At 65.9% G+C, this 56,263-nt stretch carries 48 protein-coding genes, 1 tRNA gene, 1 pseudogene and 2 riboswitches (1 of these 52 only partly in view); of the genes and pseudogenes, 17 read left to right on the top strand and 33 right to left on the bottom strand.

What is annotated here, in order from left to right:
- Window positions 1-22: 22 nt before the first annotated feature.
- Window positions 23-331 (bottom strand): annotated as a pseudogene (locus tag AC1Q7Q_RS28670) (ATP-binding cassette domain-containing protein); the annotation flags it as partial.
- A gap of 70 nt (window positions 332-401) precedes the next feature.
- The gene (locus AC1Q7Q_RS28675; RefSeq protein ID WP_492373510.1) at window positions 402-1,418 is read right to left on the bottom strand and encodes an ABC transporter substrate-binding protein; all 1,017 of its coding nucleotides are present in this window, start codon (window positions 1,416-1,418) and stop codon (window positions 402-404) included.
- Window positions 1,419-1,663: 245 nt separating this feature from the next.
- Between AC1Q7Q_RS28675 and AC1Q7Q_RS28680 the strand changes: the two genes are divergently transcribed.
- Both AC1Q7Q_RS28680 and AC1Q7Q_RS28685 read left to right on the top strand, forming a co-directional pair.
- Window positions 1,664-2,332, top strand: a complete 669-nt coding sequence (locus tag AC1Q7Q_RS28680) for a response regulator (protein ID WP_441635701.1) — start codon at window positions 1,664-1,666, stop codon at window positions 2,330-2,332.
- Window positions 2,329-3,705, top strand: a complete 1,377-nt coding sequence (locus AC1Q7Q_RS28685) for a sensor histidine kinase N-terminal domain-containing protein (RefSeq protein WP_492373511.1) — start codon at window positions 2,329-2,331, stop codon at window positions 3,703-3,705. Before AC1Q7Q_RS28680 ends, AC1Q7Q_RS28685 begins: the two co-directional genes overlap by 4 nt.
- 9 nt (window positions 3,706-3,714) lie before the next feature.
- Here AC1Q7Q_RS28685 and arfB read toward each other — a convergent pair whose 3' ends face one another.
- From arfB to AC1Q7Q_RS28715, 6 genes are all read right to left on the bottom strand, one after another.
- Window positions 3,715-4,119 (bottom strand): alternative ribosome rescue aminoacyl-tRNA hydrolase ArfB, encoded by a 405-nt coding sequence (gene arfB / locus AC1Q7Q_RS28690; RefSeq protein ID WP_150992873.1) that lies wholly within the window; start codon window positions 4,117-4,119, stop codon window positions 3,715-3,717.
- Between the two features lie 65 nt (window positions 4,120-4,184).
- Window positions 4,185-4,592 carry a lytic transglycosylase domain-containing protein gene (locus AC1Q7Q_RS28695; RefSeq protein ID WP_492373536.1) on the bottom strand — a complete coding sequence of 136 codons (408 nt, stop codon included), beginning with the start codon at window positions 4,590-4,592 and terminating at the stop codon, window positions 4,185-4,187.
- A gap of 91 nt (window positions 4,593-4,683) precedes the next feature.
- Window positions 4,684-5,091 (bottom strand): hypothetical protein, encoded by a 408-nt coding sequence (locus tag AC1Q7Q_RS28700; RefSeq protein ID WP_492373512.1) that lies wholly within the window; start codon window positions 5,089-5,091, stop codon window positions 4,684-4,686.
- 46 nt (window positions 5,092-5,137) lie between these two features.
- Window positions 5,138-5,503 carry a hypothetical protein gene (locus AC1Q7Q_RS28705; protein ID WP_492373537.1) on the bottom strand — a complete coding sequence of 122 codons (366 nt, stop codon included), beginning with the start codon at window positions 5,501-5,503 and terminating at the stop codon, window positions 5,138-5,140.
- A 429-nt stretch (window positions 5,504-5,932) separates the two neighbouring features.
- On the bottom strand, window positions 5,933-6,841 hold the full coding sequence (locus tag AC1Q7Q_RS28710) for a DMT family transporter (RefSeq protein WP_492373513.1): 909 nt from the start codon (window positions 6,839-6,841) through the stop codon (window positions 5,933-5,935).
- 71 nt (window positions 6,842-6,912) lie between these two features.
- Complete coding sequence (locus AC1Q7Q_RS28715) at window positions 6,913-7,746, bottom strand: AraC family transcriptional regulator (protein ID WP_492373514.1); 834 nt, start codon at window positions 7,744-7,746, stop codon at window positions 6,913-6,915.
- A gap of 78 nt (window positions 7,747-7,824) precedes the next feature.
- On the opposite strand from AC1Q7Q_RS28715, the gene AC1Q7Q_RS28720 reads away from it, so the two are divergent.
- On the top strand, window positions 7,825-8,283 hold the full coding sequence (locus AC1Q7Q_RS28720) for a GNAT family N-acetyltransferase (protein WP_492373515.1): 459 nt from the start codon (window positions 7,825-7,827) through the stop codon (window positions 8,281-8,283).
- Window positions 8,284-8,425: 142 nt separating this feature from the next.
- On the opposite strand, the gene AC1Q7Q_RS28725 is transcribed toward AC1Q7Q_RS28720, so the two are convergent.
- Window positions 8,426-8,501, bottom strand: a tRNA-Arg gene (locus AC1Q7Q_RS28725).
- Between the two features lie 388 nt (window positions 8,502-8,889).
- On the opposite strand from AC1Q7Q_RS28725, the gene AC1Q7Q_RS28730 reads away from it, so the two are divergent.
- The gene (locus AC1Q7Q_RS28730) at window positions 8,890-9,777 is read left to right on the top strand and encodes a c-type cytochrome (protein ID WP_492373516.1); all 888 of its coding nucleotides are present in this window, start codon (window positions 8,890-8,892) and stop codon (window positions 9,775-9,777) included.
- Window positions 9,778-9,841: 64 nt separating this feature from the next.
- Here AC1Q7Q_RS28730 and hemN read toward each other — a convergent pair whose 3' ends face one another.
- A complete protein-coding gene (hemN, locus tag AC1Q7Q_RS28735) occupies window positions 9,842-11,443 on the bottom strand; it encodes an oxygen-independent coproporphyrinogen III oxidase (RefSeq protein ID WP_492373517.1) in 1,602 nt (533 codons plus the stop codon).
- Window positions 11,444-11,650: 207 nt separating this feature from the next.
- Between hemN and AC1Q7Q_RS28740 the strand changes: the two genes are divergently transcribed.
- A complete protein-coding gene (locus tag AC1Q7Q_RS28740) occupies window positions 11,651-12,793 on the top strand; it encodes an ABC transporter substrate-binding protein (RefSeq protein WP_492373518.1) in 1,143 nt (380 codons plus the stop codon).
- Window positions 12,794-12,824: 31 nt separating this feature from the next.
- On the opposite strand, the gene AC1Q7Q_RS28745 is transcribed toward AC1Q7Q_RS28740, so the two are convergent.
- Entirely contained in the window at window positions 12,825-14,006 is a 1,182-nt protein-coding gene (locus AC1Q7Q_RS28745) for an ATP-binding protein (RefSeq protein WP_492373519.1), read from the bottom strand.
- Window positions 13,978-14,709 carry a response regulator gene (locus AC1Q7Q_RS28750; protein ID WP_492373520.1) on the bottom strand — a complete coding sequence of 244 codons (732 nt, stop codon included), beginning with the start codon at window positions 14,707-14,709 and terminating at the stop codon, window positions 13,978-13,980. The genes AC1Q7Q_RS28745 and AC1Q7Q_RS28750 overlap by 29 nt, the downstream gene beginning before the upstream one ends.
- 429 nt (window positions 14,710-15,138) lie before the next feature.
- On the opposite strand from AC1Q7Q_RS28750, the gene AC1Q7Q_RS28755 reads away from it, so the two are divergent.
- Window positions 15,139-15,771, top strand: a complete 633-nt coding sequence (locus AC1Q7Q_RS28755) for a hypothetical protein (RefSeq protein WP_492373521.1) — start codon at window positions 15,139-15,141, stop codon at window positions 15,769-15,771.
- A complete protein-coding gene (locus AC1Q7Q_RS28760) occupies window positions 15,761-16,546 on the top strand; it encodes a dioxygenase family protein (protein WP_492373522.1) in 786 nt (261 codons plus the stop codon). The genes AC1Q7Q_RS28755 and AC1Q7Q_RS28760 overlap by 11 nt, the downstream gene beginning before the upstream one ends.
- Window positions 16,547-16,809: 263 nt before the next feature.
- Here AC1Q7Q_RS28760 and AC1Q7Q_RS28765 read toward each other — a convergent pair whose 3' ends face one another.
- Window positions 16,810-18,921: a UvrD-helicase domain-containing protein gene (locus AC1Q7Q_RS28765; protein WP_492373523.1), complete on the bottom strand. Its 2,112-nt coding sequence runs from the start codon at window positions 18,919-18,921 to the stop codon at window positions 16,810-16,812.
- A 234-nt stretch (window positions 18,922-19,155) separates the two neighbouring features.
- Window positions 19,156-19,243: riboswitch (glycine riboswitch) on the top strand.
- A 21-nt stretch (window positions 19,244-19,264) separates the two neighbouring features.
- A riboswitch (glycine riboswitch) is annotated at window positions 19,265-19,416 on the top strand.
- A 98-nt stretch (window positions 19,417-19,514) separates the two neighbouring features.
- On the opposite strand from AC1Q7Q_RS28765, the gene gcvT reads away from it, so the two are divergent.
- From gcvT to AC1Q7Q_RS28805, 8 genes are all read left to right on the top strand, one after another.
- Entirely contained in the window at window positions 19,515-20,654 is a 1,140-nt protein-coding gene (gene gcvT / locus AC1Q7Q_RS28770; protein WP_492373524.1) for a glycine cleavage system aminomethyltransferase GcvT, read from the top strand.
- A 100-nt stretch (window positions 20,655-20,754) separates the two neighbouring features.
- Entirely contained in the window at window positions 20,755-21,135 is a 381-nt protein-coding gene (gene gcvH / locus AC1Q7Q_RS28775; RefSeq protein WP_150987481.1) for a glycine cleavage system protein GcvH, read from the top strand.
- Between the two features lie 101 nt (window positions 21,136-21,236).
- Entirely contained in the window at window positions 21,237-24,158 is a 2,922-nt protein-coding gene (gcvP, locus tag AC1Q7Q_RS28780) for an aminomethyl-transferring glycine dehydrogenase (RefSeq protein ID WP_492373525.1), read from the top strand.
- A 113-nt stretch (window positions 24,159-24,271) separates the two neighbouring features.
- Window positions 24,272-24,814, top strand: a complete 543-nt coding sequence (locus AC1Q7Q_RS28785; RefSeq protein ID WP_492373526.1) for a DUF421 domain-containing protein — start codon at window positions 24,272-24,274, stop codon at window positions 24,812-24,814.
- 31 nt (window positions 24,815-24,845) lie between these two features.
- Window positions 24,846-26,222 (top strand): L-serine ammonia-lyase, encoded by a 1,377-nt coding sequence (locus AC1Q7Q_RS28790; RefSeq protein ID WP_174426848.1) that lies wholly within the window; start codon window positions 24,846-24,848, stop codon window positions 26,220-26,222.
- A gap of 90 nt (window positions 26,223-26,312) precedes the next feature.
- Window positions 26,313-26,636, top strand: coding sequence for an EthD family reductase (locus AC1Q7Q_RS28795; protein ID WP_492373527.1), 324 nt, complete (start codon window positions 26,313-26,315; stop codon window positions 26,634-26,636).
- Between the two features lie 54 nt (window positions 26,637-26,690).
- Window positions 26,691-27,428 (top strand): MBL fold metallo-hydrolase, encoded by a 738-nt coding sequence (locus AC1Q7Q_RS28800; RefSeq protein ID WP_492373538.1) that lies wholly within the window; start codon window positions 26,691-26,693, stop codon window positions 27,426-27,428.
- Window positions 27,429-27,528: 100 nt separating this feature from the next.
- A complete protein-coding gene (locus AC1Q7Q_RS28805; protein ID WP_492373528.1) occupies window positions 27,529-28,008 on the top strand; it encodes an OsmC family protein in 480 nt (159 codons plus the stop codon).
- On the opposite strand, the gene AC1Q7Q_RS28810 is transcribed toward AC1Q7Q_RS28805, so the two are convergent.
- From AC1Q7Q_RS28810 to AC1Q7Q_RS28820, 3 genes are all read right to left on the bottom strand, one after another.
- Window positions 28,009-29,124 (bottom strand): YbdK family carboxylate-amine ligase, encoded by a 1,116-nt coding sequence (locus AC1Q7Q_RS28810; RefSeq protein ID WP_492373529.1) that lies wholly within the window; start codon window positions 29,122-29,124, stop codon window positions 28,009-28,011.
- Window positions 29,124-30,338 (bottom strand): cation:proton antiporter, encoded by a 1,215-nt coding sequence (locus AC1Q7Q_RS28815; protein ID WP_492373530.1) that lies wholly within the window; start codon window positions 30,336-30,338, stop codon window positions 29,124-29,126. The genes AC1Q7Q_RS28810 and AC1Q7Q_RS28815 overlap by 1 nt, the downstream gene beginning before the upstream one ends.
- A gap of 165 nt (window positions 30,339-30,503) precedes the next feature.
- On the bottom strand, window positions 30,504-32,417 hold the full coding sequence (locus AC1Q7Q_RS28820) for a tetratricopeptide repeat protein (protein WP_492373531.1): 1,914 nt from the start codon (window positions 32,415-32,417) through the stop codon (window positions 30,504-30,506).
- Between the two features lie 398 nt (window positions 32,418-32,815).
- On the opposite strand from AC1Q7Q_RS28820, the gene AC1Q7Q_RS28825 reads away from it, so the two are divergent.
- The gene (locus tag AC1Q7Q_RS28825) at window positions 32,816-33,484 is read left to right on the top strand and encodes a hypothetical protein (protein WP_492373532.1); all 669 of its coding nucleotides are present in this window, start codon (window positions 32,816-32,818) and stop codon (window positions 33,482-33,484) included.
- A 3-nt stretch (window positions 33,485-33,487) separates the two neighbouring features.
- Window positions 33,488-34,723, top strand: a complete 1,236-nt coding sequence (locus tag AC1Q7Q_RS28830) for a hypothetical protein (RefSeq protein ID WP_492373533.1) — start codon at window positions 33,488-33,490, stop codon at window positions 34,721-34,723.
- A gap of 134 nt (window positions 34,724-34,857) precedes the next feature.
- Here AC1Q7Q_RS28830 and AC1Q7Q_RS28835 read toward each other — a convergent pair whose 3' ends face one another.
- The 17 genes from AC1Q7Q_RS28835 to AC1Q7Q_RS28915 form a co-directional block, all read right to left on the bottom strand.
- The gene (locus tag AC1Q7Q_RS28835; protein WP_492373534.1) at window positions 34,858-36,009 is read right to left on the bottom strand and encodes a branched-chain amino acid ABC transporter substrate-binding protein; all 1,152 of its coding nucleotides are present in this window, start codon (window positions 36,007-36,009) and stop codon (window positions 34,858-34,860) included.
- A 145-nt stretch (window positions 36,010-36,154) separates the two neighbouring features.
- On the bottom strand, window positions 36,155-40,156 hold the full coding sequence (gene putA, locus AC1Q7Q_RS28840; RefSeq protein ID WP_492373535.1) for a trifunctional transcriptional regulator/proline dehydrogenase/L-glutamate gamma-semialdehyde dehydrogenase: 4,002 nt from the start codon (window positions 40,154-40,156) through the stop codon (window positions 36,155-36,157).
- Window positions 40,157-40,349: 193 nt separating this feature from the next.
- Window positions 40,350-42,644 (bottom strand): primosomal protein N', encoded by a 2,295-nt coding sequence (locus tag AC1Q7Q_RS28845; RefSeq protein ID WP_492387242.1) that lies wholly within the window; start codon window positions 42,642-42,644, stop codon window positions 40,350-40,352.
- Between the two features lie 583 nt (window positions 42,645-43,227).
- Window positions 43,228-44,325, bottom strand: coding sequence for a uroporphyrinogen decarboxylase (hemE, locus tag AC1Q7Q_RS28850; protein WP_492375606.1), 1,098 nt, complete (start codon window positions 44,323-44,325; stop codon window positions 43,228-43,230).
- A gap of 47 nt (window positions 44,326-44,372) precedes the next feature.
- Complete coding sequence (locus tag AC1Q7Q_RS28855) at window positions 44,373-45,329, bottom strand: alpha/beta hydrolase (RefSeq protein ID WP_492375607.1); 957 nt, start codon at window positions 45,327-45,329, stop codon at window positions 44,373-44,375.
- 71 nt (window positions 45,330-45,400) lie between these two features.
- Complete coding sequence (locus AC1Q7Q_RS28860; protein WP_492375617.1) at window positions 45,401-45,823, bottom strand: CoA-binding protein; 423 nt, start codon at window positions 45,821-45,823, stop codon at window positions 45,401-45,403.
- A gap of 5 nt (window positions 45,824-45,828) precedes the next feature.
- The gene (locus AC1Q7Q_RS28865) at window positions 45,829-46,944 is read right to left on the bottom strand and encodes an RsiV family protein (protein ID WP_492375608.1); all 1,116 of its coding nucleotides are present in this window, start codon (window positions 46,942-46,944) and stop codon (window positions 45,829-45,831) included.
- 664 nt (window positions 46,945-47,608) lie between these two features.
- Window positions 47,609-48,025: a F0F1 ATP synthase subunit epsilon gene (locus AC1Q7Q_RS28870; RefSeq protein WP_043350759.1), complete on the bottom strand. Its 417-nt coding sequence runs from the start codon at window positions 48,023-48,025 to the stop codon at window positions 47,609-47,611.
- A 139-nt stretch (window positions 48,026-48,164) separates the two neighbouring features.
- A complete protein-coding gene (gene atpD, locus AC1Q7Q_RS28875) occupies window positions 48,165-49,568 on the bottom strand; it encodes a F0F1 ATP synthase subunit beta (RefSeq protein WP_150987508.1) in 1,404 nt (467 codons plus the stop codon).
- A 33-nt stretch (window positions 49,569-49,601) separates the two neighbouring features.
- A complete protein-coding gene (gene atpG, locus AC1Q7Q_RS28880; RefSeq protein WP_006157250.1) occupies window positions 49,602-50,477 on the bottom strand; it encodes a F0F1 ATP synthase subunit gamma in 876 nt (291 codons plus the stop codon).
- Window positions 50,478-50,551: 74 nt separating this feature from the next.
- A complete protein-coding gene (gene atpA, locus AC1Q7Q_RS28885; protein WP_150987510.1) occupies window positions 50,552-52,093 on the bottom strand; it encodes a F0F1 ATP synthase subunit alpha in 1,542 nt (513 codons plus the stop codon).
- Between the two features lie 49 nt (window positions 52,094-52,142).
- Complete coding sequence (locus tag AC1Q7Q_RS28890) at window positions 52,143-52,682, bottom strand: F0F1 ATP synthase subunit delta (RefSeq protein ID WP_006157248.1); 540 nt, start codon at window positions 52,680-52,682, stop codon at window positions 52,143-52,145.
- Window positions 52,683-52,684: 2 nt separating this feature from the next.
- A complete protein-coding gene (locus AC1Q7Q_RS28895; protein WP_043350775.1) occupies window positions 52,685-53,155 on the bottom strand; it encodes a F0F1 ATP synthase subunit B in 471 nt (156 codons plus the stop codon).
- Between the two features lie 99 nt (window positions 53,156-53,254).
- Window positions 53,255-53,521 (bottom strand): F0F1 ATP synthase subunit C, encoded by a 267-nt coding sequence (gene atpE / locus AC1Q7Q_RS28900; protein ID WP_006157246.1) that lies wholly within the window; start codon window positions 53,519-53,521, stop codon window positions 53,255-53,257.
- A 62-nt stretch (window positions 53,522-53,583) separates the two neighbouring features.
- Complete coding sequence (gene atpB, locus AC1Q7Q_RS28905; protein ID WP_006157245.1) at window positions 53,584-54,447, bottom strand: F0F1 ATP synthase subunit A; 864 nt, start codon at window positions 54,445-54,447, stop codon at window positions 53,584-53,586.
- A gap of 245 nt (window positions 54,448-54,692) precedes the next feature.
- The gene (locus AC1Q7Q_RS28910; protein ID WP_043350778.1) at window positions 54,693-55,193 is read right to left on the bottom strand and encodes an ATP synthase subunit I; all 501 of its coding nucleotides are present in this window, start codon (window positions 55,191-55,193) and stop codon (window positions 54,693-54,695) included.
- A gap of 377 nt (window positions 55,194-55,570) precedes the next feature.
- A protein-coding gene (locus AC1Q7Q_RS28915) for a ParB/RepB/Spo0J family partition protein (protein ID WP_043350783.1) crosses the window boundary here: on the bottom strand, window positions 55,571-56,263 show its 3' portion. Its footprint extends 210 nt past the window's final position; only the last 693 of its 903 coding nucleotides appear in the window; the start codon falls outside the window, past its right edge; the stop codon is at window positions 55,571-55,573.

A 56,263-nucleotide genomic window follows, 5' to 3' on the forward strand; every position in this document is an offset into this window, starting at 1 on the left:
CTCAGCAGAACATCTACCCTCCCGCCACGTTGTGCAGCACCGAGCGCCACGGGAAGACCGCATCGGCCTGGAACACGAAGCCGATGCGCGGATCGATGCCGGTCACGCGTTTGCCCATCAGGCGCACCTCGCCGGTGCTCGGCTTGAGCAAGCCGGTGATCAGGCTCAGTGTGGTCGATTTGCCGCATCCCGTCGGCCCGACAATGGCGACGAACTCGCCCTTGCCCACACACATGGAGAAGTCGCGCAACGCCACGGTGGCAGTGCCATCGGGTGCGATGAAGCGGCAGGAGACGCGCTCGAATTCGATGGCCGGCGCATCTTGCGGCATGGTATTGGTCATGAGGTTTCCTTGCAGTGCGCGCGCGCCGGCGGCGCGAACCGGTTGTTCGCCTGGCGCCTCACTTGGCGGCGCGGTCGACGAACTCGTTGGTAAAGGTGCGGCCCAGTTCGATGTGCTTGCCCTTGACCGTCGGATCGAACGAGGCGAGCACCTTGAGCACCGTTTCGGGGCCGCCGGCGGGCATTCTGCCGTCGTCGGTGAACATGGGCAGCGAGGCGCCCAGGGCCTTGACGTAGAGCTCGCGGTTATTGCCGTAGTAGTCCTTGGGCATCTTCTGCGCGATCTCCTCAGCGCTGTGGGTCTTGATAAAGCGCATGGTCTTGACGAAGGCGCGCGCCAGCTTCTGCACCTGCTCCTTGTGTCCTTCCACCCAGGTGCGCTGCATATAAAGGCTGGAGGCCGGATAGAGCCCGCCCAGCGCCTGGGTGGTACCCTCGGCCGTGCGCATGTCGACCAGCACCTGCGCCTCACCGGTCTTGAGCAATTGCGAGATGGTGGGCTCGGTGGTCATGCCGGCATCGATGCGGCTCTGGCGGATCGCGGCCATGAAACTGTTATCGGCGCCGACCGGCAGCACCGTGTACTGGCTGGGCGCCACACCCGCCTTGAAGGCCAGGTACTGCGTCAGGAAGTTGGTCGACGAGCCCAGGCCCGTCACACCGAGCGTCTTGCCTTTCACATCGGCCATGCTCTTGATCTGGCCGGCCGCACGCGTGGCCACCATCTCCACCTCGCCCGGCACCTTGCCGAACACCACCACGGCCTCCACTTCCTTGCCCTTGCTCTGCAGATCGATGGTGTGATCGTAGAAGCCCACCACGCCCTGCACCGCGCCGGCCAGCAGTTCGTTTTCGGCGTCGACCCCGGCCGGCTGCGAGAGGATCTCGACATCGAGCCCCTCCTCCTTGAAGTAGCCCAGCTGCTCGGTCAGCCTGGCCGGCAGGTAGATGATCTTGGTCGCGCCGCCCACCATGATCGACAGCTTTCCATCGGCCGCCTGCGCCGTGTGCGCAGCTGCAAGTGCCGCAAGTGCTGCGGAGGCCATGGCAAGCGCGCCCTTCCTGTATGCATTCATCTTTGTCTCCCTTGTTTTGCTGGCGCCAGGTCTTGGTGGCCGGGGCATGATTGGGCTCTGGTTACGGCGTGCCTCCGCGCTCGCCGGGGCCACAGCGCGGGGTTCGAAGCATTCTAGGCAGCGCAAACCTTCACGCAGCTTTCGCCGCATCTCAGGGAATATCCCGATGCGGTGCTGTGTCTGCGGCGTGGCGGGCAGTGGTAAAAGGAGACCCCGGCAACAGTAGGTCCTCACCAGAGCGGTTCATGAAGGTATTGCTGATCGAAGACAACGCTTCGCTCATCCACTGGCTAGCGAGGCTGCTGAAGGAAGAGCGCTTCATGGTCGATACCGCGCTGGACGGCGAGTACGCCGATCAGTTGCTGCAGACGCAGAGCTACGACGTGGTGCTGCTAGACCTGCAGATCCCGCGCCTGGCCGGCAAGAGCGTATTGCGCCGGCTGCGCGCGCGCCGCAACAACGTGCCGGTATTGGTGGTGACGGCAAGCGCGTCGATCGACGAAAAAGTGGAGTGCCTGGGCCTGGGCGCCGACGACTACCTCGTCAAGCCTTTCGAAGTGCGGGAACTGGTCGCGCGCATCAAAGCCCTGGCGCGGCGGCAGACCGGGGAGAAGCAAGCCGAACTGGCTTGCGGCGACCTCACCTACAACACCGACACGCGGCAGTTCTATGTCGCGGGCGAGCTGCTTTCGCTGCGCCTGAAAGAGCACACCGCACTGGAAATCCTGATGATGCGGCTCGGCAAGACCGTGTCCAAGGCGAGCCTCATGTCGGGCGTGTATTCGCTCGACGAGGAGGCTAGCGAGGACGCCATCGAGATTTATATCCATCGCATCCGCAAGAAGCTCGAGGGCTGCCAGGCCACCATCATGACGCTGCGCGGCCTGGGCTACCTGCTGCAGCAAAAGCAATGATCCACAGCCTGCGCGTACGGTTGCTGCTATGGCTGCTGGTGCCGCTGGCGGGCTTTGTGGGCATCAGCAGCTATGCCGCCTACCTGAGTGCGGCCGATACCGCAAACCGCGTGCAAGACCGCGCGCTGCAAGCTTCGGCCGACGTCATCGCGGGCCACATCGCGTGGGCGGACGGACGCATCACGGTGCAGGTGCCACCGTCGGCGCTGTCCCTGTTCGACTCGCCCTATGGCGACCACGTTTTCTACAACGTGGTCGACGATCGCGGCCGGATCCTGGCCGGCAATCCGCGCTTTGAGCAGCCACCGATGGCGGGTGCCGCCAGCCCGGTGTTCTACTCTTCCCGTTTCCAGTCGCAGCCAGTGCGGGTAGTGCAAGCCACCCGCACGATGTTCGACTCCGGCGAGGCCCGCAAGGTCACCGTCACCGTGGGGCAGACACTGATCGGCAACCACGAGCTGGTTCGCAGCCTGCGCATGCCGGCGCTGCTGCGCGAAGTGGTGATGCTGGTGCTGGCCGTGGGGCTGGTGATGATCGGGCTCACGGTGGAGCTGAGCCCGCTGCTGCGCGTGAAAGACGAAGTGGCGGGACGCGACCCGATGGATCTGGTACCGGTGAGCGCAATCGACCTGCCGCAGGAGTTGCGGCCCATTGTCGAGGCGATCAACCAATGCATCCAGCGCCTGAACGAATATGTGCGCCAGCAAAAGCGCTTTATTGCCGATGCCGCGCACCAGATCCGCACGCCGCTCGCGGTGCTGGGAGCGCAGCTGGAGTTTGCCGCGCGGGTGGACGATGAAGCCAGGCTGCGCGAGATCCTCGGCTCGATGGAGACCAGCACACAGGCCATGACCAACCTGGCCAACAAGCTGTTGCTGCTGTCGCAGGCGGAAGCCGCGCGCAGTGCCGGTGCCGCGCAGCAAGGCGCGGACCTGGTGCCGCTGGTGACCAACGTGCTGGAAGACATGGTGGTGCTGGCGCAGCGCAAGGGTATAGACCTGGGCGCCGAGCTGGCGGTCGACAGTGCACGGGTGAGCGTCAACGAGTGGATGATGGCAGCCGTGGTATCGAACCTGGTCGACAACGCGATCCGCTACACGCCGGCGCAAGGCCAGGTCACCGTGGCCCTGACCCTCGAGGCGAACAGTGCCGTCCTCGCGGTGAGCGACAACGGTCCTGGCATTCCCGCAGAAGCGCGGCCCAAGATATTCGATCGTTTCTACCGCAACGCGCTGCCGAACCAGGAAGGCAGTGGCCTGGGGCTTGCCATCGTCAAGGAGATCGTGCTGACGGCGCAAGGCCAGGTAAGCCTGAGCCCGGGCATCGGCGGGCGCGGCGTCACGCTGACGGTGCGCCTGCCTCTGGCCGCCTGAGCGTCGCGCCTAGTCCACCACCTTGCCGCGTTGCGCCTTGACCTGGCTGCGCTGGCTCTTGCCCTCGAGGCGCCGCATCTTCGAGCCGAAGGTGGGCCGCGTGGGGCGGCGCGTGCGCGGCGGCGTAGCCACGCTGCGCACCAGGTCGTGCAGGCGCTGCACCGCCTCTTCCCGATTCATCTCCAGGCTGCGGTGTTGCTGCGCCTTGATCACGACCACGCCGTCGCGCGTGATGCGGTGGTCATGCAGTTGCAGCAGCCGCGCCTTGTGCCCTTCCTCCAGCGACGAGGCGCGGACATCGAAGCGCAGGTGCACCGCGTTGGACACCTTGTTGATGTTTTGCCCGCCCGCGCCTTGCGCGCGGATCGCGGTGATCTCGTATTCGGTGTGGAGGATGGTGATGTCGGGCTGCATGGCACGCATGATAGCAAGGGCCGATGCGGCCCGCTCCCATGCGCTACCCATGCACTACCCATGCGCTAGCGGGCCGACGGCAGCTCGCCCCAGGCCACCAGGATTCGCTGGATGCTGCGCGCGTAAGCGTCGCGCTGCCCCGGCGATTCGGAGTGGTAGGCGCCAATGGCGCGCCAGGTGTTGCCATGCCTCACCATCTTTTGCTTTAGCAGCCAGGCAGCGACATAGACGTTGACGCACGAGTCGGTCAGCGCGCGGCTCGGCACGCCGTGGCGTGCCAGGTCGTTGAAATGCACCGAGTTGATCTGCAACTGCCCAACGTCGATCGACCCGTTCGCATTGCGGTTCACCGCGGCGGGATCGCCCTTCGACTCGAACCACGCGATGGCACGCAGCACCGAGGGATTGACGCCCTGGTAGGTGCCCGCTTGCTCGAAGCAATCCTGCGCGCGGGCCGCACCATGGAACATCATCAGCAGCAACAGCGAAACCGCCGGCAAGCTGCCCGCGAGCGTGCCGGCATGCCCGCGGTGCGGGCGCAGGCGGGCTGCCTTCGTATGGGTGTTAACGGACACGATTGATGCCCTCGCTTGCCAGACGTTGGCGATGATCTTCAGCCGACCCGGGCGGGGACGACTGCTGCAGGGCCAGGTCGAGCTGACGTCCAATGGTGTCCAGGTACGCACGCGAGGTGTCCGAAACCACCAGCCGCACCACCGGCGCGAGGCTCTTGCGTTCCGGCGCGGGCAGCGCTTTGATCCGGGCCCTGGCGGTGTGTCCCACGCGCGGCGCGCTGAGCTCGTCACTGCCGCTCGCGGGCGGCAACATGGCCAGGGTTGGCAGCGGTGGATAAACCTTGTCCGCCGCCGGTGCGGCTGCCGGCAAGGCAGGACGGACATCGGCGCCAGGCTCGGTGGCAAGGGCCGGCATGGCCAGCGCCAGGCTGACGGCAAACAGGATGAGGCGGTGCATCGGCTGCAGCTCCTTGTTGCGGTGTTATTGCAGTGTTGTCGCGGTGCTACTGCGATTGCGCCGTCTTGATCGTCACGCTGTACGGCTGGCTCGTGCCGGCCGTCAGGTTCTCGAGGTGGACGGCAGTGGTGCGCTGTGCCGGTACGCCTTTCCAGATCGCCTGGTTGAGGTAGGGCAAGTCCTGGCCGAGCGCGGTGACGACAATGGTCGCCGGCTGCTTCTGCCGGGCCGCCAGCGCGCCGGCCTTGGTAAGCACGGCCGCGAGTTGCGCATCGCGCGCGCCAAGCGCATCGGGCGGGATCACGAAGCTCACAATCGTGCTCTGCGGCGCCGGCGCGTCCGCCGTCGCAGTGGCAGGCAGTTGGGCACAACCCGCCAGCGCGAGCAAGGCTGCCGAGCCGGCCAGCGGCATCGCCAGGCGCTTTGCCCACGCGCCCTGCAGCCGAGAGTGAGCGACGGCCCGGCGCGTCCGTTCGCGGGGCACTTTGTCTGCGATATGGCACATGGAATGGCTTCCCTAGGCGTTTAATGCGGGCCATTTACGCATTGGGCCGATCGGGCGAAAAGGCGCAATTAAGGGGAGAAATTGCTTCTGTTTGCGGATTGACAGTGCCTCGCGCCGGGCAGCCGGAGCGCGCGCAGGTGCGGCTACGCGCCGGTCATGGCACTTTCCGGGAAGGCACGTGCTCGACAAGCCGCGCGGCGCAAGACCGGAATGCTCCACGCGCCATACCGCGAGCGCCGCCGGAAATCGCCGGCGGCGGTTCCGCCGCTGCGCAAATCCTGCCGAGGCGCGCGCAGCTGTATCAACGGCACAACGCGCGCAGCGCAATGATTGCGCTCAAGGACCCTGCACCGCGTCCTGGCTTGCCGGCCGCACCAGTAGCAGGCTTGCCACAGCCAGGAGCACGCAACCGACCCCGGCCACCTGGGCCACGCTGACCCGCTCGCCCAGCAACACCGCCGCCAGCACAACCGCCGACACTGGCGCAAGCGCGGTAAACAGCGCTGCCTCGCTGCCGCTCGTGCGCGCCGAACCTGCGTACCACAGCAGGAATCCGCTGACCGTTGGCACGATTGCGTAGTAGATCACCGCAGCCACCGCCTGCGTGGAAAACGCCAAAGTCCACGGCGCCTCGAACACAGCAAACAGCGCGGATGCGACCAGCCCGATGCCGCACATGACCGCTGATAGCGCGAGTGGCGCAATCGCCTGGTCCAGCCGCCGGTTGAGCAGGATGAACAGCCCCTCGCACACTACGGCTCCCAGGACGAGCGCGTTACCGAGCAGGGAATGCCCGCTGCCGGCGCCGGAAGGAAAGGCAACCATGACAATCCCAGCCGTGGCCAGCCCGATCGCGAGCATGAGGAAACGATGGGGCCGCTCGCCAAGCAGCAGGATCGCAATCACCGCCGATACCACGGGCAGCGTACCAATGATGACGCCAGCATCCGCGGCCGAGGTCAGCCGCAGACCGGAGATCAGCAGCGTCATATAGCCCACGCTGCCCGCCGCCGCCTGCACCACCAGCGTGATCCGGTCACGGCCGCGCGGCCTTGGCCACGACGCCCCGGTCAGCCGCAACGCGCCCAGCAAGCAAGGCAAGGCGATCGCGAACCGCAGCGCGGTGGCCGTGAACGGCGGCAGGCCGGACGCAATGACTTTGCTTGCAATCACGGTGCTGCCAACCAGCACCATCGCAAGGGTCAGATAGCAATACCCTAGATAGCTTCCCCGCTTGCCCGGCATGCGCAGCCCCCGCCATGGAAAAGCAGCAGGCTAGCCGGGCCGGCGCATCGAGTCTTGAATGAAATTGCAGCTCAGCTCACCACGGCTGCATAGGCGCGCGGCGACACGCCGTACTGGCGCACGAACATCCGCGTCATGTGGCTCTGGTCGGCAAAGCCGCTGGCGGCGGCCGCATCGGCCAGGGCCTTGCCCTGGGCAATCAGCGCGCGAGCCAGATGGATGCGTCGCTGCAAGAGGTACGCGTGCGGCGTCAGCCCGGTTGCCTTGGAAAACGCACGCAGCAGCTGGAACCGGCTCAGCCCGGCAACCTCGGCGAGTTCGGCCAGCGAGACGGCTGCGGCCGGATCATCGTCGATCAGGCTGCGCGCCCGAGCGATCGCCTCCGCCTGTGCCCCCGCCTGTGCCCCCGCCTGCGCGCCTGCGCTGCGCGCAAGGCCGGCCTCCGCTACCCGTGCCAGCAGGGCGAGCAGCATCGCTTCGCACTGCAGATCCGAGCCAGCGCCGCCGCCGGCCGTAACGAGCAGATAGAGCTGCTGGAAGCTGGCCGCCACCGCGGCATCGCTGACGACCGGGCTAGGGAATTCGCACTGCCTCGTCCTGCCTTCGCTCAGGTCCAGGCTGGCCCGCGCGATGCATGCAGGATTGAAATAAAGCATCCGCCACGAGCGCCCGGCGTCGCCGATGGGCATGCCATCGTGCACCTCGCCCGGGTTGACCATGATCATGTCGCCCGGGCCCGCCTCGACCATGCCGCGCCCGCTGTGCGACCTGTGCGCGCCCTGCCAGATCACGCCAATGCCAAATTGCTCGTGGGTATGCCGCGCAAAGGTGTGGCGCGTGCTCGCCTCGACGGCCTCCACGCCAGGCATCTCGCAGCGAAGGATCCTGAACTGTCCTGAGCGCATTCCGTGCTCCCCATTCTGTTCTCTCTTTTGCGCGACGATATACTCACCCTTCAGCGTTGCGCTACCCCCGGTTCTGACATGGAACACATCCTCTTCCGGTCTGCAGTCTTGGCCGATCTTCCCGCCATCGTGGCATTGCTGGCGGACGATGCGCTTGGCAGCCAGCGAGAGATCGTCAGCACGCCCGTGGACGAAAGGTACGTTATCGCCTTCCACGCCATCGCTGCGGACCCGAATCAGCGTCTCGTGGTAGCCGTGGATGGCGACACGGTAATCGGCACGCTGCAACTGTCGTTCATACCCGGCATCGCCCGCGCAGGTGCATGGCGGGGGCAGATCGAAGCGGTCCGCATCGCGGCGCCGTTTCGCAGCGCAGGGTTCGGCCAGAAGATGTTCGAATGGGCGATCGCGGAATGCAGGTCCCGCGGATGCGCCATCGTGCAACTCACCACCGACAAGGGCCGTGCGGATGCGCACCGGTTCTACGAAAGGCTTGGCTTTGTTGCCAGCCACGAAGGCTACAAGCTGATCCTCTAGGCCGGCCAAAAACGGGAGGCAAGGAAATGGGGAAGCTGGGGTGATGCCACTGACAGAAGTGCCGATACTGAAGCTAGGTGCAATTTAGCTACAGTGGGCGTTCAAGGTAGTGGAGGGAAGTGCCGCAATCCCTTGTCAGGATTGGTGCGCCCGGCTGGGATCGAACCAGCAACCCCTGCCTTCGGAGGGCAGTACTCTATCCATTGAGCTACGGGCGCACAGGGTATGACGGGGTACAACGCGGGCAGCGCGCGAGTGCCGCTGCCGGAAAGTCGCATAGCATACCGTGTTTGGCGAAAGACGTCCACGCCGGGCTGAAAAGTGCAGCCAGATGACGTCTCTTGCAAGCCGCTTTTGCCTCCATACGGTAGGTCTTTGAGGCTATAATCGCGAGTTATTTGTGTAAAAACGGGGCTGCGCAACGTCCACTTCAGGTCCGGGGATGATGGTGCCGCGCCCTGCTGGCTGGCCCGTTTCGGGGCAGTTGGCACCGGATAATAGTCCGATGCGCGCAATTGGCCAGGGGGAATTGGCCACCGAGCAAGCGGCCACATAAGCAGCCGATCGCGAGCGGCCACAGGTTTCCTGCAAAATTGAGAGTTGAGTATGAGCGACGTCCATAACGCACAAGACGAACACGAGTCTCCCATCAAGACCCCCAAGCAGCTGATCGCTGTGGTGATTGCCGCCTTCCTGGTGCCAATCATCGTGATCATCCTGCTGGTCAACTTTGTCGGACACGGTGCCAAGGAAGGCGCGGGTTCTACCGCTACCGTGGAAGCTGTCAATGACCGCATCAAGCCGGTCGCCTCGCTCGAACTGAAGGACCCGAACGCACCGCGCGTCTACAAGACGGGCGAGCAGGTCTATAAGGAAGTCTGCGCTGCCTGCCACGCCACCGGTGCTGCCGGCGCGCCCAAGTACAACACTGCCGGTGACTGGGCTCCGCGTATTGGCCAGGGCTTTGCTGGCCTGCTGAATTCCGTGCTGCACGGCAAGGGCGCCATGCAAGCCCGCGCCGGCACCACCGCCGACGACTACTCCGATTACGAACTCGGCCGCGCCGTGGTCTACATGGCCGACGCCGGTGGCGCCAAGTTCCCGGAACCCGCCGCGCCCGCTGCTGCTCCGGCTACGGCTGCCGCTTCGGACGCCACGGTGGCGGCTGCAGCCGCCGCTGCTCCGGCCGCTCCCGCAGCTGCCCCCGCTGCCGCTGCCGCCGCACCGGCTGCTGCAGTTGCCGCGCCGGCTTCCGCCGAAGTAGGCAAGAAGGTCTACGAACAAGTCTGCGCCGCCTGCCACGCAGCCGGTGTTGCCGGTGCGCCGAAGTTCGGCGACAAGGCAGCCTGGGCACCGCGCCTGAAGGAAGGCATGGACGCCGTGCACGCCTTCGCCCTGAAGGGCAAGGGCGTGATGCCGCCGAAGGGCGGCTACGCCGGCCCCGACGCCGACGTGATGGCCGCAGTGGACTACATGGCCAACGCTTCGAAGTAAGCGCAAGCAGCTCTCAACAAAAAAGCCCGCGGCATGCCGCGGGCTTTTTGCTTTCCGGTGTGACTCAAACCACGCGCGAGTAGCGCTTTGGCATCGGCAAAGGCGTACCTACATCAGCGCTCCGGATGGCAGCGGGCTCGGTGCGCCGGGCATCTTCGCGCAGGAAGCCGTCGAACACCATGGCCAGGCGGCGCACCAGCAAACGCCCCAGCGGAGTCACCTCGATGCGGCCAGGCTCACAGCGCACCAGCCCGTCTTCGGCCAGCCGCGCCAGCTCCGCAAGCTCATGCGCGAAGTGCACGGCAAAATCGATGCGGTGGCGCGCTTCGACCGCCGCCATATCCAACACGCCATTGCACATCAGCGCGCCAATCACATCGCGCCGCAAGTGATCTTCGTCGCGCATGGCGAAACCGCGCATCACCGGCAGCACGCCGGCGTCGAGGCCACTGTAGTAGTCATCCAGCGTGCGGGCGTTCTGCACGTAACGGCCCGCCACTGCGCCGATTGACGAAACGCCGAAGCCGAGCTGGTCATGGCCGGCGTGGGTGGAATAGCCCTGGAAGTTGCGCTGCAGCCGGCCCTCGCGCTGGGCCACGGCGAGCGCGTCGTCCGGCAGCGCGAAGTGGTCCATGCCGATGTAGACATAGCCCGCGGCGGTCAGCTGCTCGATCGTGCCGACCAGGATGTCGAGTTTTTCGGCGGCTGCCGGCAGTGCGCTTTCATCGATGCGCCGCTGCGGCTTGAACACGTGCGGCAGGTGCGCGTAGCTGTACACCGAGAGCCGGTCCGGGCGCATCGCCAGTACCTGCTCCACGGTGGTGGCAAAACGCGCCGTGGTCTGGTGCGGCAGGCCGTAGATCAGGTCCATGCTGACCGAGCGGAAACCCAGCCGGCGCGCGGCGTCGACGACCGCCTGCGTCTCGGCCAGCGATTGCACGCGGTGGATGGCGTGCTGGACCTCGGCGTCGAAATCCTGCACGCCCAGGCTGATGCGGTTGAAGCCAAGTTCGGCCAGCAGCGCCATCTGTGCGTCGCCGATGCGGCGCGGGTCGATCTCGATCGAGTGCTCGCCCTCGGGCAGCAGGTGGAAGTGCTGGTGCAGCGCATCCATGACCCGGCGCATCTCGGCGGGATCGAGGAAGGTCGGCGTGCCGCCGCCCCAGTGCGACTGCACCACCTCGCGCCGCGTGCCAAGCTGCTGCGCCACCAGCGCCATCTCGCGCGCCAGGTAGTCCACGTAGCGGGCGCTGCGGCGGTGGTCCTTGGTGATGATCTTGTTGCAGCCGCAGTAGTAGCAGATGTTCTCGCAGAACGGCACGTGCACGTACAGCGAGAGCGGTGCGGCGGCTTTGGCCGTGTTGGCGGCGTGGGTGGCGCTAGCAGCGCAATCGGCCAGCGCCTGCTGGTAGTCCTGCGCGCCGAAGCCGCCGTGGAAGCGGTCCGCCGTCGGGTAGGAGGTGTAGCGCGGGCCGTTGATATCCATGCGGCCCGCCAACGCGCGAAAGTCCGACAAGGCATGCCGGTCCGGCGCTGCCGCGCCCCGTCCCGCCGGCTTGCCGGTGCAGGCGGCGCCGCACTTGCCGGAGCAGGTGCGGGATTGGCTCGGGACGGCAACGGGGACGGGCATTGCGTTGGGGAACTGGGCGGGGGCAGTCGCAGCCATGGGGCGGCCTTTGTCGTGGATTCGATGACCCATCGTAGGGCGCGCCGCCCGCGCCTGCGTTGACCGGGGTCAAGCCGCGGCCCATGACATGCCGCGCGCCACGGCCGGAACATGGCCGGCGTCATGCCAGCGTCACCTGGGCCGTATAGGCTGCGCGGCGCTCTCCCCAATCATGCAATTGCTCTGCACCTGGCCTCGCGGATTCCCATGCACGCTTCTTCCCTGATCGCCAACCCCGCACGACCGCCGCGCCGCCGGGTCCTGGCCGCACTTGGCAGCGCCATGCTGGCGCCTGCCTCCTTGCTGGCGCAGGCGCCGCCGCGCCGCCCGCTGGTGATCGGCCACCTGGTGGACCGGGGCGGCGCCCAGGCCGACCTGGCGCGCGACTACCTGGCGGGGGCCAAAGTGATGTTCGATGCGACCAACGCCGGCGCGCGGGAGCCGCGCGTGGTGCATGTGGTGCGCGAGGTCGACGCCGATCCGCGCGCGGCCACCGCGCAGGCGCTGTCGCTGGTTGACGGGGAGCGGGCTGAATTGCTGTTCGGCCCCAGCGATGCCCTGCTGCCGGTGCTGGCCGCCTCGCCCGAGCTGGCCCGGCGCGGCGTGCAGATCGTGGCGCCGTTGTCAGGCCTGTCGCTCGCGGCGGATCACGTCTGGTACACGCGGGCCGACTACCGCAGCGAGCTGGATGCGGCCATCCGGCAGTTGCGCAGCTATGGCCTCAAGCAACTGGTGCTGGCCGTGGCGCCGGATTTTGCGGCCGGCAGCCTGGCTAGCGGCACGCCGTGGCGGCGCCAGGCCGAGCAGGAGCCGGGACTGCAGGCACTCACGCTGGATGCGGGCAAGGGCAGCGACGCCGGCGCGGTGGCGCAACGCATCGCCGCCGCGCGCCCGGCCGCGGTGATCGTGGCGGGCGATACGCTGGCCTATGGCAACCTCGGCCGCGCGCTGGCGGCGCGGGGCTGGTACGGCTTCCTGGTGGGCTTGTCGGCGGTCAATTCGCTGGCGGCACGCGAGATTCTTGGCGCCGGCTACACCGGCGGCATCGTGTTGACGCAGATCGCCCCCGGGCCGCAGGACCTGACCCTGCGCGTGGTCAAGGAGCACGTGGGCCGGATGAAGCAGTTCCTGGACGAACCCGCCTCGCCGGCCACGCTGGCCGGCTATATCGGCGCGGCCTGGCTGGTGCGCACGGCGCTGGCCGCGCCGCGCGGGGCCACCCCGGCGGACCTGCGGCGCGCGCTGCAGGCCCGCGTCGACGTGGGCGATTTCGTGCTGGATTTCACGCACGGCTCGCGCGGCTCGCAGTATGTGCAGCTTGCGGCAATGGGGGGCGGCACGGCACGGTGAGCGGTAGCGCTGGCACCGGGCCGCCCGCGGCTCAGGCGCGCGGCAACACGATGCGCACCCGCAGGCCGCCCTCCGCCCGGTTGGCCAGGCTGAGCTCGCCGCCGTGGCGCGCAACGATATCCGCGGCAATCGACAGGCCCATGCCGACCCCGCCGGTGGCACGGTTGCGCGAGGATTCGAGCCGGTAGAACGGCTCCAGCACGCGCGCCATTTCCTCCGGCGGAATGCCGGGGCCGCTGTCGCACACATCGATCACCACCCGCTCGGGGCTGTCCGCCAGTTCAATGCACGCGCTGCCGCCGTAGCGGTGCGCGTTCTCGACCAGGTTGACCACGGCCCGGCGCAGTTCAGCCGGATAGGCCAGCAGCGGCTCGGCGTCGCCAGACAAGGTGACGTCCTGGCCGACTTCCGTGGCATCGTCCACCACGGCCTGCAGCAAGGCATGCACGTCCACCCGCTGGCGCGGCGCGGCGGCGCCGTCGCGCTCGCGCAGGTAATACAGGGTGGCATCGATCAGACCATTCATCTCCGCCAGGTCCTGGCGCAGGCGATAGCGGACCTGGTTGTCGTCGACGCCTTCGATGCGCAGGCTCATGCGGGTGAGCGGGGTGCGCAGGTCGTGGGACACGGCAGCCAGGAAGCGCGATTGCTGTGCCAGCTGGGTGCGGATGCGCTGCTGCATGTGGTTGAAGGCCTGGGCTGCGGCGCGAGCCTCGGCCGGGCCGCTGTCTTCGTCCAGCGGCGGGGCATGCACGTCCTGGGCCAGCCGGCCGGCGCTGCTGGCCAGGCGCTGGACCGGCCTGGCCAGCAATCGCGCGCCCACCCAGGACGCGGCCACAATGGCGGCGAGCTGGAACAGCTGGCCCAGGCGCGGCGGCCCAAGACCGTGCGTGCGGCGCGGGCGGCGTGGCGGCACTGGGGCCCCGGCTCCGCCTTGGCCGTTGTCCGCGCGCGCCTCGGCATCCGGCGGCGGCGGGAACTCGCCCCGCCGCCCCTCTTCACCCGGGGGCGGGGGTGGCGGCATCTCGTCGCTGGGAACGAAGTTGAACCCGGTATGCCCCGGGCGCGGGAACACGCTCTCGATGACCGTGACGCCGAGCAGGTGCACGGCCAGCATGATCGCGGCCATCACCAGGAACAGCCGGATGAACATGGAGTCGTGGCGGGCCACCCAGCCCGCGCGCTCAGGCTTCGACGGCACCGGTAAAGACATAGCCCTCGCCTCGGACGGTACGGATCAGCGTCGGGTCGCGCGGATCGTCGCGCAGCTTCTGGCGCAGGCGCGAAACCAGCAGGTCGATGCTGCGATCGAAGACGTCGAGATCGCGGCCGCGCGCCTGGTTGATCAGCAGCTCGCGATCCAGCACGCGGTTCGGATGCTCGATGAACGCCAGCAGCAGCCGGAATTCCGCATTGGACAACGGCACCACGGTTTCCTCGCCATCGACCAGCTGGCGCAGCGTGGTGTTCAGGCGCCAGCTGCCGAAGCGCAGTTCATGGCCGCCCGCCGCCGCCGGGCGCTTCACGCCGCCGCCCCGGGCACGGCGCAGCACGGTGTGGATGCGCGCCACCAGCTCGCGCATCTCGAAGGGCTTGGTGACATAGTCGTCGGCGCCGACCTCCAGCCCGACCACGCGGTCGGCCAGCTCGGTGCGCGCGGTGAGCATGATCACCGGCAGGTCGCCGCGCTCGCGGATCTCGCGGCACAGCGTCAGGCCGTTTTCGCCACGCAAAGAGAGGTCGAGCACCACCAGGTCGTAGTCGCGCGTGGCCATGGCGGCGCGCATGGCGGCGCCGCCCTCGGCGCCATCCGCTTCGATGCCAAAGGTGGATAGGTACTCGGCCAGCATGGCGCGGATCTGCGGATCGTCGTCGACGATCAGCAAATGAAGGGGCGAGGCGGGAGAATGGTCCATCGGGTTTCGTCGTGCTTTGCAGCGGTTCGCCGCGTCGTTCGCGGCAGGTTTGTGCGCCGGCATGCCGGTATTGCAGCGGATTTGGGCGGATTGAGGCGGCCCGGCAAGCCGCCGCCGCCAGGGATTCACTCTACCAGCCCGGCGCGGCGGCCTGATAGGCAGGGTGTGGCCGCTTTGTACCGGGCTTGATACAAAGCGGCGCGCCCGGCGGCCCGCTTTGTACGGCATTGCTTCCGCGCGCTGACCAAGCGCTCAAGCAACGGCGGGCGGGCCTTTCTAATATGGCGTGTCGTTATCCCGCCGCTTTTGTGCCTGCCAGTTCCTGACCGGCAGGCCACGGCAGCCCGGCGCCCCCGCTATGCTTGAAGCCATCGGCATCACGTCGGCAATCCCGGGCCTCTCCCCGCATGACCTCCATGGAGAATCCTTGTGACCCAGCCCCAAGCCTTGCTGCCCCGCATCCGCGCCTTGTTGTCCCTTGCCGTGCTGTGCGGCGCCTGCGCCTTGACGCTGCCGGCGCACGCGCTGCAAACCAGCCCGCAGGCAGTTGCCGGCCACGGCCGGCCGGTGGCACCCGCATCGCTGCGCGAAGCGCTGGTGCTCACGCCTGCCCAGGCCATCCTATGGCAAGCCGCCCTGGACGCGGCGCGGGAAGCGCATGCGCACGCGCTGGAACTGCAGGCTCGCTTTGTCCGCGAAGGCGGCGGCCCCGGCCAGCCGCAGGGTCCCGAGTCGTCGCTGCGCGCCCGCGCGGAGCGGGAAGACCGCCTGCACGATGCGCTCGACAAGGATCGCCGCGCCGCGCGCGATCGCTGGATCGCATTTGAAGAAAGCCTGGATGCCGGCCAGCGTAAGCGCCTGCGCGACATGCCGGAGGGCCGCTTGGCGGGTTCGCCGCGGGGCGCATTCGGCCCCGGCCCCCACCCTTTCCCCGGCGCCATGGCAGGCCCCATGCCCGGCCGTGGACCTGCGCCCATGCCCTGCGCCTTCGGCGCGAATGGCCCATTCGGCGTACCCGGCGCTGCGGGGCTTCACCAACAAGGAGCGCCAGATGCCCAGTAAGCCCCTCGACCACGCAGGCCCGATAGCCGCTAACGGCGGCCGCCGCCGTTTCCTCGGCGGTGTACTGGGAGGATCACTCGGTGCCGGGTTGATCGGGCTGGCGGGCGACGCCGCCGCGCAACCTGCCGCCTGCCTGCTCACGCCGACCCTGACCGAGGGCCCGTTCTATATCGACCAGGCGCTGGTGCGCACCGATATCCGCGATGGCCGGCCGGGCCAGTTGCTGCGGCTCAGGCTACTCGTGGTGGACACCGGCCGCGGCTGCACGCCCGTGGCCGGCGCGCTGGCCAGCATCTGGCATTGCGATGCCGGCGGCAGCTACAGCGGCTACGACCAGGGCAGCATGCCGCCGCCGCCAGCGGAAGGCTCCGGCCCGGGGCAAGGACCGGGCCAGGGCCCGGACGGCGGCGGCATGCACGCCGTGCCGGCCAGTCCCGCCCGCTTCCTGCGCGGCGTGCAGCCCACCGGCGCCGATGGCGCCGCGCAGTTCCTGACGATCTACCCGGGCTGGTACGCGCCGCGCGCGGTGCATATCCACTTGAAGATCCATCTCGGCAAGACCGAGGTACTGACCAGCCAGCTGTTCTTCGACGATGCGCTCAGCCGCGAGGTGCATCTCCAGCATGCCGCGTATCGCGCGCGGGGCGCTTCGCCCGTGCAAAACGCACAGGACGGCATTGCCGGCACGCGCCCCAACCTGCTGCGGGTACGCCGCCTGCGGGACGCGGCCGGCACGCTGGAAGGCGAATTCACCCTGGGCATCGCGCGCGCCTGACGGCCACGGGATCTGGCGGATTCCCTAAAAAAAACGCCCCCGGACCCAAGTGCGGAGGCGCTGAACAGGGAAGAAGTCGGGCGTGCTGCCCGGCCACGCCACTCCGAAGGGACGGAACGGCGCGGCGCCTGGTCCATACGTCGGGCCAGGCACCGGCGATGTTAGACAGACATCGGGCGAGGGTCATGTCCCGCTTGTAGGCTAATGTATCGACTTTGTACGATTGGCACCGGGATGGGGCACGAAACGCCTGCCGGCGCCGGTCACGCGGAGGTCTTGCCTGGCGTACCGGGCGTTCCGAGCAAGGCCTTGAGCCCGGCCAAGCGGTCCTTGGGGCTCATGGCGGGCGTTTCGTCCTTGATCGCGGGGGCCTCTTCGAGCTTCATCTCGCCGATAAAGCGCGACGGCTCGCAAGAGTAGGTATCGCGGGCGCGCTTGCGCTTCTTGCACCAGCTCAGGTGCAGGCTGCGCTGCGCACGCGTGATGCCTACATACATCAGGCGGCGCTCTTCCTCGATCTTCTCATCGCTCATGTCTTCGTCTTCGCGGCAGTGGGGCAGGATGCCCTCTTCCACCCCGACCAGGAACACGTGCGGGTACTCCAGCCCCTTGGAGGCGTGCAGCGTCGACAGGCGCACCGCGTCGGGATCTTCCTCGCGGCCTTCGAGCATGCTCATCAGCGCCACCGTCTGGGTCAGCTCCAGCAGGTTCTTGCCCTCGTCGCCAAAGCCATCGGCGGTGTCGAAGCCGGTAGCCTCCTCGCCCTCGCCCTCGCCCGTGGCCTCGGGCTTGGTGCCTTTGCGCTTGAGCCAGTCGAGGAATTCCAGCGTGTTGGTCCAGCGCGACTGGGCCTGGCGCTCGTCGAAGGTGTCGTACAGGTAGGCCTCGTAGTGGATGCCTTCCATCATGTCGTCGAGCACCTGGGTGGCGGGATCGCTGGCCGCGCGCCCGGCAAGGCGCACCATGGCCTCGCAGAACACCCGCAGCGGCTCCAGCTGGCGCGGCTGGAGCTTGCCTTCGATGCCGCCCATCATGGCCGCTTCGAACAACGACACCTTGGCCTGGCCAGCGAAGGTGCCAAGCACTTCCAGCGTGGTGTTGCCCACGCCGCGCTTGGGCGTGGTGATGGCGCGGATGAAGGCGGGATCGTCGTCCGGGTTGGCGATCAGGCGCAGGTAGGCGCAGATGTCCTTGATCTCGGCCTTGTCAAAGAAGCTCTGCCCGCCCGAGAGCACATAAGGAATGCGCTCGCGGCGCAGGATCTGCTCGAACAGCCGCGCCTGGTGGTTGCCGCGATACAGGATGGCGTAGTCGCGGAACTGCGCGCGGCGCTCGAACTTGTGGGCCGACAGGCGGAATACGACCGACTCCGCCTCGTGCTCCTCATCGTTCATCGGGTTGACGGCAATGGGGTCGCCCATGCCGTGCTCGCTCCACAGCTTCTTGTCGAACAGCTTGGGATTGTTGGAGATGACCGCGTTGGCGGCCTCCAGGATGCGCACGGTGGAGCGGTAGTTCTGCTCCAGCTTGACCACCTTCAGGTCGGGGAAATCGGTCTGCAGCAGCTTGAGGTTGTCCAGCGTGGCGCCGCGCCAGCCGTAGATGGCCTGGTCGTCGTCGCCCACCGCGGTGAAGGCCGGCGCGCGCAGGTGCGAGCCGCCGGCGAGCTGCTTGAGCAGCTGGTACTGGCAGGCGTTGGTGTCCTGGTACTCGTCCACCAGGAAGTAGCGCAGCCGGTTCTGCCAGCGCAGGCGCACCTCTTCGTTGCGCGCGAACAGCTCGGCCGGCAGGCGGATCAGGTCATCGAAGTCCACCGCCTGGTAGGCATGCAGCGTAGCCACGTAGTTGCGGTAGATCAGCGCCGCCTGGTGATCGTCGGGGTTGTCGGCCTGGGCGATGGCAGTCTCGGGATCGACCATGCCGTTCTTCCACAGCGAGATGGTGCTCTGCACGCTGCGGATCAGCTTCTTGTCGGTGGAGGCGAGCTGCTCCTGCACCATGCCGAAGCAATCGTCCGAGTCCATGATGGAAAAGCGCGGCTTCAGGCCCACGTGCTCGGCCTCGGCGCGCAGGATCTGCACGCCCAGCGAGTGGAAGGTGCTCACCGTGATCTGCTTGATGGGGATGCGCTTGCCCTCGCGCGTGGTCTTGCCTTCCATCAGCTTGGCGATCCGCTCCTGCATCTCCTTGGCGGCCTTGTTGGTGAAGGTCACCGCGGCGATGTGCTTGGGCTGGAAGCCCTTGTCCTCGATCAGGTGCGCGATTTTCTGCGTGATCACCCGGGTCTTGCCCGAGCCGGCGCCGGCGAGCACCAGGCAGGGGCCGTCGAGGTAGCGAACGGCTTCGGATTGGGCAGGGTTGAGTCCGTGGGTCATGCGAGGGCTGGTGGTGGTGCTGGGTGGCGGGATGGCCGGCAAGGCGGGCGCGGGCTTTTACGCATGGCAAAGGCAGCACATGCATTGGCGCGGCCAAGGCCGCGGGTGAAGCCTGCGGCACAGCAAAAGCCATCGGAGCCGCAGATGTTAACACGCCGGCCAGCCGGCCCGCGGCTGCGCCCGGGCTGGCGCGCGAGCGCGTTGACAAGCCCCCGAGGCTGGCTGTAGAGTCGCGCCATCCGACCGGGAGAGCGCGCAGATCTTGCGCCGCCGAAGGGGTATCACCCGAAAACTCTCAGGCACCATGGACTGGTTGGATCGGCTTGCAACATGCACACGATGCACGCCGTACTCTGGAGAGCGGCACCCGCCACTGATCGATTCCGTCGACAGCCTTGGTGAGCGTGCCCACCGAAGGGGCGCGCAAGGTTTGGGTTTCCAGCAATTGGGATCCCGCCTTGTAATCTCTCAGGTATCGAGGACAGAGGGGTCATCCGCCGCAGCGGATCTGGCAGCGCTATGGCGCGCCGAATCCTGCGGCGGATGGCCCTTTTTCGTTTTCGAACCGAGATTTGCCTTCCCCCGAGGATTCCATGACGCTCCAGGCCACGCCCCTCAACGCTATCCACCGCGCCCTCGGCGCCCGCATGGTCGACTTCGGCGGCTGGGACATGCCGGTCAACTACGGCTCCCAGATCGAGGAACACCATGCTGTGCGCAGCGATGCCGGCATGTTCGACGTCTCCCACATGTGCGTGGTCGACCTCAAGGGCGCCAATGTGCGCCCCTTCCTGCGCGGCCTTCTGGCCAACAACGTCGACAAGCTGCAAACGCCGGGCAAGGCGCTGTACTCCTGCATGCTGGATGAGAAGGGTGGCGTCATCGACGACCTGATCGTCTATTTCTTCGCCGAGGACTACTTCCGCCTGGTGGTCAACGCCGGCACCGCGAACCATGACATCGAGTGGATTTCCGCACGCAATGCCGCCACCAATAGCGGCGTGAAAATCACGCCGCGCCGCGGCGACAATGCGCCCGGCGGCGTGGCCCCGCTGGCCATCGTTGCCGTGCAAGGTCCCAACGCCCGCGCCAAGGTGTGGAGCGCTTTCCCCGCGACCCAGCCCAGCGAAGCCCTGAAGCCGTTCAACGCCGTCGTGGTGCAGGACCCCGCCCTTGGCGAAGTCATGGTGGCACGCACCGGCTATACCGGCGAAGACGGGTTCGAGCTGGTGGTGCCAGCCGAGAACGTGGCCGGCCTGTGGGAAAAGCTGATCGCCGAGGGCGTGCGCCCGGCTGGCCTGGGCGCACGCGACACGCTGCGCCTGGAGGCCGGCATGAACCTGTACGGCCAGGACATGGATATCCACACCTCGCCGCTCAACGCCGGCCTGGCCTGGACCGTGGACCTGCAAAGCGAACGCGACTTCACCGGCAAGGCGGCCCTGGTCGCCGGCGGCAAGACCCAGCAATTCGTCGGGCTGATCCTGCGCCCGGCCAACGGAAAAGCGGGCGGCGTGCTGCGCGCCCACCAGAAGGTCATCACCCCTGCTGGCGAAGGTGAAATCACCAGTGGCACCTTCAGCCCATCGCTGTCCCAATCCATCGCTTTTGCCCGCGTGCCGCTCGACGTTGCGCTCGGCGCCGAGGTGCAGGTCGAGATCCGCGACCGCAAACTCGCCGCGACTGTGGTTAAACTGCCGTTTGTGCGCAATGGCAAGGCACTCGTGAGCTGAACGCTCGCACCGGTCACAGCGCGCCCGCCGGCGGTTACCCCGTCGAACATCGACACCCCCCGGCGGGCGCTGAATAACAAATTGAATCTGGAGCAATCCCATGAATTTCCCCGCCGACCTGAAATACACCGAGTCCCATGAGTGGGTGCGCGTCGAAGCCGACGGCACGCTGACCATCGGCATCACCGACCACGCGCAGGACGCGCTGGGCGACATCGTCTTCCTGGAACTGCCGGAAGTGGGCAAGTCGGTCGGCGCCGGCGACGCGCTGGCCGTGGTGGAATCGGTCAAGGCCGCATCCGACATCTACGCTCCGGTGGCAGGCGAAGTGATCGCCATCAACGACGCCGCCGCCGCCTCTCCGGAAAGCGTCAATGCCGACGCCTTCGACGCCTGGCTGTTCAAGCTCAAGCCGGCCAACAGCGACGACGTGAACGGCCTGATGTCGGCCGACGCCTATAAGGCCAACGTCGGCGCCTGATGCCAGATCGTCATTCCCGCGCCACGGGAATGACGGATAAAGACTGCCGCGACGCGGACCGGGCCGACCACCCGCCGCACCGCTCTCACGAGATTCTTGCCATGAACGCCCCCCTGCCCATGACTGCCGCCCAAGTTGCCCGGCCCACGCTGGCCGAACTGGAGGCGCGCGACGCCTTCGCCTCCCGCCATATCGGCCCCGACGCCGCCGAACAACAGCACATGCTCAAGGTGCTGGGCTATGACAACCGCGCCGCGCTGATCGACGCCGTCATCCCCGCCGCCATCCGCCGCCGCGACGGCATGCCGCTGGGCGAGTTCACCGCACCGCTGACCGAAGAAGCCGCGCTGGCCAAGCTGCGTGGGCTGGCCAGCAAGAACCGAGTGCTCAAGAGCTTTATCGGCCAGGGCTACTACAACACGCTGACCCCGGGCGTGGTGCTGCGCAATATCTTCGAGAACCCGGCCTGGTACACCGCCTACACGCCCTACCAGCCCGAGATCTCCCAGGGCCGCCTGGAAGCCATGCTGAACTTCCAGCAGATGGTGACCGACCTGACCGGCCTGGACATCGCCAATGCGTCGATGCTGGATGAAGGCACGGCGGCTGCCGAAGCCATGACGCTGCTGCAGCGCGTCAACAAACACGCCTCCACCACCTTCTATGTCGCGGATGACGTGCTGCCGCAAACGCTGGAAGTGGTACGCACCCGCGCGCTGCCGCTGGGCATCGAAGTCAAGGTCGGCCCCGCTGCCGAAGCGGCCGGTGCCCATGCCTTCGGCGTGCTGCTGCAGTACCCCGGCGTGAACGGCGATGTGGCCGACTACCGCGCCATCGCCGACGCGGTGCACGCCGCTGGTGGCCTGGTGGTGGCTGCCGCCGACCTGCTGGCGCTGACCCTGATCGCCGCGCCCGGCGAGTGGGGCGCCGACGTGGCAGTGGGCAACTCGCAACGCTTTGGCGTGCCGCTCGGCTTCGGCGGCCCGCACGCCGGTTACATGGCGGTCAAGGATGCCTTCAAGCGCTCCATGCCCGGCCGCCTGGTGGGCGTGACCATCGACGCGCAAGGCAACAAGGCATACCGCCTGGCCCTGCAAACGCGCGAGCAGCATATCCGCCGCGAGAAAGCGACGTCGAACATCTGCACGGCACAGGTGTTGCTGGCTGTGATGGCCTCGATGTACGCCGTGTACCACGGCCCGCAAGGCCTCAAGCGCATCGCCCAGCGCGTGCACCGCCTGACGGCCACGCTGGCCGGCGGCCTGGAACAACTGGGCTACGCGCGCACCAACGCCACCTTCTTCGATACGCTGACGCTGGAAACCGGCTTCAACACCGAAGCCCTCCACGCCTCGGCCACCGCGCGCGGCATCAACCTGCGCCACGCCGGCGCCACCCGCATCGGCATCTCGCTGGACGAGACCACCTCGCGCGAGGACGTCGTCGCCCTGCTGGAAATCTTCGCCCACGGCAAGCCGGTGCCCAGCTTCGATGCACTCGAAGCCGCCGCGCAAGACGCGTTCCCGGCCGGCCTGGCGCGCCAGAGCGCCTACCTGACGCACCCGGTGTTCAACACGCACCACGCCGAGCACGAAATGCTGCGCTACCTGCGCATGCTGGCCGACAAGGACCTGGCGCTGGACCGCACCATGATCCCGCTGGGCTCGTGCACCATGAAGCTCAACGCCACCAGCGAAATGATCCCGGTGACGTGGCCCGAATTCAGCAAGATCCACCCGTTCGCGCCGCTGGACCAGACGGTCGGCTACCGCGAGATGATCGACCAGCTCGAAGCCATGCTGTGCGCCGCCACCGGCTACGCCGCGGTGAGCCTGCAGCCCAATGCCGGCTCGCAGGGCGAATACGCCGGCCTGCTGATCATCCATGCGTACCACGCCAGCCGTGGCGAAAGCCACCGCGACATCTGCCTGATCCCCTCCTCCGCGCACGGCACCAACCCGGCGTCGGCACAGATGGCCGGCATGAAGGTGGTGGTGGTGGCCTGTGACGAGAACGGCAACGTCGACCTGGAAGACCTGGCGAAGAAGGCCGAGCAGCACAGCAAGAACCTCGCCGCGATCATGATCACCTACCCGTCCACGCACGGCGTATTCGAGCAGGGCGTGCAGCAGATCTGCGACATCGTGCACAAGCATGGTGGCCAGGTCTACGTGGACGGCGCCAACATGAACGCCATGGTCGGCACCGCCGCGCCGGGCCAGTTCGGTGGCGACGTGTCCCACCTGAACCTGCACAAGACCTTCTGCATCCCCCACGGCGGTGGCGGCCCGGGCGTTGGCCCGGTGGCGGTCGGCGCGCATCTGGCTGACTTCCTGCCCAACCAGGACAGCGTGGGCTATCGCCGCGACGACCATGGCATCGGCGGCGTGTCCGCCGCGCCGTTCGGCTCGGCCAGCATCCTGCCGATCTCGTGGATGTACATCGCCATGATGGGCTCGGCCGGCCTGACCGCCGCCACCGAGAACGCCATCCTGGCCGCCAACTACGTGGCGCGCCGCCTGTCGCCGCACTTCCCCGTGCTCTACACCGGCCAGCACGGCCTGGTGGCGCACGAGTGCATCCTGGACGTGCGCGCGCTGCAAAAGACCACCGGCATCTCCAACGAGGACGTGGCCAAGCGCCTGATGGACTACGGCTTCCACGCCCCCACCATGAGCTTCCCGGTACCGGGCACGCTGATGATCGAGCCGACCGAGAGCGAGGCCCTGCACGAGCTGGACCGCTTTATCGACGCGATGATCGCCATCCGCGCCGAGATCGCCCGCGTGGAAGACGGCACCTTCGACCGCGAGGACAACCCGCTGAAGAATGCGCCGCACACCGCCGCGGTGATCACCGCCGACGTGTGGGAACACAAGTACACGCGCCAGGAAGCCGCCTACCCGGTGGCCGCGCTGCGCACGCAGAAGTACTGGCCGCCCGTTGGCCGTGCGGACAACGTGTACGGCGACCGCAACCTGTTCTGCGCCTGCGTGCCGATGAGCGAGTACGCACAAGAGTAAGCTGGCATGAGGCCGGGGCCACCGCGCGTTGCGGCGGCCCCGGCGCATCGCCCTCGCGCTATGCTCTGTGTGGATGCGCGGCCACCCGGCCGTGCCCGGAATACGGAGCACGCATGTGGAATCTCAGCGCCCCATGGTGGGAATTCGTCCTGCGCGGACTGATCGTCTACGGCAGCCTGCTGGTGCTGCTGCGGCTGTCCGGCAAGCGCCAGATCGGGCAGCTCACCTCGCTCGACCTGGTGCTGCTGCTGGTGCTGTCCAACGCCGTGCAGAACTCCATGAACGCCGGGGACAACTCCGTCACGGCCGGGTTGATCCTGGCGGTGACGCTGGTCGGCGCCAACCTTGTACTGGCGTGGCTGAGCTGGCGCAGCCGGCGCTTCGAGAACGTCGTCGAGGGGCGCCCGCAGGTATTGATCCACGACGGCATGGTCTTCGGTGACGTGATGAAGCGCGCTTTCGTGACCCGCGACGACCTGCGCAAGGCACTGCGCCATGCGGGGTGCGAGCGCGTTGCCGATGTGCATTTCGCGATCCTCGAGAACGACGGCACCATCAGCGTGCTGGTAAAGAAAGACGCGCCACCCGCGCCGCCCAATGCGGCGGGTTCGCTGTGGCGCGCCCCCATCAATCAGGACACGGACGCGCCGGTCTGATCCCGGCGCGAGCCAACCCCAGGAGCCTACCGTGGCTGTCAGCGTCTTCGACCTGTTCAAGGTGGGCATCGGCCCATCAAGCTCGCACACCGTTGGTCCGATGCGCGCCGCGCTGATGTTCGCCCAGGGCCTGGCGCGCGACGGCCTGTTGCCGCAGGTGGCCAGCGTGCGCGTGGAGCTGTATGGCTCGCTCGGCGCCACCGGCCGCGGCCACGGCACCGACAAGGGCGTGATCCTCGGCTTGCTGGGCGAAGCGCCCGACACCATCGACCCCGACACCATCGACTTGCGACTGGCCGCGCTGCGCGCCAGCCGCACGCTCTCTCTGCTGGGCACGCATCCCGTGCCCTTCGTGGAGAAGGAGCACATCGTCTTCTACCGCCGCGAGGCCATGGCCGAGCATCCCAACGGCATGAAATTCCACGCCTTCAACGCTGGTGGCGAGCGCATCCGCGAAGGGCGCTACCTGTCGGTGGGCGGCGGCTTCATCATCACCGCCGGTGCGGCCAATACGCATATCCTGGAGGCTGACCAGCAGTTGCCGCATCCGTTTCGCAGCGGGCGCGCGATGCTGGAGATGGCAGCCGCCAGCAAGAAGAGCATTGCGCGGCTGATGATGGAAAACGAATGCGTGTGGCGCAGCGAGGCCGAGGTCAACGCCGGCCTGCTGCAGATCTGGGCCGTGATGCAAGCCTGCGTGGCACGCGGCTGCCGCACCGACGGCGAGCTGCCCGGGCCGTTCAAGGTCAAGCGCCGCGCCCACGACCTGTTCCGCAACCTCACCGAGCACGCCGAGCGCGCGCTGGCCGATCCGCTTTCGGTGATCGACTGGGTCAACCTGTATGCGATCGCCGTCAACGAGGAAAACGCGGCCGGCGGCCGCGTGGTCACCGCGCCCACCAACGGCGCCGCCGGCATCATCCCGGCCGTGCTGCATTACTACGACCGCTTCGTGCCCGGCGCCAACCCGCAAGGCGTGATCGACTTCCTGCTGACAGCCGGCGCCATCGGCATGCTCTACAAGCTCAATGCCTCGATCTCCGGCGCCGAAGTCGGCTGCCAGGGCGAGGTCGGCGTGGCCTGCTCGATGGCCGCCGGCGCCCTGGCCGCCGTGATGGGCGGCACGCCGGAGCAGGTGGAGAACGCGGCCGAGATCGGCATGGAGCACAACCTCGGGCTGACCTGCGACCCGGTCGGCGGGCTGGTGCAGATTCCCTGCATCGAGCGCAACGCCATGGCCTCGGTGAAGGCCGTGAACGCCGCGCGCATGGCGTTGCGCGGCGACGGCATGCACTATGTGTCGCTCGACTCCGTGATCAAGACCATGCGCGAGACCGGCGCCGACATGAAGACCAAGTACAAGGAAACGGCGCGTGGCGGCTTGGCGGTGAATATCGTGGAGTGCTGAGGCCGGCCCGCCAGCGCAAGCGAATGCGCGCTTTCTGCTACGCTTGCCGGGCATTCATCCCAATCCAATCCGATCCAACTGGAGTCCGGCATGGTCAAGATCAGCTTTCTCTATCCGCACAGCAAGGGCGGCAAGTTCGACATGGATTACTACCTGCAGCGCCACATGCCGCGCGCCGTCGCGCTGTTTGGCGCGCACCCAGGCTATCGCGGCGTGGCGGTGGAACGCGGTCTGGGCGCTGGCGCGCCGGGTTCCGATCCGGCCTTCACGGTGATGTGCCATTTCCTGTTCGAGTCCGTGCCTGACTTCGTGGCCGCCGCCAAGGCAGCCGGCAACGAGCTGCAGCTCGATATTCCCAATTACACCGATGCGGTTCCCGTGATGCAGATCAGCGAGGTGCTGACGATCGGCTGATAGCGCCCGCTGGCGGCGCTATCATGTAGCGTTTCCCCACAAGCGGGCATGGCCATGCAGACCTTCCATCAGCTGTTTGACGAAACCTCGTCCACCTACACCTATTTGCTGATCGATGCCGCCACGCGCCAGGCGCTGCTGATCGATCCGGTGGACCACCAGCTGGAACGCGACATGGCGCTGCTGCAGGCCTGCGGCGCCACGCTGGCGTGGGTGGTCGAGACCCATGCCCATGCGGACCACATCACCTCGGCCGGCCATGTTGCACTGCAAACCGGCGCACGTACCGCAGCCCCCTCGGGCTGCGACATCCAACCCGCGCAAAAGCAGCTGATCGACGCAGACACGCTGCAGTTCGGCACGCAGACGCTGCGCGCCATCCATACGCCGGGGCACACCGCCGGCAGCATGAGCTACCTGTGGGAAGAGCCCACGCCCACCGGCCCGGTGCGCCGCGTCTTCACCGGCGACGCGCTGCTGATCGACGGTTGCGGCCGCACCGACTTCCAGTCCGGCGACGCCGGCACGCTGTACGACAGCCTCACGCAGAAACTCTTCGCCCTGCCCGACGACACCGTGGTCTACCCCGCCCACGACTACAAGGGCCGCACCGCATCCACCATCGGCTTCGAACGCGTCAACAACAGCCGCGTGGCCGGGCGCACGCGTACCCAGTTCATCGAGATGATGGGGCAGCTGAACCTGCCCAAGCCGAAGCTGATCGATGTGGCGGTCCCCGCCAACCAGCGGCTCGGGCTGCGGGATGGCGAAAGCGTGCCGCACGGGGCGTGACGCACGCGTGCGAGAAGCGACAGGCAATCGGTAACTGGTCTCCGGTATCCGGTATCCGGTATCCAGCCTTCGCAGTCAATTTAATGGAGAGAGAGAAGACATGGCCCACTACACCGCAGAGATCCTCTGGCAACGTGGCGAGCAGGATTTCCTCGGCAATCGCTATAGCCGCAAGCACATGCTGCGCTTCGACGGCGGCGTGGAAGTACCCGGATCCTCATCGCCCCATGTCGTTCCCCTGCCCATGTCGGACGCCGCAGCCGTGGATCCCGAAGAAGCCTTCGTTGCATCGCTCTCCAGTTGCCACATGCTGTGGTTCCTTTCCATCGCCGCCAAGCACAAGTTCTGCGTGGACCGCTACTTCGATGCCGCTGTCGGCACCATGGCGAAGAACGCGGAAGGCCGGATGGCCATGACGGTGGTCACGCTCAGGCCGGAGGTCACCTTCTGCGGCGAGCGCCAGCCGACCCGGGAGGAATTGGCGCACCTGCATCACACGGCACACGAGGCCTGCTTCATTGCCAACTCGGTGAAGTCGGAGCTGCGCTGCGAGCCGGTGTACGTGGGCGCGCAGGCGTAGTCAGCCAGCCCAGCTGTCGCAGGTCTGCCGCACCGTTTCGCGCAGGCTGCGCGTGGTGCTTTCGATCTGGCGCACGCGCTCCGCGTCGCCGTTGCGGCTTTGCGCCAGCGCACGGATGTTGGCCAGCGCATCAAGCGAGCCCAGCGCTTCGGCATGCGGCACCAGTGCGTCGCAGATCGAGATGATGTGGTCGGCGATCGGCATCCGGGTCAACTCGTTGGGGTGCACGTACTCGCCTTCCAGCCCGAAACGGCAAGCCTGGAAGCGATTGAAGGTGTAGACCAGGTAATCGTCTTCCTGCGGCATGAAGGGGCGCGACAGCAGCAGGTAGCGCGCGAGCGCCTGGATGTAAGCGGCGATATCGCAGGCGCGCCCGACGGTCAGCGGCGTGTCCATCACGCGGACTTCGATGGTGCCGAACTCCGGCTTGGGACGGATATCCCAGTAGAAGTCCTTCATGCTCTCGATCACGCCCGTGTTGCGCATCTTGTTGAAATACGCGGTGAAGGCGTCCCAGGTGAGCAGATGCGGCGCGCGCCCGCTCATGGGGAAGGCGGCGACGGAATTCAGCCGTGCCGAGGCGAAGCCGGTGTCCACCCCTTGCACATAGGGAGAGGAGGCGGCCAGCGCGATGAAATGCGGTACGTAGCGGCCGATGGCGTGGAGCAGGAACAGCGATTCGTCGGCGCTCGGGCAGCCGATGTGCACGTGCTGGCCGAACACCGTGAACTGCTTGGCCAAATAGCCATAGAGCTCGGAAATGTACTGGTAGCGCGGCGAATCGGAGATGGTGCGGTCGGCCCATTGCTGGAACGGGTGCGTGCCACCGCCGCAGATGCCGAGGTTGAGCGAGCGCGAGGCGTCGACCATCAGGTCGCGCATGGTGCCCAGCTCGTCCAGCGCCTGTGCATGACTTTTGCAGATGCCGGTGCTGATCTCGATCATCGAGGGGCTGATCTCGGGCTTGATATCGCCGGCGTGTTGCGCGCCTTTCAGCGCACGCAGCAAATCCGGCGCGAACGGCGCCAGGTCGTAGTCATGCCGGTTGACGAGCTGCAGTTCCAGTTCCACGCCAAACGTCAGCGCCTCGGAATGCTTGAACGGTTCGAGTGACATCAGCGCCCTCCTCCATTGCTTCTGACCTCGCCCGCATAGCGAAGTGCCCAGCCCGCCAGCGTAGGCCCAAGCAACTGCTCGACCGCCAGCGTGCACAGGATGATGGCTGCCAGTGGCTCACCCGTGGCGGGATACAGCAGCGCGATATCGCTCATCAGCAAGTACGCGAGGCCCGACATGGGTGCCAGCGCAAGCCCGAGGGCCACGCACTGCTTCATGCTCAGGCCCGAGAACGAACCCAGCGAGACAACACCCACCAGCTTGGCAATATGACGCAGCAGTACCAGCACACAGGCAGCGCCGCCGCCGATGGCCCAGTCGTGCGCCGTCAGCGGCAGGCCGAGCGAGACCACCATCACGATGATCAGCAAGCTGCCCGCACTGCCGAAGTGCGCCGGCCATACGCGCGGCTGGCTGTCCTGGTGCTTGAACACCACACCGGCGAGCAACAGCGTGAGCGGCATCGACAGCTTGAGCAAGCGCGTGAGCGCCAGCGTGAACAGCACCAGCCCTACCAGCACCAGGAAGCTGTAGTGATCGTCCGTTTCCATGCGCGCATAGATCGCGTGGCCGAGCTTGCCAACGCCCCAGGCCAGCAGGCAGGAACCCACCAGCAGATAGAGCGGATGCAGCAGCGCCGCACCCAGGTTGCCATATTCGGAATGCAGCCAGCCGGTGGCGACCTGGACGATGGCGGCGGCGTAGATGCTGTTCAGCGCGGCCATGGCGAGCAGCCGCTCGGTCACCTGCCCTTCGGCGCGCAGCTCGTTCTTGAGCTGCAGCACGATGGTGGGCGAGGTGCTCACGGCAATGCCGCCGGCCAGGATGGCAACCGCCGGGCTCACGCCGATCCATTGCAGCACGGCGGCAACCAGGCCCCAGGTCAGCAGGCTTTCAAAGGCGCTGGTGAAGAGCAGCCAGCGATTGGCCCGCAGCCAGGTGAGCGAGAGCCGGTGCCCGAGCTCGAACAGGGCGAGCGCCAGCGCCATGTCGATCAGGATGCGGGTCTGCGCGATCATGTCCTCGTCCACGATGCCGCGGCCGAGCATGCCAGCCGCGAGGCCCGTGGCCGCGTAACCGACGATGCGGGGCAGCCGCAGGTATATGCGGCATACCTCGCCCGCCAGGCCGGCGCCCACCAGCGCCAGCCCGACCCAGAAAAGCCCGCCCGGTGCCAGGGGCAGGCTTGGAAACAATTGGCTCAGTCCATTCATGGGCTATATGGTAACGGAGCCACATGACATTCCATGTCGGAGTTTGTCCGACAGAGGCACGGAATTTGCTGTCAACATGACGCGTTCACACGTAAAAAAACGCCATCTTACAGGGATGGCGTTTTTTTATCGTGGCTGGGCCGAGGATGCGGCCCGCCCCGCCGGCTACACGCCCCAGAACTTCCATCCCGGACGCGTCGCCCGCAGGCCGGTTTCCATGCGGGCATAGAGTGAGCGCGTCTTGCCCTGCGCGGCGCCGCTCGCGCGCGCCTTGTCGAAGTAGCCCAGCGCGGTCTCGCGCTGCTCCAGGCCCAGCGCGGCCTCGACGGCGCCGAGGTAGGCCTCTCCGTCCCAGCCGTTGCGCGCGGCAAATGCCGCCTCGAAGTCCGTCAGCGCTTGCGCGTATTGCTTCTCGCCGTTGCGGATCAGCGCGCGCTGCAGGCGCGGGAAAGCCTGGTCCGCAGGATCGTCCGAGGTCAGCGCGATGGCTTGCTCGAACAGCGGCAACGCGCGCTCCGGCGCGCCCAGGCCGCGCCAGATCATGCCGAACTGGTTGCACAGCCACGCGTCCTCGATCAGCAGCGCGCGGCGCTGCAGGGCCTCGATCTCGGCCTGCGCGTCGGTGCGGTCGTGCTGGTCCATGCTGTCCATGGCATTGCGCAGCAGCCCCGCGAAGTGCGCGCGGGCGTGCGCCAGCGCGTGCGCGGTCTGGCTGCGTTCCTCCACCGGCAAGGCGTCGGCGCGCGCATCCATGTGCGCCAGCGCGTCACGGGCCGCCGACGTCACTTCCGTGCCACCGATGGCCTTCCAGGTGCTCACCAACCGGCTGAAGATCCAGCCCACGTTGGCGGGATCGCGCTCCAGCGGATAGCGGTTGAGCACGTCGCCCGCGACTTCCACGGCTTTGCCGTGCTGGCCGGCTGCCTCCAGGCATTCGAGCAGGTCGATCCAGTGCTCGATGAATTCGCTGACCGCGATGCCCTTCTCGTGCAGCGCGATGCGCTCCGCGCGGTTGCCGTCGCCTTCCAGCCGGGTCGCCAGGTTGTGGCACAGCAACGAGTAGATATGGGGATCGGCGTCGTCGTAGCCGCCCTCGCCGGTGGCGAAGTAGGCTTCGAAGCGCGCCAGGCCCAGGCGATAGGCCTTGATCAGGTGCGGCATCAGCGCCGCCTCGGCGGCCGGCACCGCGTCCATGAACTCAGCCAGCGCCACGCCCGCGTTGTAGTAACCGGTCGCATCCGTCGCGCCCTCGACAAAGGCAAAGCGCAGCCAAGGCTCGGCCTCGCCGGACTGGTGGCGCCATTCGAGCTCGCGCACCTGCGCCTTGGGGTCCGGCGCCTTGCGCTGGTAGGTGGCGAAATCGTCCCAGGCACCATCGAGCTCGCCCGCGCGGTAGCGCAGCGGCGCGCGGATGCGGCGGGCGTGCGGGTGGTCCGGCTGGCTGGCCAGCACGATGGCGGCCTGCTCGGCGGCCAGGGCATCGCCCGCAGCCTCGTCGAGCTCCAGCAGGTCGGGGTTGTCCAGGCCGATCCGCGCCAGGCATAGGCGCAGCATCGGCTCAGCCTTGTCGCCGGCGGCATTCACGTGGGCCAGCGCCTGGCCCAGGATGTCTTCGGCGCCAAGATCCGGCGCGCGATAAAGCAGGTCATACCAGTAAGCGCCGGCCGCGGCGAAATTGCCCAGCCGGTAATGCACCAGCCCCGCATGCAGGCGGGCGCTCCACTCGCCGGAAGACAAGCCGTTACGCAGCGCGGCCTCTTCCAGCCAGGGCAGCGCCTCCTGCAAGCGCTCCATCCCCATCAGCAGCATGCCGTAGCGATGCGCGATCACGCCGCGCGAGGACCAGCGGTGCGCCGGGTGCAACGGCAGCCCGGGCAGCTTGGCCAGCGCCGCATCGAGCACGGCAAAGGCGGCCTGCGCGTCGCCGCGGTCAAAATGCAGGCGTGCCCGCAGGCAGTCGAAATCCACCACTTGAGGCTGCGCCTGCGAAAGCTGGTCGAGAATGACCAGCGCTTCATCGTAGCGCTCTGCGTTGGCTAGCTCGATGGCGTGGTCGTAGCTGACTTCCTGCACGGACACGGACTGCTCCTTCGGGGTGGATGTGCGAGTGCGGGATTATGCGCCATCGTGGCCCCCTCCTGCTCGTGAGAAAAAGGGGCGATTCCCATCCCAGCCGCAACGCTGGACAACGGCTTTGCCCCAATGTATGCAGAAACGGCAACGCCACCTTCCGGCCAGCCGCCAGAACGAGGATATCTGTCGGGTTTTCGTTGTCGCGGACCAGGTAGACCAGCCGGCACCCGACCTCACGCCGCCTGGAAGCCGCACCTGCACCAAGCAGAAATTTCCTGCCCCAATTTCAGAAAGTGCCGATTGAGGTAACCCGGGCAACTCAACTACTTTGTACGCATGGCACCGATCCCGCCGCACCGGCCAAGTTCGCGAAAATGCCCGTCAGCCTATCTGGGGAGGTTTCAATGCGTATATTCGGATATCCGAAAACTCTGCTGCTCGCACTGTTGCCGAGCCTGATTATGGCCGCGACGGCCCAGGCACAATGGAAGCGCCCCCCGGCCATGCCGGCGAAGATCGGCTGGGACCCTGCAGATGCCGCGGACGTTGTGGGGAGAAACTTGGATATATGGGGCCTTGGAGGCGTAGGACATGTCGGCATCTGGAGTGGCAGCCATGTCATCGAAGCGCTCAACGTCGCCGGAAATGCCATCAAGACGAATAGTCTGGCCGACTTCAAATCGAGAACGCGATATTGGGGAGCTGCTTCCGTTGCCGGCCTGGACAAGCTTCCGCAACAACGCTTGTGTAGCGATGCAGCATGCTCTTATCTGGTCAACCTTAGTATGAAGCACGCCATCGTCCACAACGCCAGGCTCATTGGACTGGTTGGCGCCGACTACACGGTAACGGATGGCTATGTTTCTGCGCGGCCGGCATGCCGGCCTCCGATGTGCGCCAGCTATCGTCCGCCGATTCGTGGGCTATATCGTTGCGACAAATTTGTTGTCGATGCCTATGTGCCGCTCAGCAGTGGAAACCCAACTCTGTGGACTAGCCTGTTCAAGTCTACGACCCCAGAGAATCTCTTCACTATGCTCAGCGAGAGAGGCGTTGAGCTAAAGAAGAAGTAGGAAATGCAGAAAAATATATTAATACGACTCACCGTGGGCGGACTTGCCGTCATTGTGGTGTTAGTCGGAATACGCGCGTTGTCCGCTGAAGACTCGTCCGAACAACCCAACACTCAGACCTTGACGGAACGGCAATCGGTGCTGGGTGCACCTGCCACGCCCCCACGGCAAATGGCTGTCGCGAAGCCGGTGCCGAATCAGGCCGCCCTTGGCGAGAGGGCCGATCTTGAAAGCCTTCAGCGCTATACGCAACGCATTGTCTCGGATGCAAGCCTCACACCCGAGCAAAAATTCGACTGGCTTTGGCGTGACTTCGAGGCCACTCGCCTTAGCCCGACAAGTGCCCAGTACTTGTTGGATACGATCAGATTGTTGCCACTTCCGCCCAGTGCCAGAACGGCGTTGCGGATTGAAGCCAGTCTGTATGGGACCGTCCACGCCGAGCAGGTCAAACGCGCTCTGGTCAACTTGATGGCATCGCAATATGAAACCGACCTGGCCTTGTCTGCCGCCGAGCAATCTCGCCTCGGGGCTAATCCTCAGGTCGCAGCCATGCTCGCAAAGGCGGCCCGCTCATCTGACACTGAAATTGCACATCAGGCGGTCATGCAATATGCGCGACTAGGCTTGTTCCCCGATAGCATCCCCATCTTGAACGCCGCTCTGTCAGGCGGCACCATAAGCCGAGCCGAGTACGCGAAGGAACTGGGTTTCCTCCTGCCCTTGATCCAGGAACCCAAGGCTCAGCGTCAGGCACTGCAGGCCATTGGGCATGCAGGTGTACCCAGTGGGCTCCTGGCTGAGGAGCTTGCCGCTATGGTCCTGTTGCCGCATGCGCTTTCGTCGCTCCACCTGGAGACCCTGCGCCCGCTCCAGGAACTCCTCACGCAAGGCCAGCCGACTTTCGCCAACGACACCGGCTCGATTGATTTTCTCGATTTAGCTCGCTACAACGACTGGCTGTCCGCCACCGCCGCGATCGAAGCAAGGCTTTCAGGCGGAGGGGCGGCGGATCACATTGCCACGCTTGTCATGCGAGAGGATGCAGATCCGCGTGGACTTATCGCGATTGTCGCTTCCCCTTCGGCGGAACAGGTGATCCGTATCCTGGCACAGCGCGGACAGATGGAGGCTGCTCAACAACGGCTCGCCGGCCTGGCACAGGGTGTGCCCAATGACATCACCGCACTCCGCGTGATCGAAGAGGCTCGAAACCGCATCGCACAAGGACGACCGTGACTTGGCGCCAGGCCGCCCACGTCTTGCCGCCTGACGGCGCATGGCGAATTCGCCTGCCGCAAAACAAAAAACGCCATCCCACTGGGATGGCGTCAGATGCAGGACGCTAATGGTGCCTTGGCGGGCGCAATAGCTTACTTGCCGCCAACCGTCTCCAGCACGGTCCACTTGCCGCCAACCACCTTGTAGACGGTGATGCCGCCGTCCTTCAGGTCGCCGCGCGCGTCGTAGGCCAGGGTCTTGGTGGTCACGCCTTGCATGTTGGTGGCCGCCAGCACCGGCAGGTAGCGCGCCGGATCGGCCGAACCCGCCTTGATCATGGCGGTCATCAAGGCGGTGGCGCCGTCATAGGCGTACGGCGAGTAGGTCTGCACCTTGCTGCCGAAGCGCTTCTCGTACTTCTTCTCGTAGGTGGTGCCACCGGGCATCTGCTCCAGCGGCAGGCCGGCCAGCGAGACGACCGTGCCCTCGGCGGCAGGACCGGCCAGCTTGAGGAAGTTGTCGGTCTTCGACATTTCGCCCGACACCACCGGCGACTTCATGCCGAGTTCCTTGACCTGCTTGGCCATCGGCGCGGATTGCGTCTCTGCGCCGCCAAAGAAGATCACGTCCGGGTTGCTGCGCTTGATGTTGGTCAGCACAGCCTTGAAGTCCACCGCCTTGTCGTTGGTGAACTCGCGGCGCACGATCTTGCCCCCGGCGGCCTTGGCGGCTTTCTCGAACTCGTCGGCCAGGCCTTGGCCGTAGGCCGTGCGGTCGTCGACGATGGCGATGTTCTTGGCGCCCAGCTTCTTCACCACGAAGGCACCGATCACCGAGCCCTGCTGGGTGTCGGAAGTCATCATGCGGAAGGTGGTCTTGAAGCCCTGGCGGGTGTACTCAGGTGCCGTTGCCATGGCGATCTGGGGAATGCCCGCGCGGTTGTAGACCATCGACGCGGGGATGCTGGTGCCCGAGTTGAAGTGGCCCAGCATGCCCTGGATGCCGTTGTCGACCAGCTTTTGCGCGACCACCGAGCCGGTCTTGGGGTCGGCCGCGTCGTCTTCAGAGAGCAGTACGAACTTGACGTCCTTGCCGCCAATCTTGGGCTTGGTCGCGTTCATTTCCTCGATGGCGAGGACAACGCCGTTCTGCATGTCCTTGCCGTATTGCGCCTGGCCGCCGGTCATCGGCGCGGCAAAGCCCAGCTTGATTTCCTGCGCCTGGGCGAAGGCGGCCGAGGTGGCGCACAGGCCAGCAACGGACAGGGCGACGGTGAGGGCCGTCTTGTGGAAAGTCGAGTTCATCTGTTCTCCTTGGTAGCTATTCTCTATAGCCTTTGCTGCGTTTTTGGACGCGTCCGGGTGTGGCGCGAAACGCTCCCCGATTTTCAAATACGCGAGGTTTGCGGGATCACCGCTGCCTCGCGTCGCTTCGATCGACGCCCGGCGGTTAGCCGATCGTCATCAAACTCGCATTGCCGCCCGCTGCCGCCGTATTGACGGACAGCGAACGCTCGATCAACAAACGCTCGATGGCGATATTCGGTTCACCATGTGCCAGGCCTTGCACCGAAATGATCGGGCCGGGGCGCGTGGCCAGCTGTTCGCACACAGCGCGCAACTGGTCCGAGTCGCCATGGTGAAGAACCGCGTCGAAGCTGGTATCGCTGGCCGACCAGTCGGCCACCAGGCTGACGCGCGATTGTACTGCCTTGGGCAGGCGCGCAAACAGGGCCCGGGCCATGGGGCTTTCAACCCACACGGCCTGGCTGCCGGCCGCCAGCACGGCCGCCAACTGCACGGCCAGGTCGGTCTCCTGCTGGGCCAGGCACAGCACGGCGGCGCGCGGCAGCAGCGTGTAGGTGTTGCGCTCGCCGGTGGGACCGGGCAGCGTGACCGACAGGCCGGCCGCCGAGGCCGCGGCAAAGCGCTCGCACGCCGCCGCCAGCCCGGGCAGCGCCGCGCTCTCGCGCTGCGCCCATTCCTTGAGCGTACCCAGTGCCTCGGTCAGCGTGCGGCGCACCGGGCCGGTCTCGTCGGCGCCGCCGAGGGTGTCGGATGCGCGCACCACGCGGGCCACGGCGTCCTGCGGGCAGACTGACAACAGGCGGTGCAGGTACAGCGGGCCGCCCGCCTTGGGGCCGGTGCCGGACAGGCCTTCGCCGCCGAAGGGCTGCACGCCCACCACCGCGCCCACGATATTGCGGTTGACGTAGAGGTTGCCCACTTCCGCGCGCTCGACGATGTGCTCGATGGTTTCGTCGATACGGGTGTGAATGCCCATGGTCAAGCCGTAGCCGGTGCCGTTGATCTGCGCAAGCAGCGTGTCGAGGCCGGCTCGCGGGTAGCGCACCACGTGCAGCACGGGGCCAAAGACTTCGCGCTGCAACTCTTCGATGCTGTCGAGCTCGATCAGCGTTGGCGACACAAACGTGCCATTGCGGCAGGCCGCGCTGGCCGCGCCGTTCGGGTCGGCCTGGTGGACGCGGCGGCCCTTGGCGCGCATGGCGTCGATATGGCGCACGATGTTGCCGCGCGCCTCTTCGTCGATGACCGGGCCGACATCGGTGGACAAACGGTCCGGGTTGCCCATGGTGAGCTCATCCATGGCGCCCTTGAGCATTTCCAGCACGCGGTCGGCCACTTCTTCCTGCAGGCACAGCACGCGCAGCGCGGAGCAGCGCTGGCCGGCCGAGTCGAAGGCGGAGTTGACCACATCGCCAACCACCTGCTCGGCCAGCGCGGAGGAGTCCACGATCATCGCGTTCTGGCCGCCGGTCTCGGCGATCAGCGGCACCGGGCGGCCAGCCGCGTCCAGCCGGCCGGCCACGCTGCGTTGCAGCAGGCGCGCCACTTCGGTGGAGCCGGTGAACATCACGCCCTTGACGCGAGCGTCGCCTACCAACGCGGCGCCCACGGTTTCGCCGCGGCCCGGCAACAACTGCACGGCGCCAGCCGGCACGCCAGCCTCGCGCAGCAAGCGCACGGCCTGGGCGGCAATCAGCGGGGTCTGCTCGGCGGGCTTGGCCAGCACGGTGTTGCCGGCAGCCAGCGCGGCCGCGACCTGGCCGGTGAAGATGGCCAGCGGGAAATTCCACGGGCTGATGCAGACCACCGGCCCGAGCGGGCGGTGGGTGTCGCTGGAGAAGGTCTCACGCACTTGCGCGGCGTAATAGCGCAGAAAGTCCACGGCCTCGCGCACTTCGGCGATGGCATTGGAGAAGGTCTTGCCGGCCTCGCGCACGATGATGCCCATCAGGGACTGCATCTGCGCTTCCATCAGTTCGGCGGCGCGCTCCAGCGCGGCGGCGCGCACATCGGCCGGGGTCGCCTGCCAGATCGGCGCGGCGTTCACTGCGGCCTGCAGCGCGGCTTCCACCTCGGCCATGCTGGCTTCGGTGACATGGCCGACCACGTCGCGCAAGTCGGACGGGTTGCGCACAGGTGCCGGCTGATTGGCGTCCTCGCCAGCGGCGGTTTCCGTGCCCAGCAGCGGCACGGCGCTGACCGCCTCGCTCGTGCCGGCCAGTAGCGCGGACGACAGCGAGGCCAGGCGATGCTCGTTGGAGAGGTCGATGCCGGCAGAATTGGCGCGCGACTCGCCATACAGCGTGCGTGGCTGCGGAATGCGCGGATGCGGCAGGCCAAGCGCGCCCTCATCGGCGTGCATCTGCTCGACCACGGCCACCGGGTCGGCCACCAGTTCGTCCAGCGAGATGGTGTCGTCGGCGATGCGGTTGACGAAGGACGTGTTGGCGCCGTTTTCCAGCAGGCGGCGCACCAGGTAGGCCAGCAGCGTCTCATGCGTGCCGACCGGCGCGTAGATCCGGCACGGGCGGTTGAACTTGCCGTCAGCCAGCGGGCCGACCACCTGGTCGTACAGCGGCTCGCCCATGCCGTGCAGGCACTGGAACTCGTACTGGCCGGGGTAGTAGTTGTGGCCGGCGATCTGGTAGATGGCCGCCAGCGTGTGGGCGTTATGGGTAGCGAACTGCGGGTAGATCACGTCCGGCACCGACAGCAGCTTGCGCGCGCAGGCCACGTATGACACGTCGGTATAGACCTTGCGCGTGTAGACCGGATAGCCCTCCAGCCCGTCCACCTGGGCGCGCTTGATCTCGCTGTCCCAGTACGCGCCCTTGACCAGGCGGATCATCAGGCGGTGGCGGCTGCGGCGGGCCAGGTCGATCAGGTAGTCGATCACGAACGGGCAGCGCTTCTGGTAGCCCTGCACCACGAAGCCGATGCCGTTCCAGCCGGCCAGCTCGGGCTCGAAGCACAGGCGCTCCAGCAGGTCGAGCGAGATTTCCAGGCGGTCGGCTTCCTCGGCGTCGATATTGATGCCGATGTCGTACTGGCGGGCCAGCAAGGTCAGCGACTTGAGGCGGCCGTACAGCTCGCTGATGACGCGCTCATGCTGCGCGCGGCTATAGCGCGGATGCAGCGCCGAGAGCTTGATCGAGATGCCGGGGCCTTCATAGATGCCGCGCCCGCGCGAAGCCTGGCCGATGGCGTTGATGGCCTGCTCGTAGGAGGCCAGGTAGCGTTGCGCGTCGGCCTCGGTCATGGCCGCTTCGCCCAGCATGTCGTAGGAGTAGCGGAATCCCTCGGCCTCGTACTTGCGCGCGTTGGCCAGCGCCTCGGAAATGGTCTCGCCGGTGACGAACTGCTCGCCCATCAGGCGCATCGCCATGTCCACGCCCTTGCGGATCAGCGGCTCGCCGCCCTTGCCGATGATGCGGGTCAGCGCCTTGGACAGGCCGGCTTCGGTATGCGTGGCCACCAGCTTGCCCGTGAACAACAGGCCCCAGGTGGCGGCATTGACGAACACCGACGGGCTCTGTCCCAGGTGCGACTGCCAGTTGGCGCCGCTGATCTTGTCGCGGATCAGCGCGTCGCGGGTAGCCTTGTCGGGAATGCGCAGCAGCGCCTCGGCCAGGCACATCAGCGCCACGCCTTCCTGCGAGGACAACGAGAATTCCTGGATCAGGCCCTGCACCAGCCCTTCACGGCCGGTGCCGACCTTGCGCTCGCGCAACCGCGTGGCCAGGGTCCGGGCCATGGCGAGAGCGGCTTCGGCCTGCTGATGTGGCAGGCGAGCCTGCTCAAGCAGCACCGGCACGCACTCGGACTCCGGGCGGCGATAGCCGGCGGTGATGGCCGCGCGCAGCACCGATTGCGGCTGCACGCTCTGCGCAAACTCGAGGAAAGGCTGTATCGCGCCATCACCAGTCGCGCCGTCAAAAGTGTCGGCACCGTCCGCCGCACCCTCGCTCCCCGTACCGGTGGCGCTGGTCTCATGCGGGATGTTGCCCCGTTCGACCTGCTCCAGATACGTGAAGATTGCCTGCTTGATCAGCCAGTGCGGTGTGCGGTCTATCGACTGCGCAACGCGCTTTAGGCGCTCGCGGGAGGCGTCGTCGAGTTTGACGCCGAGGGTGGTGGTGGCCATGCGCTTGATTCTCCGTAAGACGCGGACACCGGCTTCCTGACTGCGGGGAAACCGGCAGATTGGCGCGATCATACTCCCGGGCAAACCAAAGGTGCAACTAGGTACAACCACTCAGATACATCAGGAAAAATGGTTGCACCGCACCTTGTGCTGGGCTGCCCCTGGCGCAACCGGACCCCACTCAGGTATCCACTCAGATACGCAAAGGATCGATCTCCAACTGCCAGCGCACGCCCTTGGCATCGCCCAGCGCCTCGCCAAAAGTTTGCACCCACTCGCTGATAAATCTTTGCAGTGCAATGCGCGAGGTACTTTCCACCAGCATTTGCGCGCGCTCCCGGTTAGCCACCCGCACCATCGACATCGGCACCGGGTCATGGAGTTGCACCTCCGGCGCCATCCGGCACGCATCAGCCCGATTCCGCGCACTCTGGAGGAAGGCCAGCGCACGCTCCAGTTCGGCATGGTCGGCCGTGACAAGCACCTGGTAGGCAAACGGGGGCAACCCGGCCTGGCGACGCTCGCGCAACTGGGTAGCCGCGAATCCATCATAGTCATGGCGTACCAATGCCTGCAATGCCGATGCATCGGGATAGCGGGTCTGGATCAGCACCTCGCCCGCCAGCCCTGCCCGCCCGGCCCGTCCGGCCACCTGCATCAGGGAGGCAAACAAATGCTCGGCCGCGCGGAAATCGTGGCTGAACATGGCGGCGTCCGGATGGACGATGCCGACCAGGGTCACGCGCTGGAAGTCGTGCCCCTTGGCCACCATCTGCGTGCCGACCAGGATGTCGACCTCGCCCGCGTGAACCTCATCGAACATGGCCTGCGCGCTGCCCTTGCGGCGCGTGGAGTCGGCATCGATGCGGGCGATGCGCGCTTGCGGGAAGCGTGCCGCCAAGGCCTCCTCGATACGCTGGGTGCCTCGTCCAAGTGGTGCAACATCCACATTTCCACAATCCGGACAATGGTGTGGTACCGAGGATTCCAGCCCGCAATGGTGGCAGCGCAGGCGGCGCTCCGGCCGGTGCAGCACCATATAGGCCGAGCAGCGCGGGCATCCGGAGAGCCAGCCGCAGCTATCGCAGGCCAGCACCGGGGCGTAGCCGCGCCGGTTCAGGAACAGCAGGCTCTGCTCGCCACGCTGCAGGCGGGCCTCGATGGCGTTGAGCAACGGCACCGACAGCCCTTCGTAGAGGGCACGCTGGCGCTGGCGTTCCTGGTTGATGTCGATCAGCCGCACCGTGGGCAGCGTGGCATCGGTCTGGGCGCGCTCACGCAGCACCAGCTTGCGGTAGGTGCCCTGCTCCGCACGCCACCAGGACTCCATGGACGGCGTGGCGGAACCTAGCACCACGGCCGCGCCGAGCTGCTTGGCCCGCCATACGGCCAGGTCGCGCGCGGAGTAGCGCAGGCCTTCCTGTTGCTTGTAGGACGTGTCGTGTTCCTCGTCGACCACGATCAGCGCCAGGTGTGGCAGCGAGGCCAGCACCGCCAGCCGCGTGCCCAGCACGATGCGGGCCTCGCCGCGGTGCGCGGCCAGCCATTGCAGCGTGCGCTCCTGGTCGGCCAGGCCGCTATGCAGCACCGCCAGCGGCAGATGGGGAAAGCGCGAGGCAATGCGGCCCTGCAGCTGCGGCGTGAGGTTGATTTCAGGCACCAGCATCAGCACCTGCGCCTGCGCATCGCGCGCCAGCACGTCGGCCATGGCGTGCAGGTAGACTTCGGTCTTGCCGCTGCCGGTGACGCCGTGGAGCAGGAACGGCGCGAATCCCTTGGCCTGCCCGATCGCTTCCACGGCCACACGCTGCTCTTCATGCAGCGGCGGCGCGGTGGACGGCTCGGCAGCCGAGGGCGCGCCCAGCAAGGGCTGGTCGGCCCGCTCGGAGATCACCCAGCCGGCCTCGGCCCACTGCGCCAGGCGCGAGGGCGCCGCGCTGCATAGCACGCGCGCCTCGGCGGCGGATACCGCTCGCCCTTCCCCGGCGGCTGCCACCAGTGCCTGAGCCAGCGCCAGCACGGTGCGGGCGCGCGGCGGCACCGCCGCCAACAGCGCCTCGCCCTGCCCCGGGGCCACGCGGTAGTGTTCGCTGCGGGCACGCAGTGCCAGCCGCGCCCAGCCGTCGGCCTCGCGCAGGGCTGGAGGCAGCGCGGGCAGCATGACTTCGCCCAGGCAGCGGTGGTAATAGCGTGCGGCAAAGCCAGCCAGCGCAATCCAGTGGGCGCCAAGCGGCGGCAGCCAGTCCAGGCGCTGTGCGACAGAACGCAGCTTGTCCGCGGGTACATCGGAGTGCGCGCAACGCGATACGGCCACGCCGACCAGCGTACGGCGGCCGAACGGCACCGTGACCAGTTCGCCGGGCTGGACTTCCGGGCCGGCAAGGTAATCGAAGACATCGTCAGCCGGCGTATCGAGCGCCACCCGCACAACGGCAAGCGGTGCGCCGCCGGTGGGCTCCGCGGCCGGCCCGGTTTGCTCGGGGATCACCGGTGACGTCACACCGCGCCTCCGGGGCCGATCGTCCAGCGCAGCGGTGGGTACGGTCCAGATTGGGGCGAGCAAGCCCAATGCATGTGCAGGCCGAGGCTGAGCCGCTTTCCAGACAAATTCAGTGTGCGGTGCAACATCAACTTAAAGTAACGCTTCAAATGTGCCCCTAAGTCGATGATAGATGGCTGGTTTTCCCGGCCCCGGGCAGCGCCTGTGGATAACTTTGTTGAAAACTCGCCCGGAGTTCCCGGCAAGCCCCGTAAAACAAGGCTCCCACGGGCATTCCAGCCTGTGCGTGGCCAGATGCAATGCCTTGTAAATCAAGGACTTGGCGACATCCCTCAGATGAGTTAGGGACTAACCCGCTCTTGCACTGCGGAAAACCCATTGATGTGCATAAGTCAAGCCTTGACAAGCGAGAACCGGCACCGAAAGGGCGAAATATTGCAAAATAGTTTACTTGACAGCGCTTCGGGCAAGCCTCCCCCGGCACCCGCCCGTCCGGGTGCGGCGCGCGAAGCCAGCTCGCTGCGCCGCACAGGCGGTACCCCCGGGTGGGAGGGAAGACGTGCACCAGCTGTCACCTTGCCGCGGTGCGCAGCTGCCGGCTGTAGCGATGCACCTCGTCCACCAGCACCGTCACATTCTCGGGCGGGGTGAACTGGGAGATGCCGTGGCCAAGGTTGAAGACGTGTCCGTCGCTGCCGCCGCCGGCGGCATAGCTGTCGAGCACGCCACGCACCTGCTCGCGAATCGCGGCTTCCGGCGCAAACAGCACATTGGGGTCGATATTGCCCTGCAGTGCCACCTTGCCGCCGGTGCGGCGGCGCGCCTGCGCCAAGTTGACCGTCCAGTCCAGACCGAGCGCATCGGCACCGATCTCGGTGAGCGCCTCCAGCCACAATCCGCCGCCCTTGGTAAACACGATGGCCGGCACCTGCTCGCCATTGTGCTCGCGCTTCAGTCCGGCCAGCACCTTGCGCATATAGGCCAGGGAGAACGTCTGGTACATGCCGTCGGCCAGCGTGCCGCCCCAGGTGTCGAACAGCATCACGGCTTGCGCACCTGCCTCGATCTGCGCATTCAGGTAGGCCGACACAGCTTGCGCGTTGATCTCCAGGATACGGTGCATCAGGTCGGGGCGGCTGTACATCATGGCCTTGACCGTGCGGAAATCGGAGGAGCCGGCACCCTCGACCATGTAGCAGGCCAGCGTCCAGGGGCTGCCCGAGAAGCCGATCAGCGGCACGCGCTGGCGGCCGTCCTGCACCAGCGCCCGGCGGATCTCGCTGACCGCGTCGAACACGTAGGACAGCGAGGCCATATCGGGCACCGCCAGCTTCTTGACGTCGCCTTCGGTGCGCAACGGGTGGGCAAAGCGCGGACCCTCGCCCTGGGCAAACGACAGCCCGAGGCCCATGGCATCGGGCACGGTCAGGATGTCGGAGAAGAGGATGGCCGCATCGAGCGGATAGCGTTCGAGGGGCTGCAGGGTAACCTCGGTCGCGTAGGCCGGGTTCTTGGCCAGGCCCAGGAAGCTGCCGGCGCGAGCGCGCGTAGCATTGTATTCGGGCAGGTAGCGCCCCGCCTGACGCATCAGCCACAGCGGGGTGTACTCGGTCGGTTGCCGGCGCAGCGCGCGCAGGAAGGTATCGTTCTGCAATGCGGTCATGGTCATCCTCGTAAGACCGCCATTTTACGGGATGGCCGGCCGCCGCCGGCAGCTTAGATATCCGCCGCCAGTTCCTTGAAGGCCTGCGCGGCGCGGCGCATCCATTCGCGCGCGCGCGGGGCATCGGGCTGCAGGCGGGCAAAGCCGTGCGTCATCCCGCTTGCCTCCAGCGTGATCACCGGCGCGCCGTAGCGCACCAGGTAGTCAGCGTAGGCCAGGCCGTCGTCGCGCAGCACGTCGTGGGCGGCAACCATCACCACGCTGGCCGGAGGCAGGTGCTGTGGCGCGGCGCCCATCAGGTGGATGCGCGTGTCTTCGATGGCGGCGCCGGCGGCAAGGCGCTCGGCGCCGATGAATTCCGTCCAGAACCAAGCCATTTCGTCGCGGGTGAGGCCGGGGCCATCCGCAAAGGCGCGATAGCTTTCGCTGGCCAGCACCGGCGCGGCCACGGGATAGATCAGCAACTGGGCGTTGACCAGGCCGGGGCGCCCGTGCGCATTGGCCCAGCGCGCGGCCTGCGCGGCCAGGTGCCCGCCCGCGCTGTCGCCCGCCACGGCCAGGAAGCTAGCGTCCAGGCGCAACCGGACGCGTTGCTCGGCGAACCACAGCACCGCCTGCAGCGCGTCATCGCACGGCGCGGGGAACGGATGCTCCGGTGCCAGCCGGTAGTCCACGCTGGCCACCGCGCAGCCGGTGTCGGCGGCGAGCAGCGCTGCCACGCTGTGATGGGTGTCATGCGAACCCACCACCCAGCCACCGCCATGGAAATAGACGATCAGGCGCGGCTCGGCCACGCCTTCCGGGCGGAACAATCGCGCCGCCAGCGTGCGGCCGGGTAGCGCCAGCTCCATGTCGGTGGACTGGATGCCTTCCGGGTCGGGCACGACCGAGGTTGCCGCGATCTCGGCGAAGCGCGCGCGGCGGCCGGCGGCACCGGCCGGCTCGGGCTGCCCGGCGTAGCGTTCGGAGAGCCGGCGGTAGTAATCGAGAAGCTGGGGATCGATGGCCATGGCTGCTTGGGACTGAATTGAGGGCGGGATTGAGGGCGGGATCGGGAGCTAGGGTGACTAGTTTAGCGGGATCAGGCAGCCTGGCGCATCAGCTCGATCTTGCTGCAGCGGTCCTGCACCGCCAGCAACCCGGCGGCGGTGGCCCGGGCAAAAGCCGCATCATTGACGATGCCAAGTTGCAGCCAGACGCCGCGGGCGCCGATCGCGATGGCATCCGCGACCACCGGCGGCACATCGGCGGCGCGGCGGAAGATATCGACCCAATCAATGCGCTGCCCGGACTTGGCCAAGGCCGCGGCGGCGGCGCCGAGGCTGGCGTAGCAGGTCTCGCCCAGGATGCGCTCGCCCGCATGGCGCGGATTGACGGGGACAATGCGATAGCCGTGACGCTGCAGGTAGGCGGCTACTTCATGGCTGGGCCGGTCCGGGTGCCCGGACAGGCCGGCCACGGCTACCGTCTTCATCGCCAGCATGCCGCGAATGGCTGTCTGCATCTCGCTCACGTCGATTCCTTCTCAAAGGGTTCGGGGGACTTGTCGCGGCCGGTACCGGGCGGGCGGGCACAACTGCCCAGCCGCGCGAACGGCACCGCTACCTGGTAAGCGCCCTGCGCAAATGGGCCGACCGCGTAGGGGGCATAGTGCAACACCACGCCACCGCGGTACAGGGTAAACGGGACGCGCGACTCCTGCAGCGCTTGGGCGTCAAGCACGCCACGCGCGGGCTCGGCTGCGCCCTGCCGCTTCAGTGCGGCTTGTAGCTCGTCGTTGAGTTTTTGCAGGCAGGCCTCGCCCGGCTGCAAGAGATCGGCTAGCCCGACCCGGCGATAGCCCGGCTGGGCAGTTGGCGCGGATGCCACCGCACCCGCCGGGCCGTGGCGCCGCCACGTGCCACTCACGAAGTCGAGGCTGCCATGCGCGCCACCGCTGTAGCGCCAGGTGGTGCGCAGCAGGCCGACGTTGCCGGCATCCAGCCGCATTATCTCGATCGCGCTACGGCATTCCTGTTCGCCCTGGCCGCAGCCGCTGGCACGCAGTGACGTAATAAGGGCATCCACGTGCGGGCGGCCGGTTTCGGGATAGCGTTCGGTAAGACGTGCGCCAGCCACATTTACGACGCGCTCGCGATAGATTGCCTTGCGCGTGAGCGTCAATGCCTGGCGCCGGGTACCGTCGGTATTCATCCATTCCCCACTGACACTCAACCCATCGGAGGAGACGGTGCCCTCGAAACGTGCACCATCGCGAGCTTCGGGATACTCAACAGGCGCCTGGCCGGTGGCGCGCTCGCGCACGCTCAGCCGTCCGTCGGATGTCAATTGGCCATCGAGTTGACGCGGCGAGGAGGCAAGCATTGAATCGTAACGGGCCGTGCCGTCGATCCCGCCAGTGCCCGCGCGCGGAAATATCGTCAGCGATACCTGTATGTGGCCGTCGAGCTCGCCTTGCCAGAGCGCACCAGCGGGGGCTTGCGCCTCAACCGCGCCAGCCTGGCCAGCCGCCATGAAAGACGTGGCCAGCAGCGCCGCCAGCCTATGCTGGACAAGGCCTCTTGCAATATCGACGGGGGCCTGGGCAAAGCGGTAAAAAGGGGGAAAGGGGAAGGAAAGCGGCATGGCAGTGGTTGGCCGGACCGCAAGGCGGATGGCAGGATCAGCGAAAGCTATCGGACCCGCGCCGCGCAGTGATGTTCCCGCCGCCTGGTGGCAAGTGCGGTGGCACGTGGTCTAACGTGCCTATTTATGCCGATTTAGACGCTTATTTAGTTACCGCGCTTTCAACTTCTTGCAAACCGATACATTTTGTTACTGCCATCCCCAAAAGTTTCCCCCACAATGCTTCAACACAATCAGTTTTTGTGAAAGGCGTTCCCTCCCCCAACAGAAAGGGAGGGCGTCATGGAAGAAAGCCTAAGGAAGCATTCCCACCCAGATTGACCGGATCACAAGCGATGCCTGTGATCGGTGTACCAGGTTGAGATGATGTTGGCGCTTGCCGGTTCCGGCTGGTTGGATCGTCTGAATGCGATCAATACCGCCTGACCGAGTGCTGGACCACCAAGAATGTGGTTAGCGCCTGTTGGTTGACCTGGACCTTACCCGTTCCTTCGAATTGACCCCTCGAAGGGATTTTCCCGTCCGCGCGGTGCCTCCCCGGCCCGCGCGCTTTTTTTTGTCCTGAGCCGACAGAATAGTCGTTGGCATAAAAAAAAGGCAGCCTCGCAGCTGCCTTTTTTTCGCCGCCGCCAAAAAAACAACAGCTGCGGCGGCCCTGCTTTTCTTACCGTTTCCGGCGCAGGCGCGCGATCGCTGCCAGCTGTGCTGCTGCCACGGCAAGCTCGCTCTGGGCACGTGCCAGGTCGAGATCGCTGCTCTGGTTCTGCATCAGCTCCTCGGCGGCGCGCTTGGCTTCCTGCGCCTTGGCTTCGTCGAGATCGCTGCCGCGGATAGCGGTGTCTGCCAGCACGGTGACGTGCTTGGGCTGGACTTCGAGAATCCCGCCGGCCACGAACACGAACTCTTCGCTGCCGTCTTCCTTCTCGATGCGCACCGCGCCCGGCTGGATACGCGTAATCAGCGGCGTATGGCCCGGCAGGATACCCAACTCGCCCGACTCGCCCGGCAGTGCCACGAACTTCGCCTGACCGGAGAAGATCGACGATTCGGCGCTGACGACGTCTACAAGAATGGTTGCCATGTGAATTCCTTTAGTCCCTGAAAGCTTCGGCTTCCCGTTGCCAGGAAGCAGGTATTCCGCTGCCCGGCTAAGCGTGGCCGCCCCGGACGTTGCTGTCCGTGGCGGCCGCCACTACGGCGCTGGCAGCGAAAAACGCCGCTTACTGGAGCTTCTTGGCCTTCTCGAAGGCTTCGTCGATCGAGCCGACCATGTAGAACGCTTGCTCCGGCAGGTGATCGCACTCGCCGTCCACCAGCATCTTGAAGCCGCGGATGGTTTCCTTCAGCGTGACGTACTTGCCCGGCGAACCCGTGAACACTTCCGCAACGTGGAAGGGCTGCGACAGGAAACGCTGGATCTTACGAGCGCGCGACACCGACTGCTTGTCTTCCGGCGACAGTTCGTCCATGCCCAGAATCGCGATAATGTCGCGCAGTTCCTTGTAGCGTTGCAGCGTTTGCTGCACGCGACGGGCCACGTCGTAGTGCTCTTGACCCACGACTTGCGGGTCCAGCTGACGCGAGGTCGAGTCGAGCGGATCGACTGCCGGGTAGATACCCAGCGCGGCGATATCACGCGACAGCACGACGGTCGAGTCCAAGTGCAGGAAGGTGGTAGCAGGCGACGGGTCGGTCAAGTCATCCGCAGGCACGTACACGGCCTGGATCGACGTGATCGAGCCAGTCTTGGTCGAGGTGATGCGCTCTTGCAGCTTGCCCATTTCCTCGGCCAGCGTCGGCTGGTAACCCACTGCGGAAGGCATACGGCCCAGCAGTGCGGACACTTCGGTACCGGCCAGCGTGTAGCGGTAAATGTTGTCGACGAAGAACAGGATGTCACGGCCTTCGTCGCGGAACTTCTCGGCCATGGTCAGGCCGGACAGTGCCACGCGCAGACGGTTGCCCGGCGGCTCGTTCATCTGGCCGAACACCATGGCCACCTTGTCGAGAACGTTCGAGTCCTTCATTTCGTGGTAGAAGTCGTTCCCTTCACGGGTACGCTCGCCCACGCCGGCGAACACCGACAAACCGCTGTGCTGCTTGGCGATGTTGTTGATGAGCTCCATCATGTTCACGGTCTTGCCGACGCCGGCGCCACCGAACAGACCCACCTTGCCGCCCTTTGCGAACGGGCACACCAGGTCGATCACCTTGATGCCGGTTTCGAGCAGGTCAACCGAAGGCGACAGTTCGTCGAACTTCGGGGCCTTCTGGTGGATCGAGCGCAGCTCGTCCGAAGCGATCGGGCCGGCTTCGTCGATGGGACGACCCAGCACGTCCATGATGCGGCCCAGCGTGCCGTGACCGACGGGCACCGAGATCGGGGCGCCAGTGCCCTTCACTGCCATGCCGCGGCGCAGGCCGTCCGACGAGCCGAGGGCAATGGTACGCACCACGCCGTCACCCAGCTGTTGCTGCACTTCGAAGGTCAGGCCCTTCTCGGCGAACGAGGCTTCGTTGCTGTCTTCCAGCACGAGCGCTTCGTAGACCTTAGGCAGCGCGTCGCGGGGGAACTCGATGTCCACCACGGCGCCAATACACTGCACAATATTTCCGATACTCATTTCGTATCTCCGATAGCTTGAATACTTGACGCCTTAGACGGCTGCGGCACCGCTGACGATTTCCGACAGTTCCTTGGTAATCGCTGCCTGACGGGTCTTGTTATAGACCAGTTGCAGTTCGCCGATCACGTTCTTGGCATTGTCGGATGCCGCCTTCATGGCCACCATGCGCGCCGATTGCTCGGACGCCATGTTTTCGGCCACGGCCTGGTACACCAGCGCTTCGACGTAGCGGACCAACAATTCTTCCACTACGGTCTGTGCGTCGGGCTCGTAGATGTAATCCCACGAGTAGGCGCGCTTTTCATCTTCGGTCTGGGCAAACTTGTCGGCGGGGAGCGGCAGCAGCTGCTCCACCATCGGCTCCTGCTTCATCGTATTGATGAACTTGGTGTAAGCCAGGTACACAGCATCGACTTCACCATTGGTGAAGGCGTCGAGCTGGACCTTGATGGCACCGATCAGTTTTTCCAGATGCGGGGTGTCACCGAGGTGCACCACGTGCGAGAGCACCTTGGCGCCGATGCGGCCCATGAACTGCAAGCCCTTGGAACCAATGGCGGTGCTCTGCACCTCCACGCCGCGGCTTTGCAGCTCACGCAGCTCATTGGTTACCGCGCGCAGCACGTTCGTGTTCATGCCGCCGCACAGCCCCTTGTCCGTCGTTACCACGATCATGCCGGCGCGCTTGATCTCGCGTGCCACCATGAAGGGGTGCTTGAACTCGGGGTTGGCCGCAGCCAGGTGCGCCGCGATATTGCGCACTTTCTCAGCATAGGGACGGGCGTTGCGCATCCGTTCCTGCGCCTTGCGCATCTTGGACGCGGCGACCATCTCCATCGCCTTGGTGATCTTGCGCGTGTTTTGCACGCTCTTGATCTTGGTTCGAATTTCTTTCGTTCCGGCCATATCTTCCTCTCCATTCGTGCCGCACCGGCACCGTCATGGCAACGGTGCCGGCGCAGTTTCGTGGAATTGCGCGGTTAGAACGCGGCGGACTTCTTGAAATCCTCGATCGCGGCACGCAGGGTGGCTTCGTCTTCCTTCGACAGATCCTTGGAATCTTCGATGCGGTTGACGAGGTCGGCGTACTTGGTCTTCAGATGGTCGTGCAGGCCCTTCTCGAACGGGAGAATGTCCTTCACTTCCACGTTGTCGAGGAAGCCATTGTTGGCTGCGTACAGCGACGCGGCCAGCTGCCACACCTGCAGCGGCAGGTATTGAGCCTGCTTGAGCAGTTCCGTCACGCGGCGGCCGCGCTCCAGCTGCTTGCGGGTGGCATCGTCCAGGTCGGAAGCGAACTGCGCGAACGCAGCCAGTTCACGGTACTGGGCCAGGTCGGTACGGATACCGCCGGACAGCTTCTTGACGACCTTGGTCTGGGCGGCACCACCAACGCGCGACACCGAGATACCGGCGTTGATTGCGGGGCGCACACCTGCGTTGAACAGGTCCGTTTCCAGGAAGATCTGGCCGTCGGTGATCGAGATCACGTTGGTCGGCACGAAAGCGGACACGTCGCCAGCTTGCGTTTCGATCACGGGCAGCGCGGTCAGCGAGCCGGTCTTGCCGGTCACTGCGCCCTTGGTGAACTTCTCGACGTAGTCGGCGTTCACGCGGGCTGCGCGCTCGAGCAGACGCGAGTGCAGGTAAAACACGTCGCCGGGGTAAGCTTCGCGGCCCGGCGGGCGGCGCAGCAGCAGCGACACCTGGCGGTAGGCCCAGGCTTGCTTGGTCAGGTCGTCATAAACGATCAGCGCGTCTTCGCCGCGGTCGCGGAAGTACTCGCCCATCGTGCAACCAGCGTAGGCAGCCAGGTACTGCATGGCGGCGGAGTCCGAAGCCGTAGCAGCAACGACGATGGTGTACTCCATCGCGCCCAGTTCTTCGAGCTTGCGCACCACGTTGTTCACGGTCGAAGCCTTCTGACCGATTGCCACGTAGACGCAGAAAACGCCCTTGCCCTTCTGGTTGATGATCGCGTCGACAGCAACGGCGGTCTTGCCGGTCTGGCGGTCGCCAATGATCAGCTCACGCTGGCCACGGCCGATCGGCACCATCGCGTCGATCGACTTCAGGCCGGTCTGCACCGGCTGGCTGACCGACTGACGTGCGATCACGCCAGGGGCAACCTTTTCGATCACGTCGGTTTCTTTGGCGTTGATCGGGCCTTTGCCATCGATCGGCTGACCCAGCGTGTTGACCACGCGGCCCAGCAGTTCCTTGCCAACCGGCACTTCCAGAATGCGGCCGGTGCACTTGACCGGGTCGCCTTCGGAAATGTGTTCGTAGTCGCCCAGCACCACGGCGCCGACAGAGTCGCGCTCGAGGTTCAGTGCCAGACCGAACGTGTTACCGGGGAATTCCAGCATCTCGCCCTGCATCACGCCAGACAGGCCGTGCACGCGGCAGATACCATCGGTCACGGAAATCACCGTGCCGGTGTTGCGCACTTCAGCGTCGGCGCCAAGACCCGAGATGCGGGACTTGATCAGCTCGCTGATTTCTGAGGGGTTCAGTTGCATCACAATGCTCCTAATTCTTCAATCCGTCGGCTGGTGCGCTTCTCGCGCATCATGCGGTCAGCGCCACTTGCATTGCTGCCAGGCGCGCACGCACGGAGGTGTCGAGCACTTCGTCGCCGACCTTGACGCGCACGCCGCCGATCAGCGACGGGTCCACCGCAACCGAGGGCTGCAGCTTGCGGCCGAACTTGCGTTCGAGCGCGGCGACGAGGTCGGTCAGGCTTGCGCCCTCAAGGGGGAAGGCACTCGTGATCTCGACATCAGCCGACCCTTCACGGTCGTTCTTGAGCGCATGGAACTGCTCGGCGATTTCCGGCAATACCGACAGGCGGTGGTTATCCACCAGCAGGCTGACGAAGCGCTTGGCTTCGTCGTTGACCGGAGACTTCAGGGCCGACAGGAACAGTGCACTCAGCTTGTCGCCGTGCACGTTCGGATCGCCAGCCACCGCCTTCATGTCGGGATTGGCGGCAACTTGCCCCATTTCCGACACCAGCTCGGACCATGCATCCAGATTGCCGCTCGATTCGGTCGCGACGCGGAACAGCGCCTCGGCGTAGGGACGGGCAATGGTTGCGGTTTCAGCCATGATTAGAGCTCAGCCTTGAGTTGATTGAGCAGATCCGCGTGGACCTGCGCGTTCACTTCGCGCTTGAGGATCTGCTCGGCACCCTTGACGGCCAGCACGGCAACCTGGTCGCGCAATTGCTCGCGCGCGCGGGTAACTTGCTGTTCCGCTTCGGCCTTGGCCTGGGCAATGATGCGTGCGGCTTCTGCCTGGGCGTTTTGCTTGATCTCGTCAGCGGTCAGCTGAGCGCGCTTCTCGGCGTCAGCGACGCGTTGAGCGCCTTCGGTGCGGGCTTCGGCCAGGGCCTGGTCCACACGCTTGTTGGCGAGTTCGAGCTCAGCCTTGCCTTTTTCGGCGGCGGCGAGGCCATCGGCGATCTTCTTTGCGCGTTCGTCGAGCGCCTTCACCAGCGGCGGCCAAATGAATTTGGCAACTACCCACCACAGGATGAAGAACACGACCATCTGCGCAAAAAACGTTGCGTTCAGATTCATGGTGTGTTCCTTTCGGTAATCAAACTACAGATAAATGCGCAAGGGCGGCCAGGCTAAGTGGCCCGCGCCGCCCGTCAGCATCATGCAGACCGAAAAGAATTACTTGATGACAGCCAGCAGCGGGTTGGCGAATGCGAACAGCATTGCAACGCCCACGCCGATCAGGAATGCCGCGTCGATCAGGCCAGCCAGCAGGAACATCTTGGTTTGCAGCGGGTTCATCAGTTCAGGCTGACGTGCGCACGCTTCGATGTACTTGCCACCCATCAGGGCGATACCCAGGCAGGCGCCGATTGCGCCCAGACCGATGATGATGCCGATACCGATGGCGGTCAGACCCTGGATGTTGGCGAGATATGCTTGCATGACTACTCCTTTAATTGAGAAGAGACTTAGAACCAAAAAACCGAAAAACCGAAAAACTTAAATCAGTGGTGATCGTGTGCCTGGCCGATGTACACCAGCGTCAGCATCATGAAAATGAAAGCCTGGAGCAGAACGATCAGGATGTGGAAGATCGCCCATACCGTACCGGCCAGCACATGACCGACGAAGCCCAGCGCGGAGAGGTCCGCACCGAACGTCCAGATGGAACCCAGCAGCGCGATCAGCAGGAACACCAGTTCGCCGGCGTACATGTTGCCGAACAACCGCATGCCCAGCGAAACCGCCTTGGCCAGGAATTCAATCAGGTTCAGGATCAGGTTGAACGGGGCCAGGTACCACTTGGCGCCGAACGGGGCCGACAGCAGTTCATGGGTGAAGCCGCCCACGCCCTTGATCTTGAAGCTGTAATAGATCATCAGCACCAGCACTGCGCACGACATGCCCAGCGTACCGTTCAGGTCAGCCGTGGCAACCGCGCGGTGGTGCGGCAGATGGATGTGGAAGATGCCCAGCAGGCCGTTCAGGCCGGTAACCCAGTCAACCGGGATCAAGTCGACGGCATTCATCACCGTGATCCAGCAGAACACCATCAGTGCCAGCGGAGCGATGAAGGAACGGTCGCCATGGATGATGCCCTTGGCCTGGTCGTCGACCATCTCGACGATCATTTCCACGAAAGCCTGGAAGCGGCCCGGCACGCCGGCGGTCGCGCGGCGCGCGGCGGCGTACAGGAAAATCACGGCGATGGCGCCGCACAGCACCGACCAGAACACGGTGTCGTAGTTGAGGACGCTGAAGTCAACGACGGCGGCTTGCTTGCCGCCAACCGTGTTGAGGTTCTGCAAGTGTTCGGCGATATAGCCGGAGGGGGTGAGGGCCTGTTCGGCGCCTTGAGCAGCTGACATGTCGAAACGAACCGTAATATTGCGAAACCAGTTGCCGGCATTTTGCCGGTACGCTTCTTGCACCGCCTTCAGCACACTTTGCTGGTCACCGCGGGCAAGCTCGTTTGAACCTTATCCACGCCGCGCTTCACTGTTGTGACGCGCCACGCAAAAACATCTTGATATTCTGTTTTCGTGCCCCACTTCGACGAGAAGCACACTTATCCGACCTACCGCGCCTGGCCGGCCCACCCTGGGGCACAACCTCAGCGAATCGCCAGCGCGACCCAGTAAGTCTTGAGCACAAGCAGGAACGTGACCAGCATCGGTACCCAGCGCAACTCGCTGTACAGCACCACTACCAGGACGAACAACCCGGCGGTGGCAAACACCTTGATCGCCTCGCCGACCACCAGTCCGCTGATCGAGGGACGTTCGCGCGCCATCCAGAGTCGCAGCGCGAAGAAACCGCTGGGCACGAAACACACCGTGCCACCGAATAGTGCCGACCAACCCGCCGCGCCGGCGTTGCCGCCAGCAAAAAGTCGCCAGGCAATGGCCGACAACAAAGTAACCGCAACCTGCGCCAGCACGACCCTGCCGGGCGTCATGCGCGAAGGGCGCAGCGCGCGCTCGCCGAACAGCGTTTCCGCCTCGACGCGCGACAGCGGATCGACCGCCTCTTCTTCGCGTTCTGCCTCGTCTTCCCAGGCATCACGCGTCTGCCAGTCGGTTTTCCGACCAGCATCCTGACGATCTGAAACCACCTGCTATTGCCTTTGCTCGTTGCTGCTTGTTGTTTAATCCGCCCCGGAACTTTTCTGGACCGGCCGGAATTCAAACCGCACGATTTTACGAGGAATGCACCATGCGAGTCAATCTGCTTACAGACGCCTTGCAACAGTCTGCATTTCACTTGCAATCGCCACGAACCCATAGTGCGTGCGCGGCCGACGCCCAACAATAACGCACCAGGTAATTGAGCTGCCCAAGGCTGGCGGCGCACCATGGTCGTTTATCGGCCTTGCACAGACCTTACACAGGCGTGCGCACGCCGAGCCAGAAGCGGCCGCCATCAAATTGCACCAAGCCGCTGTACAGCTGCACCGACCGTTAATCGCGCACTATTTTTGGGAAATCCCGCTCAGGCGGGTGACTGGCTTTCGCCGGGCTCGCGCAGGCGTGTCAGCACACCGTCGAGCGCATCATTGCTGGTGAAGTGAATGGTGAGCTGGCCTTTGCCCCGCACGCCCAGCTTGATCTGTACCGGCAGGCCAAGCACGTCGGATAGTTCTTCCTCAAGGCGGGCCACGTCGCGCGCCGGCGCGCCATTGTTCGGCTTCTGCAACCTGAGGTCAAAGGGCTTGAGGGTGGAGGCTACCAGCTTTTCGGTCTCGCGCACCGATAAACGTTTGTTAACGATCTGATTGGCGAGCGTGATCTGGTTGGCGCCGTCGGCGGAGAGCAGCGCACGGGCGTGGCCCATGTCGAGATCGCCCGCCATCAGCATCGTCTGCACCGGCTGGGCCAGGTTCAGCAGACGCAGCAGGTTGGACACCGCGCTGCGCGAGCGCCCTACCGATTCCGCTGCCTGCTCGTGGGTGAAATTGAATTCGCGCACCAGGCGCATGATGCCTTGCGCTTCTTCCAGCGGGTTGAGGTCTTCACGCTGGATATTCTCGATGAGCGCCATCGCGGCCGCGGCTTCGTCGGCCACGTCCTTGACCAGCACCGGCACCTCTTCGAGTCCGGCGATCCTGGAGGCGCGGAAGCGGCGCTCACCGGCAATGATCTCGTAGCGATCCGGCTCGGCAACGCGGCGCACCAGGATCGGCTG

Source organism: Cupriavidus sp. GW823-FHT07A04, from assembly GCF_058794615.1.

What these genes read in the sequence shown, in the direction of transcription:
- atpA (WP_150987510.1), bottom strand. Translation starts at nt 52,093, where the DNA reads ATGCAACTGAACCCCTCAGAAATCAGCGAGCTGATCAAGTCCCGCATC.
- AC1Q7Q_RS28890 (WP_006157248.1), bottom strand. Translation starts at nt 52,682, where the DNA reads ATGGCTGAAACCGCAACCATTGCCCGTCCCTACGCCGAGGCGCTGTTC.
- arfB (WP_150992873.1), bottom strand. Translation starts at nt 4,119, where the DNA reads ATGCAGCCCGACATCACCATCCTCCACACCGAATACGAGATCACCGCG.
- AC1Q7Q_RS28730 (WP_492373516.1), top strand. Translation starts at nt 8,890, where the DNA reads ATGAGCGACGTCCATAACGCACAAGACGAACACGAGTCTCCCATCAAG.
- AC1Q7Q_RS28810 (WP_492373529.1), bottom strand. Translation starts at nt 29,124, where the DNA reads ATGTCACTCGAACCGTTCAAGCATTCCGAGGCGCTGACGTTTGGCGTG.
- AC1Q7Q_RS28720 (WP_492373515.1), top strand. Translation starts at nt 7,825, where the DNA reads ATGGAACACATCCTCTTCCGGTCTGCAGTCTTGGCCGATCTTCCCGCC.
- AC1Q7Q_RS28715 (WP_492373514.1), bottom strand. Translation starts at nt 7,746, where the DNA reads ATGCGCTCAGGACAGTTCAGGATCCTTCGCTGCGAGATGCCTGGCGTG.
- gcvH (WP_150987481.1), top strand. Translation starts at nt 20,755, where the DNA reads ATGAATTTCCCCGCCGACCTGAAATACACCGAGTCCCATGAGTGGGTG.
- AC1Q7Q_RS28830 (WP_492373533.1), top strand. Translation starts at nt 33,488, where the DNA reads ATGCAGAAAAATATATTAATACGACTCACCGTGGGCGGACTTGCCGTC.
- gcvP (WP_492373525.1), top strand. Translation starts at nt 21,237, where the DNA reads ATGAACGCCCCCCTGCCCATGACTGCCGCCCAAGTTGCCCGGCCCACG.
- AC1Q7Q_RS28860 (WP_492375617.1), bottom strand. Translation starts at nt 45,823, where the DNA reads ATGCAGACAGCCATTCGCGGCATGCTGGCGATGAAGACGGTAGCCGTG.
- AC1Q7Q_RS28675 (WP_492373510.1), bottom strand. Translation starts at nt 1,418, where the DNA reads ATGAATGCATACAGGAAGGGCGCGCTTGCCATGGCCTCCGCAGCACTT.
- AC1Q7Q_RS28785 (WP_492373526.1), top strand. Translation starts at nt 24,272, where the DNA reads ATGTGGAATCTCAGCGCCCCATGGTGGGAATTCGTCCTGCGCGGACTG.
- AC1Q7Q_RS28895 (WP_043350775.1), bottom strand. Translation starts at nt 53,155, where the DNA reads ATGAATCTGAACGCAACGTTTTTTGCGCAGATGGTCGTGTTCTTCATC.
- hemE (WP_492375606.1), bottom strand. Translation starts at nt 44,325, where the DNA reads ATGACCATGACCGCATTGCAGAACGATACCTTCCTGCGCGCGCTGCGC.
- AC1Q7Q_RS28695 (WP_492373536.1), bottom strand. Translation starts at nt 4,592, where the DNA reads ATGATGTTCCATGGTGCGGCCCGCGCGCAGGATTGCTTCGAGCAAGCG.
- atpE (WP_006157246.1), bottom strand. Translation starts at nt 53,521, where the DNA reads ATGCAAGCATATCTCGCCAACATCCAGGGTCTGACCGCCATCGGTATC.
- atpG (WP_006157250.1), bottom strand. Translation starts at nt 50,477, where the DNA reads ATGGCCGGAACGAAAGAAATTCGAACCAAGATCAAGAGCGTGCAAAAC.
- AC1Q7Q_RS28815 (WP_492373530.1), bottom strand. Translation starts at nt 30,338, where the DNA reads ATGAATGGACTGAGCCAATTGTTTCCAAGCCTGCCCCTGGCACCGGGC.
- AC1Q7Q_RS28700 (WP_492373512.1), bottom strand. Translation starts at nt 5,091, where the DNA reads ATGCACCGCCTCATCCTGTTTGCCGTCAGCCTGGCGCTGGCCATGCCG.
- AC1Q7Q_RS28740 (WP_492373518.1), top strand. Translation starts at nt 11,651, where the DNA reads ATGCACGCTTCTTCCCTGATCGCCAACCCCGCACGACCGCCGCGCCGC.
- AC1Q7Q_RS28705 (WP_492373537.1), bottom strand. Translation starts at nt 5,503, where the DNA reads ATGCCGCTGGCCGGCTCGGCAGCCTTGCTCGCGCTGGCGGGTTGTGCC.
- AC1Q7Q_RS28805 (WP_492373528.1), top strand. Translation starts at nt 27,529, where the DNA reads ATGGCCCACTACACCGCAGAGATCCTCTGGCAACGTGGCGAGCAGGAT.
- hemN (WP_492373517.1), bottom strand. Translation starts at nt 11,443, where the DNA reads ATGGCTGCGACTGCCCCCGCCCAGTTCCCCAACGCAATGCCCGTCCCC.
- AC1Q7Q_RS28795 (WP_492373527.1), top strand. Translation starts at nt 26,313, where the DNA reads ATGGTCAAGATCAGCTTTCTCTATCCGCACAGCAAGGGCGGCAAGTTC.
- AC1Q7Q_RS28745 (WP_492373519.1), bottom strand. Translation starts at nt 14,006, where the DNA reads ATGTCTTTACCGGTGCCGTCGAAGCCTGAGCGCGCGGGCTGGGTGGCC.
- AC1Q7Q_RS28765 (WP_492373523.1), bottom strand. Translation starts at nt 18,921, where the DNA reads ATGACCCACGGACTCAACCCTGCCCAATCCGAAGCCGTTCGCTACCTC.
- AC1Q7Q_RS28710 (WP_492373513.1), bottom strand. Translation starts at nt 6,841, where the DNA reads ATGCCGGGCAAGCGGGGAAGCTATCTAGGGTATTGCTATCTGACCCTT.
- AC1Q7Q_RS28870 (WP_043350759.1), bottom strand. Translation starts at nt 48,025, where the DNA reads ATGGCAACCATTCTTGTAGACGTCGTCAGCGCCGAATCGTCGATCTTC.
- AC1Q7Q_RS28685 (WP_492373511.1), top strand. Translation starts at nt 2,329, where the DNA reads ATGATCCACAGCCTGCGCGTACGGTTGCTGCTATGGCTGCTGGTGCCG.
- AC1Q7Q_RS28865 (WP_492375608.1), bottom strand. Translation starts at nt 46,944, where the DNA reads ATGCCGCTTTCCTTCCCCTTTCCCCCTTTTTACCGCTTTGCCCAGGCC.
- gcvT (WP_492373524.1), top strand. Translation starts at nt 19,515, where the DNA reads ATGACGCTCCAGGCCACGCCCCTCAACGCTATCCACCGCGCCCTCGGC.
- atpD (WP_150987508.1), bottom strand. Translation starts at nt 49,568, where the DNA reads ATGAGTATCGGAAATATTGTGCAGTGTATTGGCGCCGTGGTGGACATC.
- atpB (WP_006157245.1), bottom strand. Translation starts at nt 54,447, where the DNA reads ATGTCAGCTGCTCAAGGCGCCGAACAGGCCCTCACCCCCTCCGGCTAT.
- AC1Q7Q_RS28835 (WP_492373534.1), bottom strand. Translation starts at nt 36,009, where the DNA reads ATGAACTCGACTTTCCACAAGACGGCCCTCACCGTCGCCCTGTCCGTT.
- AC1Q7Q_RS28680 (WP_441635701.1), top strand. Translation starts at nt 1,664, where the DNA reads ATGAAGGTATTGCTGATCGAAGACAACGCTTCGCTCATCCACTGGCTA.
- AC1Q7Q_RS28800 (WP_492373538.1), top strand. Translation starts at nt 26,691, where the DNA reads ATGCAGACCTTCCATCAGCTGTTTGACGAAACCTCGTCCACCTACACC.
- AC1Q7Q_RS28750 (WP_492373520.1), bottom strand. Translation starts at nt 14,709, where the DNA reads ATGGACCATTCTCCCGCCTCGCCCCTTCATTTGCTGATCGTCGACGAC.
- AC1Q7Q_RS28825 (WP_492373532.1), top strand. Translation starts at nt 32,816, where the DNA reads ATGCGTATATTCGGATATCCGAAAACTCTGCTGCTCGCACTGTTGCCG.
- AC1Q7Q_RS28760 (WP_492373522.1), top strand. Translation starts at nt 15,761, where the DNA reads ATGCCCAGTAAGCCCCTCGACCACGCAGGCCCGATAGCCGCTAACGGC.
- AC1Q7Q_RS28855 (WP_492375607.1), bottom strand. Translation starts at nt 45,329, where the DNA reads ATGGCCATCGATCCCCAGCTTCTCGATTACTACCGCCGGCTCTCCGAA.
- putA (WP_492373535.1), bottom strand. Translation starts at nt 40,156, where the DNA reads ATGGCCACCACCACCCTCGGCGTCAAACTCGACGACGCCTCCCGCGAG.